Origin of the sequence: Nostoc sp. DedQUE02 (assembly GCF_034531035.1) — a bacterium.
In the GTDB taxonomy this organism is placed as follows: Bacteria; Cyanobacteriota; Cyanobacteriia; order Cyanobacteriales; family Nostocaceae; genus Nostoc.
Window position 1 is genome coordinate 461,374 of sequence record NZ_JAVRBY020000001.1, and the last position, 57,671, is coordinate 519,044.

Annotated in this window: 29 protein-coding genes and 2 pseudogenes (2 of these 31 only partly in view); 24 read left to right on the plus strand and 7 right to left on the minus strand. The window is 41.0% G+C overall.

Going from position 1 to position 57,671, the window contains the following annotated elements:
• The 3 genes from dpdE to RMX98_RS01975 form a co-directional block, all read left to right on the plus strand.
• On the plus strand, positions 1 to 2,057 hold the 3' portion of the coding sequence (gene dpdE / locus RMX98_RS01965; RefSeq protein WP_322680559.1) for a protein DpdE. Its footprint begins 1,255 nt before the window's first position; only the last 2,057 of its 3,312 coding nucleotides appear in the window; the start codon falls outside the window, past its left edge; the stop codon is at positions 2,055 to 2,057.
• A 184-nt stretch (positions 2,058 to 2,241) separates the two neighbouring features.
• Positions 2,242 to 3,411 carry a tetratricopeptide repeat protein gene (locus RMX98_RS01970; RefSeq protein ID WP_322680558.1) on the plus strand — a complete coding sequence of 390 codons (1,170 nt, stop codon included), beginning with the start codon at positions 2,242 to 2,244 and terminating at the stop codon, positions 3,409 to 3,411.
• Positions 3,402 to 4,415 carry a hypothetical protein gene (locus RMX98_RS01975; RefSeq protein WP_322680557.1) on the plus strand — a complete coding sequence of 338 codons (1,014 nt, stop codon included), beginning with the start codon at positions 3,402 to 3,404 and terminating at the stop codon, positions 4,413 to 4,415. The genes RMX98_RS01970 and RMX98_RS01975 overlap by 10 nt, the downstream gene beginning before the upstream one ends.
• 218 nt (positions 4,416 to 4,633) lie before the next feature.
• Here RMX98_RS01975 and RMX98_RS01980 read toward each other — a convergent pair whose 3' ends face one another.
• A complete protein-coding gene (locus RMX98_RS01980) occupies positions 4,634 to 6,472 on the minus strand; it encodes an ELWxxDGT repeat protein (RefSeq protein ID WP_409880996.1) in 1,839 nt (612 codons plus the stop codon).
• A gap of 549 nt (positions 6,473 to 7,021) precedes the next feature.
• Between RMX98_RS01980 and RMX98_RS01985 the strand changes: the two genes are divergently transcribed.
• From RMX98_RS01985 to RMX98_RS02010, 6 genes are all read left to right on the plus strand, one after another.
• Positions 7,022 to 8,116: a DUF4350 domain-containing protein gene (locus RMX98_RS01985; RefSeq protein ID WP_322678925.1), complete on the plus strand. Its 1,095-nt coding sequence runs from the start codon at positions 7,022 to 7,024 to the stop codon at positions 8,114 to 8,116.
• 163 nt (positions 8,117 to 8,279) lie between these two features.
• Positions 8,280 to 9,230 carry a MoxR family ATPase gene (locus RMX98_RS01990; protein WP_322678926.1) on the plus strand — a complete coding sequence of 317 codons (951 nt, stop codon included), beginning with the start codon at positions 8,280 to 8,282 and terminating at the stop codon, positions 9,228 to 9,230.
• Positions 9,231 to 9,701: 471 nt separating this feature from the next.
• On the plus strand, positions 9,702 to 11,429 hold the full coding sequence (locus RMX98_RS01995) for an ATP-binding protein (protein ID WP_322678927.1): 1,728 nt from the start codon (positions 9,702 to 9,704) through the stop codon (positions 11,427 to 11,429).
• A gap of 109 nt (positions 11,430 to 11,538) precedes the next feature.
• Positions 11,539 to 11,910: a response regulator gene (locus RMX98_RS02000; RefSeq protein WP_322678928.1), complete on the plus strand. Its 372-nt coding sequence runs from the start codon at positions 11,539 to 11,541 to the stop codon at positions 11,908 to 11,910.
• 116 nt (positions 11,911 to 12,026) lie between these two features.
• Complete coding sequence (locus tag RMX98_RS02005) at positions 12,027 to 12,116, plus strand: hexameric tyrosine-coordinated heme protein (RefSeq protein WP_409880711.1); 90 nt, start codon at positions 12,027 to 12,029, stop codon at positions 12,114 to 12,116.
• Positions 12,103 to 12,237, plus strand: coding sequence for a hexameric tyrosine-coordinated heme protein (locus RMX98_RS02010; protein WP_322678929.1), 135 nt, complete (start codon positions 12,103 to 12,105; stop codon positions 12,235 to 12,237). The genes RMX98_RS02005 and RMX98_RS02010 overlap by 14 nt, the downstream gene beginning before the upstream one ends.
• A 130-nt stretch (positions 12,238 to 12,367) precedes the next feature.
• Here RMX98_RS02010 and RMX98_RS02015 read toward each other — a convergent pair whose 3' ends face one another.
• A complete protein-coding gene (locus RMX98_RS02015; RefSeq protein WP_322678930.1) occupies positions 12,368 to 13,030 on the minus strand; it encodes a GIY-YIG nuclease family protein in 663 nt (220 codons plus the stop codon).
• 319 nt (positions 13,031 to 13,349) lie between these two features.
• Between RMX98_RS02015 and RMX98_RS02020 the strand changes: the two genes are divergently transcribed.
• On the plus strand, positions 13,350 to 14,279 hold the full coding sequence (locus tag RMX98_RS02020; protein ID WP_322678931.1) for a sugar ABC transporter permease: 930 nt from the start codon (positions 13,350 to 13,352) through the stop codon (positions 14,277 to 14,279).
• Positions 14,280 to 14,313: 34 nt separating this feature from the next.
• On the opposite strand, the gene RMX98_RS02025 is transcribed toward RMX98_RS02020, so the two are convergent.
• A complete protein-coding gene (locus tag RMX98_RS02025) occupies positions 14,314 to 20,286 on the minus strand; it encodes a translocation/assembly module TamB domain-containing protein (protein ID WP_322678932.1) in 5,973 nt (1,990 codons plus the stop codon).
• Positions 20,287 to 20,551: 265 nt separating this feature from the next.
• Between RMX98_RS02025 and RMX98_RS02030 the strand changes: the two genes are divergently transcribed.
• Together RMX98_RS02030 and murQ are read left to right on the plus strand one after the other, a co-directional pair.
• On the plus strand, positions 20,552 to 20,998 hold the full coding sequence (locus RMX98_RS02030; protein ID WP_322678933.1) for a DUF3110 domain-containing protein: 447 nt from the start codon (positions 20,552 to 20,554) through the stop codon (positions 20,996 to 20,998).
• A 133-nt stretch (positions 20,999 to 21,131) separates the two neighbouring features.
• A complete protein-coding gene (gene murQ / locus RMX98_RS02035) occupies positions 21,132 to 22,058 on the plus strand; it encodes an N-acetylmuramic acid 6-phosphate etherase (protein ID WP_322678934.1) in 927 nt (308 codons plus the stop codon).
• 133 nt (positions 22,059 to 22,191) lie between these two features.
• Here murQ and RMX98_RS02040 read toward each other — a convergent pair whose 3' ends face one another.
• Complete coding sequence (locus RMX98_RS02040) at positions 22,192 to 22,524, minus strand: hypothetical protein (protein WP_322678935.1); 333 nt, start codon at positions 22,522 to 22,524, stop codon at positions 22,192 to 22,194.
• A 628-nt stretch (positions 22,525 to 23,152) separates the two neighbouring features.
• On the opposite strand from RMX98_RS02040, the gene RMX98_RS02045 reads away from it, so the two are divergent.
• From RMX98_RS02045 to RMX98_RS02070, 6 genes are all read left to right on the plus strand, one after another.
• The gene (locus RMX98_RS02045; RefSeq protein WP_322678936.1) at positions 23,153 to 24,352 is read left to right on the plus strand and encodes a response regulator; all 1,200 of its coding nucleotides are present in this window, start codon (positions 23,153 to 23,155) and stop codon (positions 24,350 to 24,352) included.
• A gap of 451 nt (positions 24,353 to 24,803) precedes the next feature.
• Positions 24,804 to 25,166, plus strand: coding sequence for a response regulator transcription factor (locus tag RMX98_RS02050; protein WP_322678937.1), 363 nt, complete (start codon positions 24,804 to 24,806; stop codon positions 25,164 to 25,166).
• Between the two features lie 111 nt (positions 25,167 to 25,277).
• On the plus strand, positions 25,278 to 25,751 hold the full coding sequence (locus RMX98_RS02055; RefSeq protein ID WP_322678938.1) for a chemotaxis protein CheW: 474 nt from the start codon (positions 25,278 to 25,280) through the stop codon (positions 25,749 to 25,751).
• A gap of 126 nt (positions 25,752 to 25,877) precedes the next feature.
• Positions 25,878 to 29,186 carry a GAF domain-containing protein gene (locus RMX98_RS02060; RefSeq protein ID WP_322678939.1) on the plus strand — a complete coding sequence of 1,103 codons (3,309 nt, stop codon included), beginning with the start codon at positions 25,878 to 25,880 and terminating at the stop codon, positions 29,184 to 29,186.
• A 141-nt stretch (positions 29,187 to 29,327) separates the two neighbouring features.
• On the plus strand, positions 29,328 to 29,597 hold the full coding sequence (locus tag RMX98_RS02065; RefSeq protein ID WP_322679093.1) for a four helix bundle protein: 270 nt from the start codon (positions 29,328 to 29,330) through the stop codon (positions 29,595 to 29,597).
• A gap of 3 nt (positions 29,598 to 29,600) precedes the next feature.
• Positions 29,601 to 33,233 carry a hybrid sensor histidine kinase/response regulator gene (locus RMX98_RS02070; RefSeq protein ID WP_322678940.1) on the plus strand — a complete coding sequence of 1,211 codons (3,633 nt, stop codon included), beginning with the start codon at positions 29,601 to 29,603 and terminating at the stop codon, positions 33,231 to 33,233.
• Between the two features lie 218 nt (positions 33,234 to 33,451).
• On the opposite strand, the gene RMX98_RS02075 is transcribed toward RMX98_RS02070, so the two are convergent.
• The 3 genes from RMX98_RS02075 to RMX98_RS02085 form a co-directional block, all read right to left on the minus strand.
• Complete coding sequence (locus tag RMX98_RS02075; RefSeq protein WP_322678941.1) at positions 33,452 to 34,177, minus strand: Uma2 family endonuclease; 726 nt, start codon at positions 34,175 to 34,177, stop codon at positions 33,452 to 33,454.
• A 53-nt stretch (positions 34,178 to 34,230) separates the two neighbouring features.
• The gene (locus tag RMX98_RS02080; protein WP_322678942.1) at positions 34,231 to 35,124 is read right to left on the minus strand and encodes an ABC transporter permease; all 894 of its coding nucleotides are present in this window, start codon (positions 35,122 to 35,124) and stop codon (positions 34,231 to 34,233) included.
• 77 nt (positions 35,125 to 35,201) lie between these two features.
• Complete coding sequence (locus RMX98_RS02085) at positions 35,202 to 36,287, minus strand: spermidine/putrescine ABC transporter substrate-binding protein (RefSeq protein ID WP_322678943.1); 1,086 nt, start codon at positions 36,285 to 36,287, stop codon at positions 35,202 to 35,204.
• A 415-nt stretch (positions 36,288 to 36,702) separates the two neighbouring features.
• Here RMX98_RS02085 and RMX98_RS02090 point away from each other — a divergent pair.
• From RMX98_RS02090 to RMX98_RS02115, 6 genes and pseudogenes are all read left to right on the plus strand, one after another.
• Positions 36,703 to 36,816: pseudogene (locus tag RMX98_RS02090) on the plus strand (hypothetical protein); the annotation flags it as partial.
• A 72-nt stretch (positions 36,817 to 36,888) separates the two neighbouring features.
• A pseudogene (locus tag RMX98_RS02095) lies at positions 36,889 to 37,576 on the plus strand (sensor histidine kinase); the annotation flags it as partial.
• 76 nt (positions 37,577 to 37,652) lie between these two features.
• Positions 37,653 to 43,415 (plus strand): AAA family ATPase, encoded by a 5,763-nt coding sequence (locus tag RMX98_RS02100; RefSeq protein ID WP_322678944.1) that lies wholly within the window; start codon positions 37,653 to 37,655, stop codon positions 43,413 to 43,415.
• Between the two features lie 75 nt (positions 43,416 to 43,490).
• Positions 43,491 to 49,322 carry an ATP-binding sensor histidine kinase gene (locus tag RMX98_RS02105; RefSeq protein ID WP_322678945.1) on the plus strand — a complete coding sequence of 1,944 codons (5,832 nt, stop codon included), beginning with the start codon at positions 43,491 to 43,493 and terminating at the stop codon, positions 49,320 to 49,322.
• A gap of 76 nt (positions 49,323 to 49,398) precedes the next feature.
• Positions 49,399 to 54,819: an ATP-binding sensor histidine kinase gene (locus RMX98_RS02110; protein ID WP_322678946.1), complete on the plus strand. Its 5,421-nt coding sequence runs from the start codon at positions 49,399 to 49,401 to the stop codon at positions 54,817 to 54,819.
• Positions 54,820 to 54,891: 72 nt separating this feature from the next.
• Positions 54,892 to 57,671: the 5' portion of an AAA family ATPase gene (locus RMX98_RS02115; RefSeq protein ID WP_322678947.1), read on the plus strand. Its footprint extends 3,136 nt past the window's final position; the window shows 2,780 of its 5,916 coding nt (coding positions 1-2,780); its start codon is at positions 54,892 to 54,894; its stop codon lies beyond the right edge, outside the window.

Below are 57,671 nucleotides of genomic sequence, written 5' to 3' on the forward strand. Positions count from 1 at the left end.
ATGTGATATTTGACCGCAACTTTACGCCCAAAGAAGAGTACGATTTAGACGAGCGATCGCTTGATATCCACGAACTCCTCAATCAATGGCGGAGTGTTGCTCCTGCTGAAAAGCAATATCAGCGAGTTTTTCTGCTGTTATTTCTAGCTGCTGGTACTTGGTTAGGCATTTTAGAGCAGGTAATTACGGCGCGTTTAACTGGTAAGCCTCATGCTAAACTCATCCAGGAGTTTAAAGAAGATGATATTCGCCTATTAACTACAACCCCCAAATTCTCAGGCGAAGAAGAGATTCTGCAATCCTTACTAAAAATTATTCGTCAACCTCAAGAGGACGGACAACGGACGGAAAGTTTGAAAACACTGTTACTGAATCAGCTAGGTACTTATTTCAAAATTCCCGCAAACGTTCGGAAGAATCAAAAGGAATTCATCACCAGAATACAGCAAAGAATCAAGAGACCAATTAGTGGCGATATTCTGCCCAAATTTATTGTATTTACCAGTTTTGTGCAAACTTGTGGCGAAATTGTCCGGTATTTATCTAATACCTTTGGTGCAGAGACAATAGCCAGCCATCAATTTGGAGAATCACCCGACAAGGTTGAGGAAGGCTTAAATAGGTTTAAGAATAACCCAAACTGCTTTATTTTAGTATGCGATCGCTCTGGAGAAGAAGGGCGTAACCTCCAGTTTGCCGATTGGTTAATTCATTTTGACCTGCCTTGGTCGCCGAATCAATTAGAGCAGAGAATTGGCAGACTTGACCGCATTGGTAGCAAAATTGGTATCCAATCTAGTGCCTTGATTGGCCCATACTTGGAAGATAGCCCTCACAATGCTTGGTATAAAGTATTAAAAGATGGATTTGGTATCTTCCAACAATCAATTGCTAGTCTCCAGTTTTATGTCGATGAGAAACTTGCAGAATTAGAAACAGTTTTGTTTCAATCAGGTGCTACTGGATTGTTAGAAATGGTGTCACCAATTCAAGAGCAAATTGAAGCAAAAATAGCTAAAATTAGCGAACAAAATGCTCTAGATGAAATTGATGCCAACGATGAAATTGCAACCCAGTATTTTCAAGATTTAGATAATTACGATGCTTGCCATCTAGAAATTAAGCGAGCAATTGAAGGCTGGATTTGTGACGCGCTGGGATTCAGGGGAATGAATAACCCAGATTCATCAGAAATGCGACGTTATCAACCGACAACACGTACCTTGGTTCCCATAAATGAGTTAAAAAACCGTTTTGCTGAGAGTTCTCTAGACCAATTTGGTACTTATAATCGCAGAGTAGCAAATCAAAATGCTGGTATTAAACTCTTTCGAGTTGGAGAAGGATTTGTTGAAGCACTGTTGAATTATATAAACTGGGATGATCGGGGTGAAGCCTTTGCAATGTGGCGCATTGATACATCTTGGGATGCTAAAGAAGGAAAGGAGTGGTTCGGTTTCCAATGCAATTATGTAGTCGAGGCAAATTTAAGAAGTGCCAAACAAGTTTTACTAGATAACAAACTAGATAATTCTCAATTCAAAAACTTGCAGCGACGTGTTGATGCTCTATTTCCGCCAATTATAGAAACTATCTATGTTGATGGTCGTAAAGAACCAATACGGGTTGTTGAAGATAAAGCACTCTTAAGTATTCTGCAACGTCCATATAAAGATAAAAACAATAATCAAGGACGAGATTACAATCTAGCAAAAGAGCGCTTAGAAATTATTGACGATTTTGTTGACCCTAGTAAATGGCAAAATTTTTGCTATCAAGTGCGTAACACTTCTTCGGAATTACTCTCTAATCGTGCCGATTTTATTGAGTTATGCCAAAGTTGTGCTACTGTTGCTGAAAAGAAATTAGCCAATAGAGTAGAACAATTACGCCTACGTCTAAACCAGCAAAGTTGGGATAATGCATTAGCTGAAGAATTGAAGATAGAAACTGCTTTAAATGCAGCTATTTTACAAGGAATTCGCCAGCCTCAGATTAGGCTTGATTCCGTGGGTTTCATTATTGTATCGGGGCGCTCGCTTGTGCAATTTGAGTGATATTACGTGCAGTTAAATAGCTTTGATAATCCTATTTAATTTGCAAATACTGAGAGCCTCAGATCCTTGCCTTTTTAAAGAAGGCGAGGATATTTTTATTCTGGTGTTACTGATGACATTGCTGTAAAAACATATATAGTAGTGCCTATATATAAGGCAGGTTGTCATTAGTAATTGCAACAGTATGTTAATTAATGAATTAAGAGATATTAATTTAATTATTTTTCCTGACTGGTCTAATTTAGAAACTGCGATGCCTTCTCTACGGGAGGCTGCGCCAACGGCGAACTTCTCTACGAAACGCTTCGCGAACACTAACGCAGAAGACTTGATGCATGTTCTCAGAACTCTTTTCACTCATCCAGCTAGACAAGAAATAACTCTGCTAATTGACACTCGAACTTTATCGGATGAACTACAGGATAATGCTAACTCATTGCTTTTTGAGACAGTTTTAAAACTTAGCTTAGAAGAGGCTTTCTCTGAAGACTTGAATGTAGGGCTTACGGGACAGTTAACCACACAAGAATGGTCTATTATTAAATCATTAATAAACTTTCGTATCCCAATTAATAACGAAGATAGCCACATTATCCAGCAGCACGAAATTGCCCAAGTTCCCAGATGTGATTTGTCAAAAATAGAACAACCAACTATTTATGAAGCGGCTCGACTAGAATCTTGGCAAAGATGGGGCGACTATTTCGCAGACAGTGAATTGCCTGAAAACGCTATTCCATATTACAGCAGGTATTTATCCAGTTGTCCGCACCAGATTAACTATTATCTGAAGCTAAGTAATGTTTTGTATAAAACTGGTAAGATGCAAGCGGCTATCGAAACATTGCAGAACGGTATTAGCAATTGCCCTCAAGCAGAAGAACTCTATTACTGGCTGATTATTCGCTTAAAGCAAAGCCACAAGTATCTGGAAGCTCGTAACTTGGCTCAACAGGTTACAGAAAAGTTTCCTGAAAACTACGTATTTAAGATGTTGAGATATCTTATGTTGCCAGAAATTTATCATACTTCTCAGGAGATTGATACTTACCGAGCATGGTTTCAGGATGGGTTAGAAAAACTGATTCAAGAAATAACAATTAATAGCCCCGATCAACAAAAGAAGGCTTTCATAGGAATCAGCCATCATACAAATTTTTTCCTTGCATATCAGGCAAAAAATGATGTGCTATTACAGCAGCAATACGGACGGCTAGTTCACCAAATTATGGCGGCAAATTATCCGCAATGGATTCAGGTGCGTCCGATTTCTTCTATTAGCAACAATCAACGAATTAAAATGGCTATCTTTCCTATTTTTTGTGTGGCTGGAGTGGAACAGCTTTGTTCTTAAACTGGCTGAAATACGCAGATAATCAAAATTTTGAAATTTATTCATATCATATAGGGCATCAAATTGATGCTGCTACTCAATTATTTCAGTCTTATAGTACAAAGTTTTATCATTTGCCGAATAATTTAGAACAGATTTGTCAACAAGTTATTGACGATCGCCTTAATGTGTTAATTTTTCCAGAATTAGGAATGGATGCTACAACACTATGTATTGCTGGACTCCGTTTAGCACCGATTCAATGTATGGCTTGGGAGCAACCTGTAACTTCTGGACTACCCACCATTGACTATTTTTTATCTAGCGAACTGATGGAGCCGGTGAATGGGCAATATCACTACACCGAAAGCCTTGTCCGTTTGCCTGGTGTTGGGATTTCTTATCCTGCTATCAAAGTTGACTCAGTTAGCCGTAACCGATTATTTTTTGGATTACGAGAAAATGCGATCGTCTACATCTCTAGTCAAGCTGCCTATAAATATCTACCGCAGCACGATTACATTTATGCAGAAATTGCCCGTCAAGTTCCCAACGCTCAGTTTATGTTCCTTCGCTCTGGAATTTCTCAAGAACGTCTGAAACGGGCATTTGCGGCTGTAGGGTTAGATAGTCTTGACTATTGTGTATTCTCTCCTGTGCTACCACGTGATGATTACTTTGACTTGCTTTCTTTGGCAGACATTTATTTAGATACCTTCGAATGGGCGGGTGGTAACACAACACTGGATGCGATCGCCTGTTATTTACCAATTGTCACTTGTCCTGGTGAGTTTATGCGGGGGCGTCATTCTTATGGTTTCTTGCAAGCTATTGGTGTAACACAGACAATTGCAGATGATACCTCACAATATATTCAGATTGCAGTACGATTAGCCGTAGATATTGATTGGCGATACTCAATTCGTGAAGCCTTAAAACTGTCAATCAACGTTCTGTTTGACAATCCCACTGCTACCCAAAACTTAGAAGCATTCATCAAACAGGCGATCGCTTTGAAAGACTAAAGCAAGTAGATTTTGACTTTGCCTGAGAAATAAGTAAGTATTAACACTAGTGTATCGCAGCAGAAATAACTATAATTTTTGCCGCGATGCACTAGTTATCGTTTCCATGCTGAATATGGAAACGATAACCGATTTAACCTTTCTGTCACCAAGAATGATAATTTCCTTTCCCCTTGACAATGTGTCTGCGATCGCGAGGGTTTTACTTAGTTATTTCATTAGATAATCACAGTAATATTTGCACTAGTAAGCAGCGCCTGATTTGAGAACTGGGCGATCTGAACTTGTGCAGCACTACCAACCCCATCTTTATCAAAGAATAGGTTCCCGGTAGCTTGATTGTAGATAAAGCGATCGCCTGCTGTTGTAGCATTAGTACCAAGTCGGAATAAGCCCGAATCGAGTGTAGTATTCTGAGATTGGCTCAGTCCAAATTCTGCCTTGGAAATGAAGATAGTATCATCTGCAAGAGTAAAATCAGCGATGACATCATAGCCTCCAGTGCGGCTACCAGCAAGGTTGAAGCTATCTCGCCCAGTTCCACCAGTCAGCACATCTCGACCAATTCCACCAGATAGTAAATCATCACCTGCACCACCAAGCAAGGTATCATTGCCTGAGCTACCAAAAAGGCGATCGTTGCCATTTTCTCCATTTAAGATATTAGCCCCAGTATTTCCTATCAGGATGTTCTTAAGGCTGTTACCAGTACCATTGATTGCTTTGCTTCCAGTCAGCGTCAAGTTCTCCAGGTTATTTCCCAATACCCAACTTACTGAAGACTTAACTAAATCTCTACCTGCATTAGCGGATTCAAAGATAGAATCGCTGATATTGTCTACGATGTAAATATCATTGCCTTTACCACCAATGAGGCTGTCAACTCCTGCACCACCATCTAAGAAATCATTTCCATTACCGCCATTGAGGGTATCGTTATCACCTAGTCCAAAAAGCTTGTCATTGCCCTGGAATCCAGAGATGATATCTTTGTTCTCCGTACCAGTCAGCTTGTCTGCTGCTGTTGTGCCATTAATTTCATTAGTGATTTGTACGTCAAGCTTATAAAGTTCCTGCCCGGAAAGACCATTGTTAGCAGAAAAGTAGAGTTTGCCATTAACGTAAGTTAGGTTATTGGGGTAAGAACCATCTATGCCAGGGTTGATATCCTGGAGGCGGACGGTACCAGCTTCAGTGCCATCAGTTTTCCACAGTTCATAGCCTCCACTACTATCAGATGCACTCAAGTACAGCGTGCCATTGACATTCATCAGTTGTTGCGGGTTGAAGCCACTCGTACCAGGGTTGATGCGGACAGTACCAGCTTCTGTGCCATCAGTCTTCCACAGTTGATTACCCTCACTGCCGTCATAGAAAGTGAAGTATAGTGTGCCATTGACATTCGTCAGATTGTCTGGAGAAGAGTAGTAGTAGTAACCGTTGCCAGAATTAATATCCTTGACGCGGCCGGTACCAGCCTCAGTGCCATCACTTTTCCACAGTTCATAGCCGCCCTTGCCGTTATAGGCATTGAAATACAGCGTGCCATTGACATTGATCAGATTGTTCGGGGAAGAGTTACTCCTGCCATTGATATCCTTGACGCGGACGGTACCAGCCTCAGTGCCATCACTTTTCCACAGTTTATAGCCCTTATTGCTGTCAGATGTAGTGAAGTACAGCGTGCCATTGACATTCGTCAGATTATTTGGGGAAGAATCACCCGTGCCAGAATTAATATCCTTGACGCGGACGGTACCAGCCTCAGTGCCATCAGTCTTCCACAGTTCATAGCTTCCACTGCTATCAGATGCAGTGAAGTACAGCGTGCCATTGATATTCGTCAGATTGTTCGGGGAAGAGCGACTCTTACCAGGGTTGATGGGGACAGTACCAGCCTTAGTGCCATCAGTCTTCCACAGTTCATTGCCCCCACTGCTGTTAGATGCAGTGAAGTACAGCGTGCCATTGACATTCGTCAGTTGTTGCGGGTTAGAGTCACCCGTGCCAGAGACGATATCTTTGATGAGGATAATCGATGCTTCTTGTGTTGTCATAACCGTTTCTCCTTAAACCTTTAGATCGGAATCACAAGCGAAATCAGGCGTTGGGAGACGCCTTAAGTGCAATACCTATGTAAGAATGCGATCGCTTATTTCCCTAGCTTCGTTTTTTTTTAAATTAAACAGCCTCAGCAAATATATCTAACTTCATACTTGATTTATAAACTCCTCGTAAATTCTCGGACATTGGTCAAGTATTGATAAAAATTATATTTTTGACTTTACCTGAGAAATAAGTTAAGTATTAACACTAGTAGTTCACCAAGGAAACTTGGCGGGGTAAAGGGGCAAGGGGAAAGGGAAAGTGGCGTTGCAGAACAGAGGGATGAATTTAGGCAGGCAGGGGAGGCAGGGGGTGCTGGCGTTGCAGGGTGGGAGATTTTATAACTTGCGAAATCATCCTGCAATTATGCAACGCCGGGAAAGTTATTCTTTTACCCTTTAACCTTTACCCAATTCCTGCGCCCTCACCTAACAATTTTGGTTTGGCAGACTACTAGCGATCTTGACCTGAAACGAAGTCGATTATAGTAAAAGCCAAAAATGAAACGTTCAAATCGCCTTGCTTGGATGTCCGCGATCGCACTCGCTGCGATCGTTTTACTTAGTTTGTTCGCGGCTCCCAATAATACTAAACTTAATACTGGCTCTACTTATAATCGCGCTCCTGATGGCTATGGTGCTTGGTATGCTTTTATGCAACAGCAGGGAACTTCTATCAAGCGCTGGCAAAAGCCTTTTAGTGATATTCAGCTAGAGAACAACCCAGTTACACTCCTACAGATAGGCGGCCATCCAAGGGACACCACACTGGATAGTCAAGAGCGTGAATGGGTAGAAAAGGGGAATACTTTAGTAATTTTGGGTGCGCCGGCACGGGTTACGGAAGCGGAGTTTAGCACTATGCAAAAATCTCCTCAAGGTGATATTAAAATTGATACACGTAGACGATATAAAAAAGCTAACTCCCAGCAAGTTGATTTAGGCGATCGCTTTGGTGCTGTTGTCTGGGAAGAAAGTTACAAAAAGGGAAAGGTAATTTTTTCTACCACTCCTTATTTAGCTGCTAACGCCTACCAAGATTATTTAAGTAATTTCAAGTATTTATCTAGTTTAGTTACTCAAAAAAGTAACACAGTATTTGTCGATGAATACATCCACGGCTATAAAGATGCCGATGTCAGGAAAAAAGAAAGCGAAGGAGATTTATCTAGCTTTTTTGCTAAAACTCCTGTATTTCCAATATTGGTGCAAGTAAGTATCCTGCTATTAGTGCTAATTTGGGCGCAGAATCGCCGCTTTGGCAAGCCAGTAGCTTTAGATATAGCAGTTGTAGATAACAGTGAAGCATATATCCAAGCTTTAGCCGGAGTTTTGCAGAAAGCTGATACCACCAAGTTTGTTGTAGAGATGGTGGGAAAACAAGAACAACTACAACTCCAAAAAGCCTTGGGATTAGGGCAAGTACTTTTAGAACGTGAAACCTTGATCAATTTCTGGATAGAAAAAACAGGTGCAAGTGCAGCAGAATTAGATGCAGTTTTAAAGCTACAATCTCGCAAACAACCCATCAGTGAACAAGACCTGTTAAGCTGGTTGGGAAAATGGCGAAACATTAGATTAATTCGTAATTCGTAATTAATTTTTAGGAATTACAGCAGATTTTAAGGAAAGTGTTGTACACAAGCTCGCGTTTCCAAGCCAGGTATAAAATCTGTTTTACTTCTGGATTCTGAATCCTGACTCCTGAATTCTGCTGTATGCATAATATTTCTGTGTTAGTTATCTATCAATAAAAAATATGAGCGAAACACATCCTATCTTAATTCGTCTTGCTCAAGGTCTTAATCAAGTAGTTGTCGGACAATCTAACCTAATACAACAACTCTTAGTAGCACTTCTAGCGGGTGGACACGTAATTTTGGAAGGAGTACCGGGAACTGGGAAAACCCTCTTAGTAAAAGTGTTGGCGCAGTTAATCCAAGGGGAGTTTCGCCGGATTCAACTGACACCAGATGTTTTACCTTCAGATATTACTGGTACAAATATTTTTGACTTAAATAGCCGCAATTTCACTTTGAAAAAAGGGCCAATATTTACCGAAGTGCTGCTAGCAGACGAAATCAACCGTACTCCTCCCAAGACACAAGCGGCGCTGCTGGAAGCGATGGAAGAAATGCAGGTAACGCTGGATGGTGAAAGTTTGCCCTTACCAGATTTATTTTGGGTGATTGCAACCCAAAATCCTCTGGAATTTGAGGGGACTTATCCCTTACCAGAGGCACAGTTAGACAGATTTTTATTTAAGCTGGTGGTAGATTATCCCGATCAAGCTGCTGAAAAACAAATGTTGCTCAATCGTCAGGCGGGGTTTGCAGCAAGACGTTTAGATATTAGCCGTTTGAAACCAATCGCAACAGTAAGCGATATTTTGCAAGCACGACAAGCAGTCAAAGAAGTTAAAGTATCAGAAGCGATCGTTGATTATTTATTGGCGTTGGTGAGAACATCGCGTCAATATCCTGATTTAACTTTGGGTGCATCGCCTCGCGCCACTGGTACTTGGTTGCAGACATCTCAAGCTCTAGCGTGGTTAGCTGGTAGAGATTTTGTCACTCCAGATGATGTGAAAGCAGTTGCATCACCCTTATTACGTCATCGCCTGATTTTGAAACCAGAAGCGATGCTGGATGGTTTACAAATGGATGCGGTAATTGCGTCGATACTTAATCAAGTACCAGTTCCAAGGTGAAAAAATTAGACTTCTTGCATAAATTACAAATAATACTATAGCAATCCGCTTTGATTTCTGTTCGCGAAGCGTGGCGTAGCCATAATTATTTGCGTAGGAGGTAATAGGTAATAGGCAGTAGGCAATAGGCAATAGGCAATAAATAATAGACTTCTTGCAGAAGTCGGGAAAAGGGGAAAGGGAAAGGGGGAAAGGTTTGTTATTTTCCCTTTCCCCTGGTTGGTGAGCTTGCCGAACCATAACCTTTTCCCACCTCTTGCAAAAAGAACTTTTGCAAGAGGTCTATTGATTTGGTAGGTGTAATCTACAAACTTGATTTGATGTTTTTAACATTAGAAATTAATCGGGGAGAACTAGGGGAGATAAAGAGGTTATTGATATTTTTTTTGTAACTGATTATTAAGACATGGAACTAAGGTTAAAATCTCTAAGAAGAATTAGTAGCCTATTCTGGGTAAAGTCGATATTGCCATGCCTAAAGAGCCACTCAACTTACCAAAAGCAGACATCCTGGTGATTGATGACACACCAGAAAACCTAAACCTCCTATCTGCTATGCTGACGGAACAGGGATACAAGGTTCGCAGCGTAACTAAAGGTTCTACAGGGTTACGGGGGGCAAATGCAGTTCCCCCCGATCTGATTTTGTTGGATGTGAATATGCCGGAGATGAATGGCTATCAAGTCTGCCAACACTTGAAGGCAAACGATCGCACCCGCGAAATTCCAGTAATCTTTATCAGCGCTTTGGGTGATGTGCTGGATAAAGTGAAGGCGTTTGCAGTTGGTGGAGTGGACTATATCACTAAGCCTTTTCAACTCGAAGAAGTTTTAGCTCGAATTGAAAATCACTTGACGATTTGGAAACTGCAACAACAACTCCAAGCCCAAAATGAGCGGTTGCAGCAGGAAATTAGTATTAGCGAAGCTTCCCGAAGGGCTCGCGCCAAAGCAGAAGAGAAGTTTGCTAAAGTTTTTCGCTCTAGTCCCAATCCAATTGCGATCGCCACCATTTCAGAAGCTCGTTTTATTGATGTCAATCCCAGTTTCTTGAAGATGAGCGGCTACTCGCTAGAGGAAGTGATTGGACACACTGTTACTGAACTTAATTTAGGTAAGGATGCAGTAGCGATGTCTGACGACAAGCCCTTCTCTACGAGAGGCTGCACTTCTCTACGAGACGCTCCGCGAACGACTACGCTCAGTGACCACGCCAACGGGTTCGGGAATGACGCTCAAAGACTCGCTAACGCTAAGACTGCGACCCCCTCACCGCGTAGCGTCTACGCCCAGACTATCCAACTTTTATCTGATACTGGGCCACTCTATAATCAGGAATTTGAATTTTCTACCAAGTCTGGAGAGGTCAAGACTATACTGCTATCTATGGAAGTAATTGACCTAGATGGAGAGCAATGCGCTTTATTGATTGCCAACGACATCACCGAACGTAAACGCTTGGAAAACGAGTTTATCTCTCTAGTTAGTCACGAATTACGTACACCTTTAACCTCTACGATGGGAGCGTTAGATTTGTTGGGTGCAGGACAATTAGGAACTCTAACTGAACAGGGACAAAAAGTTCTGAGCATTGCTACTATTAATACTGAACGGCTGATCCGATTGATAAATGATATTCTCGATTTAGAGCGGATGAAATCAGTCAAAATTTTCATGCAGAAGGTGAAGTGCAACGCTGCTGACCTGCTGATTATGGCAACAGAAACAATGCAGGCAATGGCAGATAAATTGCAAGTTAAACTGATTGTTCACCCTCTAGCAATTGAACTTTGGGCAGACCCCGATCGCTTACTGCAAACTCTAACCAACTTAATAAGTAACGCTATTAAGTTTTCTGAACCAGGTGATACTGTGTGGGTAAGTGCCACACTCGCAGAACACAAGGATGTTGAGTTGGCAGAAAATGACCATGCTTCAACACAAAGCACTCTATTACCCGGTTTCCTGCTAATTACTATTCAAGATGAAGGGCGAGGAATTCCTAAAGATAAATTACAAATAATCTTTGAGCGTTTTCAGCAGGTAGATGCATCCGATTCCCGCAACAAAGGAGGGACAGGTTTAGGACTGGCTATCTGCCGAAATATTGTTCACCAACATAACGGTAAAATCTGGGTTGAGAGCATTTTGGGTGAAGGTAGCACGTTTTATGTACTGTTACCTTTAGCAGCTTTCTAATAAATGGCTTCTAACTGTTTAATTCTCCCCTGCTTTTCCCCGATTTAGCTTTAGAATATCTCCAGAGCGATCAAGCAAATCAGCACATACATCGTGGAAGAGTGTCATTATGAGCAAAAATATCTTGATTGTTGATGATGAAGAAGATGTGCGAGCGATCGCCAAGTTGGGATTAGAAATGGGTGCTGGTTGGAATGTTTTGACAGCTAGTTCTGGTCAAGAAGCCTTAAATGTAGCTATTAACCATAAACTAGATGTCATATTACTAGATATGATGATGCCTGATATGGATGGGCGTGCAACTCTGCAACAACTGAAAGCTAACCCCGCCACTAAAAAAATTCCAGTAATTTTATTAACAGCCAAATTTCAGCAATCGGATCGAGAGAGATTTACTGATTTGGATGTTGCTGCTATTTTTGCCAAGCCTTTCCGTCCCTTGAAACTGGCAGAGCAAATCAGTGAAGTACTGGGTAGTTAGCCATCCACTTTTTTACGTTTAGCGATCGCTGTTTGCGACATTCTAGGCAGAATCCATGCAGCCAATGTAATTCATAAGGATATTAACCCTGGAAACATCGTCCTCAATCTCCACTATTGACTGAGACACCAGAAGAAGGACGACAACTGGTAGTCAAAATGTCACAGTTAATTATTAAATTAACTCAGCCGAATGAAAAAAAATGAAGAAAAACGCAACCAACTGCGAGATGTTTATGGCAATGATGCCATGATTGTGATTGCAGTTGGTCAGACGGTTGCAACATTTGCCACGATCGCAGCTACTAATAACTACTGGCGTAAGTAATATCTCGAAATCATCAAATCAGAGATTTGTTTTGATTCGAGAGGAATTCACCATGAAAGTTTTGATTCAAGCGATCGTCAGTTTTTTGTATTTATTGTCGATTTCGTCTAATAAGTAATTTAATTGACACCTAAGACCTAGTTTCCTGTGTTTGTGCGTCGATAATTACACTCCAGTCATCATTTGTCACAGCAGTTTCAAGTTGGCTCTGACGTTCGGCTATACTCACATCTATTGTTTCTGACTCTTTAGAGAGGCTTGTATCAGCCATTGCTTTCCGCAGTTTTAACTTTTTCTCCTCGTAGGCTTGACGTTCCACTTTTGACATTACCGCCTTCGCAGCTTCGCCTACCGTACTAGCCCACATTTCGTTTTCGGAAGCATTACCACTAGGTGTGCTTTCGAGTTCTGCTATCCATGCATCTCGCAAATCTTCCATTTCTTGACGCTTAGGGAACTTGAATGCTTGCACACGCACAAAAGCACACTTTTGCTTACCATTTTGGTTCACATGACTGTTTAGGGAAAGTAACACATTCCGAGAATAGCCAATGTACTGCGTACAACGTTCTGCGTCTAATACTGCATAAACACCCGCAATTTTAGCGTTCTGAGCAGATGCACTCCAAGCCTCAAGGTCAATGATTTCAGTACCATTGTTTGCCAGTTCAGGGGTTATACTCACCTCAGTAGCGGTGTGTTCATCGTCGGAACTATACAAAAATTCATGTAGTCCACGGTGGTTAATGGGGACATTTTGATGTTCAATTGGCGGGTTGTGCTGAGTTTCCATCGTAGTTTATTCCGAGTGATTAATTAGCGTTACGCAAATATATGCCTTTAGAATATTGAAGCTTAAATCTACTCACATCCCCAAATTCTTGCTAACAAAGCGCAAACAACTATTAAACCTTATATAGGATAGGACTCATACTTGACTTTTGAAAAATCTCAGTACAACTTAGGAAGCCTTCATCCCTATTGCCTATTGCCTATTGCCTATTGCCCATTGCCCATTGCCTATTGCCTATTGCCCATTGCCTATTGCCTATTGCCTATTCCCTATTCCCTGACGCAAGCAAATCAGTTCAGAAATCAAAGCGAATTCCTATATGAATCAATTAACACATAAAGATTGGATATTCATCAAACAGCGACTGACCCCTTATTTATTTTTACTACCCGCCTTAGTTCTTTTGGCGTTAACAGTCTTTTGGCCTGCACTGCAAGCGTTTTACCTCAGCTTTACCAGCTACGAAGATATCGCCCAGCCACCACAATGGATAGGTTTCGCCAACTTCCTCAAGCTTTGGAAAGATGCAGTTTTTTGGAAAACCTTGGAAAACACTTTTTTATATCTTCTGGGTGTAGTACCAATTTTAGTAATTGCTCCTTTAATACTGGCAATTTTGGTAAATCAGAAACTGCGAGGAATGAATTGGTTTAGAGCAGCGTACTACACCCCAGTTGTAATTTCAATGGTGGTTGCGGGAATAGCTTGGAAATGGCTGTATGCAGAAAACGGATTATTGAATCAGTTATTTAAAGCTTTAGGTATTTTTCCAGAAGGTATTCCTTGGCTAACTAGCCCAGCAAAAATTCTTGGCATTGTACCAATTTCTCTTGCTAGCGTTATGGCTGTCACCGTGTGGAAGGGACTAGGTTACTACATGGTAATTTATTTAGCCGGGTTACAATCAATTCCTGCTGATGTGTACGAAGCTGCTGCGATCGATGGCTCTGATGGTATTAACAAACATTGGGATATTACCATACCTTTGATGAAGCCATATCTAGCACTAGTGGCGGTAATTTCGGCTATTTCTGCGACCAAAGTATTTGAAGAAGTCTACATTATGACTCAAGGAGGGCCACTCAGTAGCTCGAAAACAATTGTTTATTATTTATATGAGCAAGCCTTCACCAACTTGGAAATTAGCTATGCTTGCACGATTGGGTTAGTACTATTTTTGATAATTTTAGGATTGTCAATTTTGCGATTAGTTATTAATCAGCAGGGAGACGATAATATCACAATTTAATATTGCCTAAGTTTAAATAATTTGAAACGGAGATTTAAAACCGCGTTTGATACTCCACTACTGCACGACTATCATCGGTTAAGTTAGTGGAAGCACGCACACGAAATTCATTGTTTATTCGATAATTAACGCCCCATTGGAAGGGGTCATTTGTTGTCAAAATTTTGATGCTGGAAACGGATATTTTAGAAGAAATATCAACCCCAGCTTCTGCTGCTAATTCCAAAGTTGAATTGCTTTTTCCTGCTTCAGGATTCTCAGAAATAACGGTAGGAAATATCCGCAGTTCACTTAAACCAAAAGTACTCCCAATCTGGCTAAAAGCTGATTGAAAATTATTGAATACAGCCGATCCGGCGATGTTAATCAGACCCAAAGTACTATCTGCACGTCCTTGGGTGTCTACAAATCCACCTCCTAAAAGAGCAACAATTTCGGTTTGGCTACGTGATGGACTACTTGTTAGTTCTAAATTTTCATTCAGTTTGCTAGCTAAACCGTTGATAGTAGCTTCGACTCGAACACTCTCTAAAGCAGATAAACCTGTGGCATTTACTCGGCCGAAGTCATTACTTTGAGTTACGTCCAGTACTTTGGCAAATAGCCGAATATCTAAATTGGGGTCACGAGGTTGAGAAGGACTAAAAGTTGCGGTGTGTTTATAGCCACGAGCAAGGTTAAATTGGGTAGTAAATAAATTTACCCCTCCTTGTTCTAACTGGATAGTGCCATCGGGTATAGGCTGATTGATTAAGCCGTTAACTATGAGATTACCAGTGGCGCGGAAGCTGAGAATAGGGGCACGGGTAATTTGGACGTTTTTGCCTAGTTCTAAATCTAGATTATTAAATCTGGCGATGCCTAATGGCAACGCTGCCGCCGATTTATTTTCTGTACCATTCCCAATTTCAGGTTTACTCTGTTTATTGGCTTTTGTTGGTGATACGCCAATGCTGCCATTTCCTGATGAAGCATTGCCAGTAGATTCTGCCAGCAATACTTGACCATCAAATAAATTTACTTTACCGCCAATTACCGGATTAAGGGCAGAACCAGTAATTTGCAAATTGCCGCTAGCGCCTCCCTGGTAAAGTCCCTTCAGATTCAACGCTAACTGTTCGAGATTAACAGTCAGGGGATTATTGATAGTCACGTTCTCATTGTTGAAGATGGGAATTTCTCCAGCAGCTTCTACCTTCCCACGGCTAAATCTACCTTGAAGATTTTCTACTAAGATGCTGTCAAAATTAAACAGCACTCTACCTGTGACACGTCTGAGTTTACCTGGCAAAGCCTGGGCTGAAAAAGTAGCATTATTAATCGTAGCAATTCCATTGACTTCGGGTTTTTGCAATGTTCCGCGTACCTTGAGGTCTACTTCTCCTTCACCTTTTTCAAATACCACTTGATTAGTCAATGCGTTTAACAGCGCCAATCCCTCGTTTTCTAACTTCATATCCAAACTGATTTGATCGCTGTCTGGTGCAACGGTTGCGAAAGGCAATTTATAAGGGATGCTGCCAGTAATATCAACAGGTTTTGGGCCAGCAACGGCTACAGTGCTACCAAAGTTTAAGCGTCCGTTGGCATAGCTGAAGCTTGCGATCGCTGACTCTATTTTGCTCTGATTTAGTATTCCTTCTGTAATTTGCAATTCCCCTCTAGATTGGGGATTAGCAATGCTGCCGGCTATTGCTGCTGTACCGTTAAGATTACCTGTGATTCCAACTGGCAGTTTGACAAAATTATTCAGTAATTGTACCGGAAAATTATTCACCCGCAACTGTCCAGATTGTTCATCACCACCAACGTTACCCGTGAAGGCAATCAACCTGTTTTCAGATTCAAGCCGTAAAGGTCGCAAACTCAAAACACCGTTTTCAAAGTTGCCTTCGGCAATCACTTTGTCAGCAGTATAATAACGATTTCGTTCTTCCTTTTTACCCCAGGCAAAGTTTTGTCCATTCAAATTAAAATCCACTGATAATCCATTGGCTGTAGCTGTATTTACAGCCACTTCCCCGTTGAAAGTCCCCTTTAAGTCTGCCAAATCTGGTATGGGAGTGGAGTTAAGTCGCTGTTCTTCCTGTTTTTCTACCAAAGCTTCAATTTCAGAAAACCGTTGGATTTGGGTTAATAAAGGTTGATTTGGCACTCCTTGGGGAGTGGTGGTTAGATCCTCTGCTGTGCCATAGATTTCTGCTGAACCACCTGGCAAATTTTGTAAATCAAATACCTGTGCTACAGCTAGAACATCTTGGATCTCACCCTGCTTGACGTTCAGTTTACCTTGTAATTGAGGGCCTTTAGGGCTTTGGGCAAAACTACCAACAAGGGCGTAGCTACTTTTGCCTTTGACAAATTCGCTACTGGCGAGTGTCGCTTTACCGTCACCGTAGCGGAATTGAGCCGCTATTCGATCGCCTTTAAGCCGGCCAATTTCCGGATTAGCGATCGCTAAATTCCCCGTTGCTGCCAATGTCTGCTGATTAAACAGCAAATCTCCAGTTAACAAGCCAGTTATCTTAGCAGCACCCAGTCGAGTAATTGCTGGTGGAGTCAAATTCAATATTTGTAAGGGGAAATTTGCAACCTTGAGTGCCCAATCATTGCCTTGAACATTACCTGTGGCTGATGCTTGCTGCCATTTTACTAAGAAGGATTTCGGGCGATTATTGGCATCTAAATTGAAGGCCAAGCGATCGCTATTTCCTGCCAAGTTCAAACTCAAACCGCGTCCCTGTGCTGAATCAATGTTTCCAGTTAACAACGGCTCAAAAGCAATATTTTGAACAACCAAGTCTCGTAAATTAATTTGCCCTACGACATTTGGTAAGGGCAGCTTACCAGTGATTTGACCATTAAAATCTACTCTCCCCGCCACAGCAACCTGATTAGGAAGATTGATCGGTAACTGTTTTAAGTTGTAATTCTGCGCCTGGACGTTGAGATTTAATGCCGTAATTTCCGGTATACCTGCCTTTTTAGCATTAGCTAATATGTTACCAGTCACACTTAAACCGGGAGCAGTTGCTTGCTCAATAGTCAGCCTTTCACCACTCCAAGCGATCGCCGCACTCAAGGGTTGCTCCAAACCAGGGATACCTTGGGATAATTGCACCTGTCCAGCAGCACGCACATCAGCTAACTTGGATGATCCTAGCGCGCCAGCTAATTGCAACTGACCGCCAAACTGACCCCGCAATTGCTGATTGAACCGATTTAATTCCACACCGTCAGCATTAATTACAGCTTGATAGCGACCATTGGCCACTTGGATATTAGAGGCTGCGATCGTTCCACTTCCAAGATTCACCCGTCCCTGACCACTGGCTTGGATAGTTTGCGGTTGGAAGGATTCAACAGAACCCGCCACGTTTGCTTGACCAGTTAACGTCCCTCGAAACTGCGGTGGTACTGCTGCTAACTGCTGCAACGGTACATTAGTTGCCTGAACTTGCGCCTGATATAAACCATTACCTACTTGGATATTAGAGGCTGTAATAGTTCCACCTGCAACATTTACCCGCGCTTGACCGTTGGCTTGAATAGTTTGCGGTTGGAAGGATTCAACAGAACCTGCCACGTTTACTTCACCAGTTAACGTCCCTCGAAACTGCGGTGGTACTGCTGCCAATTGCCGCACAGGTACATTTTTAGCTTGAACTTGCGCCTGGTATAAACCATTCGCAAGTTCGATATTAGAGGCTGTAATAGTTCCATTCCCAACATTTATCCGCGCTTGACCACTGGCTTGAATAGTTTGCGGTTTAAAAGAATCAACAGAACCTGCGACATTAAACTGACCAGTTAATGCTCCTTGGAACTGCTTTGGTACTGTTGCCAACTGTCGCACAGATACATTCTTAGCCTGAACTTGCGCCTGATATACACCATTACCCACTTGAATATTAGAGGCTGTAACCGTACCACCGCCAATAGCAAGGCGACCCTCACCACTGCCACGGAGGGTTTTCAGGCTGAAATCATCTCTATTGCCTGTGATTTGGAACGTACCCGCCAATGGATTATCTAAAGCTGGGGGGGACTGTTTCAATATTTGTCCCAACCGCACACCATTAGCTACAAGTTGAGCCGAAAAACTTTGGTCTTGCAGTTGGATATTAGAAACTGCAACTGTGCCGCCACCAATTTGAACTCCTGCCCCATCACTGCGAATTGTGGCAATTTTAAATGGTGCTGTGCTGCCTGAGAGGATGAGACGACCATTGAATTGTGCCCCCGCCAAAGAAACATTTTGTAGTTGACTCTTGTCTACAAAGGGTTCCAATTTTACCCCAGAGGCAACAGCTACAGCTTGCCAACGCTCATTGGCATAACTTCCAGTTGCCCGAACTGTACCACCACTTACATTTAGAGCCACATTGCGGAAAGAGACGGTGCGATTTGGAGCAATCGCAACTTCGCCAGTTCCGGGGTAAGTTCCGTTAGGAGCTTGAAACTGTACCACAGTTTGGACATTGGTAGGAGCGCCAGTTAATTGGGCTGTACCTAAGACATTGCCGATTTGAAAGGTGGGTGTTGTTTCGTAGACTTTGGCGATCGCATCCCCTGGAACATTCTTGGCAGCAAAATTTAAATCCAGTTGCGGGCTTTTACCGAGTTGAATTGTACCAGCGCCCGTAATGTCACCACCGACTTTGGCTTTACCTTGAATATCTTTCAGGGTAATTAAAGAGGAACTAGTAACAAGCTCAAACTTACTACTGATACTATTAAAGTCAACTTTATCAATTCGGGCAGTTTGGATTGTGGCAACTGAGCCGGAGAGAATTGGCTCTTTCGTTGAGCCAGTAATCTGCAAAGAAGCTTGTACTTGTCCAGCGATCGGCACAGGTAGTTTTACCTTCAGAGTCTCCTGGGCATTTGCCAAACTCACCGCATTTACACGCGCTGCCAACTTAAAGCCTGCTTGAGTGTCGATGATTCCCGTAGCCACTAGGGGAATTTTGCCGTAGTTGCTAGTAACATTATTTAACTGCACTTCCGTTCCCTGGAAGCGCAGGTTTCCTTGACTATTGCTCAACAGTTGCGGTACTTTAGGTATTTGCAGCGTTACCCCTTGCACTGTAGCATTGCCAAACAATAAAGTTTGCTGTCCTGGTGTTAACCGAACTAACAAGTCGCCATTGGCTCGACCCGCCTGTAAGTTCATTGGTAACTTAATCAACCGAGTAATATCCGCAGCCAAGAAGTCTTGTGCTTGCACCTGGAAGTTCCCTGCTAGCACCTTAGAACGTGTCTCTCCCTGAATGGAAATATTGCCACCACTGTCTGCTTGCCCCCCCACTTCAAACCTGACCAACTGGTTATTTGCTAAAAGTTGGGCAGATCCGTTCAGTTGAGAAAATGTTACGGGGGATAAGGGAGACGCAGAAGATATTCCTCCCCCTGCTCCCCCTGCTCCCCCTGCTTCCCCTGCTTCCCCTGCTTCCCCTGCTTCCCCTGCTCCCTCTACTCTCCCCTGCGGCATTAACGCCAGCTTGGCATTGCGAAACCACAATTTGTCCAAATCAGTTTTAATCGCGCCGCCTCCACCTGACGACGCTATAGTAGTGGAAACCCAGCGTCCTTGATCATCCTGTTGAATGTAAATATCCGGGTTGACTAAAGTGACATCTAGTTTTAGGTGACGGTTAAAGATTAGTTGCAACAGGTCAAAACCCACCTCCACAGATTCGACTGTGGCCCGATCTGGATCTGTGGGTGTGGCTGGGATAGTTGAAGCCCCAAACTGCACTCCCGTCAACGAAAATTGTGTGACTTTTCCTAGTTTTACCGGACGGTTGAGTGTAGTCGTGAGACTTTCTTGTGCCAAGGGTGTTAACTCTGTTTGGACAAAAGTCCACAACCGCCAAATTCCGACAATAACTCCTAACAGCAAAAGTCCGCCCAAAGCAATGCTACCCCGACTCAACACCAGCAACCACAGACGCTTGCGGATAGGGGACGGGCAGAGAATATCTTGATTGGGAGATTTAGTCATTTGCTTTCACTGTATTAATTGCCGGATGTCGCTGGCATACACAAGCATTAACTGACACATTGGTTCAGTATGCCATTTCCAGGATACGCCAACTAAACCCAAGACCCCATTGGTTGAGTTACGGTATTTGCTTGATCCAATACTTATGCTTCATAATATTGGGGTTTTCAGGTAAATCTGATCTAAATTGAGTGAAAATTGTTCCTATGACTTTCCTTAAGGCACAGCGTAGAACTTTAATATGAATAAACCTTAAAAAGGACAGATGATTACACCAATGCGTGTTTTTGTGTTAATTTTTAATGCTCGAACCGAAAATGAGGGGATTCACACGATTCGGGAAGGCGATGCCTCCACCGGCAAGCTACGCAATAAAATTCTGATGTTCGAGTCAGAAGACGATGCCACGCGCTTTGCCCTGATGTTAGAAGCTCAGGATTTCCCCGCACCGACACCAGAGCCGATGGATGCTGAGGAAATTAAGGAATTTTGCGAAAGTGCTGGATATGAATGGGAAATTATCCCAGAAAACAGCAATTTAGTTGTAACTCCCCCAGAACTGAACGTCGAAGAAACCGACTGGCAAGCAAATGCCCAGAAGGAGGATACTGTTGAAGACACCTTCCCTCTCAATCAACAGCCACTAGAAGAACCAGAATTGTCTGATTCTGAACTAGAGAAGATGCGTCGCAAATTGGAAGGATTGTTGTAATCAGTCATTAGTCATTAGTCCTTGGTCATTGGTAACACGTCATTAGCCATTGGTCACAAATGACTAATGACAATGGACATCGACGCCCAAAGGGCGTTTTCCCGTAGGGTAGGACATAAGGATCAAAGGACAAATGACAAACTTGCAGGAACGCGGACATCTTTTAACCGAACTGGTAAATCCTAACAGTCTGAACTTAGACCAGCTCAGTTCTCTGGAATTGGTGGAGTTGTTTAATGACGAAGACCAAAAGGCTGTCGCAGCAGTTGCAGCAGCGAAAATTCAGTTGGCAGAGGCAATTGAGCGCACCGCAGAGCGTTTGCGCCACGGAGGACACCTATTTTATATCGGTGCAGGGACAAGTGGCCGCTTAGGGGTGTTAGATGCTGCTGAGTGTCCACCTACTTTCTGTACACCCCCAGAGTTGGTACAGGGAATTATTGCTGGTGGCGCTGGCGCACTGGTACGTAGTTCTGAGGATTTAGAAGACAGCATCGAAGATGGTGAGGCTGCGATCGCTGGGCGACACATTACCCAGCTAGATGTAGTAGTTGGCATTACTGCTGGTGGAACAACGCCTTATGTCCACGGTGCGCTTCATGCTGCTCGTCAGCGTGGAGCCATGACTATTTTTATCGCCTGTGTTCCCACAGAACAAGTTAGTTTTGATGCTGATATTGACATTCGCCTATTGACAGGGCCAGAAATAATCGCTGGTTCAACTCGCCTCAAAGCTGGTACAGCCACTAAATTAGCTTTAAATATTCTTTCTACTGGGGTGATGGTCAAACTAGGCAAAGTTTATGGCAATCGGATGGTGGATGTGGCAGTCACAAATCAAAAGTTACGCGATCGCGCTTTGCGAATTTTGCAAGACCTTACAGGTTTAAGTCGGGAAGCTGCGGGTTTTTTACTAGAACGCAGTGGTAAATGGGTTAAGCTGGCGCTATTGATGCATTGGACTGGTTTGGAAAAAGACGAAGGCGATCGGCTGCTTTCAGCACACCAAAGCAATCTCAGAGCAGCTGTTGTCAGCTATCAAAACGGCAAGCAATCTTGAAGAAATTTTCTAAATAAATACTCTATATATGGCTGCTACTTATCTTAGTAGCACGCCTTTTTTTAAGAAATTTTTTTAGAAAAGCTGACAGTAATATAGTGATTCTCAATTGCGTGAAATACACACCTAAACCTCAGCCCCTAAAGAGCAAGCGTTGGGGAGTGAGCATCAAAGCCTCTCTCCTAAAAAGAGAGAGGTCATACCAAGTTGCGTTCAAAAATATTAGTTTTGACAGGCTGTTCTTGAGCAGGGGAAGCAGGGGAGGCAGGGGAAGAAATACTACATATAATTGCAAAATGGTGTCAAAATGTATTGCATCCAAACGAGAAGCGCTATAATATTCATTCAAAAAATCTTTACGACAGATAACCCCATCCACACTGACGCTCACCCTCGCAAAAGCAGTGACGGGAGGGGTTTTATCCATCTGTTGCATTCTTTTTTTTAATTGATATATAGGACTCATATTTGATTTCTGAAAAAATTCAATACAACTCAAAGAGGCTTCTTGACTGTTGCCTATTGCCTATTGCCTCTTGCCTCTTACGCAAATAAGTATGGCTACGCCAAGCTGCGCGAACAGAAATCAAATCGGGTTGCTATAAATAATTTTGTTGAGAATAGTAAATTTAAATAAATATTTTTAACATACTTTGTCAATGTGAATAGCTACAAAACTCTCTACAGACTGCTAATCTTTTTTTTAATTAAAATTCCGAACTTATACGGATATGATTCAGTATAGAAATTCTTAAAATGATATATCATTACATCATGATTTGGGCTATGGCAACCTCCTTGAGTCATAAATATTAGCAGAAAATTAAAGTCTGTCAAAAAAACCTCTATGCTAGATAAATTATTTACTAGCAGTATTTTTGCATCTGCCTTGCTTTTAATAATCTAGATTTAGACTCCTAATATACCCAAGTATTTGCACTTATCACTACTAAAACATTGTGACTGAAGTGTTGCTTAACTTTAACAAGGAACTTAAGAAACTTTTCTGGTTAATTGAGATAGTAGCTGGATTTACGCAATGCTCTACTAGTGTCCGTTTTTAATGGCTAGCTTTTTAATAAAAGGAACAAACTATGCCCCATCAGGAACTTATTTCAAATAACCTAGTAAATGAATTTAAAACTTGTACTCAGCTACAATACAATGGCAAATTAAATATTAAGAGTTCAAAGGGTAGTCAATGGACTTTTTATTATCGGCTGGGACGGATAGTTTGGGCAACAGGGGGAACTCATCCTTTCCGACGTTGGCGTAGACATATAGCTCAAAATTGTCCCCAAATTGATGTTAATAAATTGCAGTTACGTGTGCAAGACCTATCAATTGATTACTGGGATTATAAACTGATAGAAATATTTTATAAAAAACAGAAAATTCAGAGGGAGCAGATTCAATCTATTGCAGAAAATACGATAGCAGAACTATTATTTGACCTAGCTTTGCAAGGAAACTTTGCTTCTATAAGTTGCAATCGCAGTCAAGAAGTTATCTTAGAGACTCCAATGAGCTTCACGAGCGCAGAAATGTCTGTAAAACACATGCAAGACTCGTGGAAAATTTGGTCAGAAGCTGGTTTGGCAAATTTCTCTCCTGACTTAGCGCCAGTTCTGCGGCGACCAGAGCAACTTGAGCAGATGGTAAGTCCATCTGTTTACAAAAACTTTGTCAATTTAATTAATGGCAAATTCACTCTGCGAGATTTAGCCATGAAAATGAAGCAGAGTGTACTGCCACTCACTCGTTCGTTGCTTCCCTATATCCTTAAAGGAATTATTGAATTGGTAGAAGTACCTGACTTGCCTTTAGGAGTTACTGAAGTCAACAATAGCTCTACCACCATACAAGCAAAGAAGCGGATTGCTCCACTAGTAGCTTGCGTCGATGATAGCCCTCAGGTATGTAAAATGCTAGAGGATATTATCACTACCAATGGATTGAGATTTGTCAAAATTCAAGATGCTGTACAAGCTCTACCAACCCTAATTCAAGATAAACCAGACTTGATTTTCTTGGATTTGATTATGCCAGTTGCCAGTGGTTACGAAATTTGCACTCAGCTGCGACGAATATCTACCTTTTCTAATACACCAATAATTATATTAACAGGCAGTGATGGTCTGTTAGATAGAGTTCGTGCAAAAGTAGTTGGTTCTACAGATTTTCTTACTAAACCTGTAATGGCTGATAAGGTAATGGGTATAATACGTAAATATTTACCTACACCGAGTGTATCTCCCGATAAAATTAAATCTAATTTAGAGGTTTGTAATTAGTAATAATTAGAGGCAAGTTTTGATTCTGAATTATTCCGCAAAACTTATAAAGTTTTCTACCTCAGTAAAAATTAAATTATTGGGTTAAAACGATTTTTGATTTTAGAGATCGGATTTATTATCGAATTAAAATTAGTTTGCTCTCAATCTTTTTTCACTTTTGAATATTAAATTCAAAATTCAAAATTCGGTGATTAAACTATTTTATATTCAAACATATATTAAATTATATTTATTACGTACTTTTTCTGAGGTTGATACATAAAGATTGAATCAAAATTAGACAAATACAAATTTTTGTATTTATAGCAGTCCTATTTGATTTGTGAAATAGTGCTTAGGGCAAAGGGGTTAGGGCTAGTCTCTAGTCCCTTCTATGTCTTTTTTGAGGAATCATTTAGGATTTGTATATTTTGTCTACATTTTGATACAAAATTAACCAGTAATTACCATGAATACTATTTTAGTTGTTGAAGATGGCTTAACAGATATGGAAATAATCAGCCGTTACTTGCAACAGGCAGGTTATTCTGTCATGAGCGCCAAAAGCAGTGAAGAGGCTCAAGAGAAAATAGATATAAATAAGCCAGATATAATATTTCTCGACGTAATTTTACCGGGAAAAAGTGGCTTTGAAATTTGCAGGGAACTAAAAAGTAATCCCGAAACTAGCAAAATACCTGTGGTTTTTTGCTCTACAAAAAATAGTGATGTAGATAAAATTTGGGGTAATATGTTGGGCGCTGATGGTTATCTATCAAAACCGATCGATCGAGAGGAATTAGTGGTAACTTTAAAGCGATTACTTAATTAGTAAAAATGTCATAAATTAACACATATTATAAGTTACTATTTCTAACAATAGCAAACAGTAACTGAAAATGGTAGCTCAAGATAAAGAATCAATCAGAAAGGATCAATAGCTTTGGAAACCCAAGAAAAATTTTTAAGTTTTAATTTAGGAGTAAGTGATACAGCAGTAATTTCTTTACAACACATAACCGAGGTTTTGCAAGTATCATTACCAGAAATATGTGGCGTTCCTCAGATGCCAAGTAGCGTTTTGGGTATTTATAATTGGCGCGGTGAGATGCTTTGGTTAGTCGATTTAGAGGCAATGTTAGGTTATCCTCCAATTTCGCAAGGGTCAAATTTACTTTCAAAAATGATGGCGATTGTTCTAGAAAATAAGGGTAAATATTTGGGGCTATTGGTGCGACAGCTTATAGATATTGAATGGCTGGATACTAAGGAAATGAAACCCGCAACTGCTGAATTATTTTATCCCAAAATATCACCTTTCTTACAGGGATATTTTATTAATGATTCAGAGAACATGATTTTTAATTTGGATGCTACAACTATTCTCCAAGCTCCGATTTGGAGTATTCATAATTGAATATTTAGGAATGCGTGATTAGGCAGAGATTTTTGGTAACTCCTAATCATTAGTTAGCAAATATTAGCTCATTCTTAACTGTCAATTAATCTAATTATTATCTATTGCAATTGTGAGGTTCATAAAATGACATTCTTGTATAACAATAATCATGATAATCAACATCTAATCTCTGAATTAGAAAATCAAAATGGTAATGCAAATATAGCGAATATTGCTAGTAGTGAAATATCTTTATTAAATGCGATCGCTCAAGAATTTAAAACTTGGCGCCGACATTTGCAAGACATCGTGACTTACATGCGGCAAGCGCCAGACTTTGATACACTACTCAAAATCACTGTAGCCCAGATTAGAGAAAAAATTGGCTGCGATCGCGCCTTAATTTATCAGTTTACTTCGCGAGAATTAGGTAATGTTTTAGCAGAATCTAGAACATTAGGTTGGACTCCGACTTTAGGTGAAAATATTCCCGGAATTCTTTTTGGACTATATACCAACCAAGACTATATAGAACCTGTAACTATTGACGATATCAATCAGATTCAACTTAGCCCTTATCAAAAGCAACTGCTAGATAAATTCCAAATTAAAGCTAGTCTGAGTTTACCGATTGTAGTAGAAGGTAAAGTATGGGGGTTACTAGTAGTTAATAATTGCTCCTCAACGCGACAGTGGCAAGAAGTAGAAATTAGTCTACTATCTCAAATTACAACAGAACTGATTTACAAGTTGCAAAGCTTTGAGTTCCAAAAAGAACAGCAACAACGGCTACTAGCAAAAAAATCGGTAGCTAAAGTCATCGACAAAATTCTACGGATATCAAATGTCGATAAGCTTTTTCAAACCACTACTCAAGAAGTACGCCAATTACTAAAATGCGATCGCGTCGGTGTCTATCGCTTCAAACCCGACTGGAGTGGCGAGTTTGTTGCTGAGTCAGTGGGTAATGGCTGGATAAAAATGGTCGGCCCTGATTTTTACATGGTTTGGGAAGATACCCACTTACAAGACACTCAAGGAGGACGTTATGCCAAGGGTGAAAGCTTTGTAGTCAATGACATTTATCAAATGGGACATGCTCAATGTCACATTGACATTTTAGAGCAGTATGAAATGAAAGCTTACATCATTGCGCCCATATTTGCTGGAGAAAAATTATGGGGTTTGTTGGCAGCTTACCAAAATTCTGGGCCTCGTGATTGGCAACCTTGGGAAGAAACCTTTGTAACTCAAATTGGGTTGCAATTTGGTGTGGCTATCTCACAAGGAGAATATCTCGAACAAGTGCAGACAAAATCTGACCAACTAGCTCAAATAGTTGAACAAGAGAAAGTTTTCACTAAAATAGTCAACCGCATCCGACAATCTTCAGATGTAGAAAGCGTCTTCAAAACAACCACTCAAGAAGTGCGTCAATCACTGCAATGCGATCGCGTCGCTGTCTATCGCTTTAACCCTGACTGGGGTGGCGAATTTGTGGCTGAGTCTGTGGGTACTGGTTGGACAAAACTAGTAGGCCCTGATATTAAAACCGTTTTGGACGATACTTACTTACAAGAAACTAAGGGAGGTAGGTATGTTAAAGGTGAAAACTTTATCGTTAATGACATTTATGAAGTAGGGCTAGCTCCTTGCCATATTGAGATTTTAGAGCAGTTTGAAGCCAAAGCTTACATCATTGTTCCGATATTCTTTGGGGATAAATTGTGGGGATTGCTGGCAGCTTATCAAAATTCTCGCCCCCGTGAATGGCAAAGCTGGGAAGTGAACTTTTTAGTTCAAACTAGCTTGCAATTTAGCCTAGCTAAATCACAGATAGATTATTTGGAATTAGTGCGGGTGAAATCTGAGAAACTAGCTCAGATAGCAGAACAAGAGAAAGCTGTCACCAAGATCAGTAACCGCATCCGACAATCTTTAGATGTAGAAGAAATCTTCAAAACAACCACTCAAGAAGTTAGGCAATTACTGCGATGCGATCGCGTCGCCGTGTATCGTTTCAATCCTAACTGGAGTGGTGAATTTGTTGCAGAGTCAGCAGGTCATCTTTGGGTAAAACTGGTAGGCCCTGATATCAAAACTGTCTGGGAAGATACCCACTTACAAGAAACTCAAGGAGGTCGATATGCCCAAGGAGAAAACTTTGTTGTAAATAATATTTATCAGGTAGGTCATTCTCCTTGCCACATTGAAGTTTTAGAGCAATTTGAAGCCAAAGCTTATGTAATTGTTCCTGTATTTGCCGGGGAGCAATTGTGGGGATTGCTGGCAGCTTATCAAAATTCGGGAACTCGTGATTGGGAAGAATCGGAAGTTACTTTGTTAGCACGTATTGGCAGCCAATTAGGATTGGCATTACAACATACCGAATATTTGCAACAAGTACAAGCGCAGTCAGCAAAATTAGCAGAAGCCGCAACACGAGAAAAGGCAGCTAAGGAGTTACTACAAGAACGATCGATTCAACTCTTAAAAGCCCTTAGACCCGCCCTCAACGGCGACTTAACAGTACGCGCACCGATTACAGAAGACGAGTTAGGCACGATCGCCGATGCTTACAATAATACCCTGCAAGCGCTGCGGCAAATCGTTATTCAGGTACAGGGAGCTGCTCAACAAGTTGCCCAAACTTCTAGCAATAGCGACGCTTCACTAGCAGGATTGACCAATCTGGCACAACAACAATCTGAGGAAATTACCGCAGCTTTAGGTGACATTCAACAGATGGTGGACTCTACTCAAGGTGTGGTGGCGAATGCTGAGTTAGTGCAACTAGCAGTGCAAAAAGCCAATCAAACTGTAGAGTCTGGCGATACCGCCATGAACTTGACTGTAAAAGCAATCCAGGGAATTCGCGAAACCGTTGCTCAAACCAGCAAAAAGATTAAACGCCTCAGTGAATCCTCGCAAAAAATCTCCAAAGTGGTGAATTTGATTGGTAATTTTGCCACACAGACAAACGTACTGGCTCTGAACGCAGCCATTGAAGCCACCCGTGCCGGTGAATATGGCAAAGGCTTTGCAGTTGTTGCTGATGAAGTCCGTTCTTTATCTCGCCAGTCAGCAGCAGCAACCATCGAAATTGAAAAATTAGTTCAGGAGATTCAAGCAGAAACCGGGGAAGTTGCAGTAGCAATGGAAACTGGTATTCAGCAGGTAGTAGAAGGTACGAATCTTGTTAGCGATACTCGCCAAAACTTAAATGCGATCGTTTCTGCAACTGCCGAAATTAGTCAGCTAATCGAGCGAATCACCGCAGCAACCCAAAACCAAATGGCGCAATCTGTAACAGTAACTAAATCAATGCAAGATGTCGCAGAGATTGCCAATAAAACTTTTGCTGAATCTCAAGAAATTGCTAGTGTGTTCCAAGATTTATCAGGAATGGCACAAGAGCTATTAACAACTGCTGCTAAATTTAAAGTCAAATGAATTTTAGATTTTAGATTTTAGATTTTGGATTATGAATGAGGAGGATTTTTAGCGGAGAACAAAGCAGCTAGCATTGCGAGTAATCCGCTTAGTAGAAGCTCTCCCACAGAGCAGAACGGCAGATGTAATTGGCAGCAGTTAATCCGTTCAGCAACATCTGTGGGAGCTAAATATCGGTCAGTTTGTCGTAGTAAGTCAACCGCCGATGTCATTGCTAAACTCAGTTTGGTAGAGGAAGAAGCTGATGAAAGTCTTTATTGGATGGAACTTGTTGTTGAGGTTGGTTTATTATCACTGGAAAAAGTAAAAAGCTTGATGTTAGAAAAGATCGAAATTCTGGCAATGACAGTTGCATCAATTAAAACTTTACGCAAAAAATCTAGAATACAAAATTTAAAATCAAAAATCTAAAATATGATCATAGATAAAGAAATTCGCGAACAAGGATACATTTACTTCCTGGCTGAAGCCCCAGAATTAGTCCAAATTATTGAGCAAGAATTATTTAGTTTATCAGAAAGTTATAGCACTGCTAAAGTTCACAACTTAATGCGAGCTACTCATACACTTAAGGGTGGTGCTGCTAATGTTGGGCTAGAAGTAATTAAGATGATAGCCCATTTTTTAGAAGATGTATTTAAGGCTCTCTATAATCCAAAAGTGGTAGTTGATGCTGAATTACAAACACTTTTGTTACAAGCTTATGAGTGTTTGAGTATAGCATTAAATACCGAACTAATAGGTAGTAGTGTTAACGATCAAGAATTGATGCATCGAGCAACTTCAGTGTTCGCGCAGTTGCAAGAAAAACTAGGTGATGCATTTGGTGCTGAATCTCATATTCCCACTTCTGAAGAATTGGGATTTGATATTGTACAGTCCGTTTTTGAAACGGGAGTAGAGCAACGTTTAAACAGTATTGTTGACGCTGTTAAAAATCTCCCAAATGATGCCGAATTGATTGAGTTTTTACACTCTCAAGGTGAGGTGTTTTTTGGCTTGGCAGAATCTCTAAATTTACCTGGACTGGGAGATATTGCCCAAACAATTATATTAGCACTGCAAGTAAATCCTACCCAAGTGCGGCAAATTGCCAAAATTGCCCTTGCAGATTTACAACAAGCACAAAAATTAGTACTAGAAGGCGATCGCACATCTGGGGGAGAACCTTCTCCAAGTCTGCGAAAATTCACAGCAGTGGCAAATAATGAGTTATCTGAAGAACTAGAAAATAATTTATTTGCTGGCAAATTTATTATCAATGAAAAAGAATTTTATCAGTTTATTACTTCTGATAATAATAAAAATGAATCGATTAAGCCAACAACTGCCAAATTTTATTTAAAAGTAATTCGCTACATTTTTGGCTGGTTTCATCACCAGATGCAAATACCAGAGTCAGAAATTAGCTTGAGTTTACTAGTTCCCACATTAGAAAGAAAAAGTCTACTTAGTTATATCGAAGACTGGCTGAAAAGCTTTCTGGATTTTGTTCAAGATGAAGCAGATAGTCAAAGTCTTTGCATTTATCGACATGGAATTATTTTAATTATCCTATTTGCAGTTGCAAAGTTTCAATATTCTCTTAATCCATCTGACAACTATCTCTCAGTAATTAAAGTACTACAGAGCAAAATTCATAAATTAGCAAAAGAATATAAAAATTATCCTCCTGTTACTGGTGAAGAGAAAAATTGGCTTGATAGTCCCAAATTACAAACACTGTTGGTTATTAAAGAGATATCTCAATCTGTATCTTCTCAAGCAACTGATAACTTGCTAGAAGCAATATGGGGAGAAGAAGCTAACGAAAATCTTGCTGTTGAAGTTGTAACAACCCAGACTGATGATTTTTCAGGAAAGCTTGATTCCTTAACTATCAGTGAGCAGAGAGTTGTAGACGTTCCTGAAACAGCTATTGAAGTTATGTCTGATATAGCTACACAAATCAACAAAGAAATAGAAGATCAATCACAGTATGTTCAAACTAAAAACCTTCGCCAACCTTCATTTATTCGGGTAGATACAGAAAGACTACAACACCTTAATTATCTAGCTGGAGAGTTGCTGATTTACCAAAAGCGGCATAGTTTGCAAGATGAACAAGTCAAAGAAATAATTGAGCAATTAGTACAGCAACTCACTCGGCATCAAACAACTTTAAATGAATTACGGGATTTACCATTACAAATACAAAATATTAACTTACAAGAAACGCCAAGTTTTGCAGTGGATTTTGATTCTCTAGAAATGGATGTATATACAGAGTTTCACATGACATTGCATGAAGCAATAGAAGAGACACTGCAACTACAAGAAACCACAGAGTCTCTTGACTTGCTTTTAACACAAGCTGCTCAAATTAGTGATAAACAAGAGAATTTAACTCTTAATATTATAGATAGCTTAGTAGAAGCACGAATGTCACCTTTGGGCAATATCCTGAATCGTTTTCCCCACATGGTAAATAAGTTGGGGAATGTTCATGCCAAACTTGTAGAATTGAAACTTACTGGTAGTGAAGTACTGGTAGATAAAGCGATCGCAGAAAAGCTCTACGACCCCTTATTACACTTAGTGCGTAATGCTTTTGACCACGGTATTGAAGCTCCGCAAGTCCGCCGAGAGCTTGGTAAACCAGAACAAGGTTTAATTGAAATCTGCGCTTATCATCAGGGTAGCCAAACTGTTATCGAAGTTCGGGATGATGGTCAGGGATTGAATTTAGACAGAATTCGCAGAAAAGCTGCGGAATTTTATCATATACAAACTGAAGAAAAAACTAGAAGCTATGCTTCTAATCTGGCTGAACCCGAACTTTTAGATTTGATATTTTCGCCTGGATTTTCTACTGCTAATAAAGTGAGTGAAATATCTGGGCGTGGTATGGGGTTAGATATTGTGCGTACCCAAATGCACGCACTCAACGGCTCAATTTCCGTTCAATCCTTACCCAATCAAGGAACAATATTCATACTCAAAATCCCTTTTTCTATGACTACAGAAAAGTTAATGCTAGTTCAAGCCAAAGGTGTTGTTTATGGTCTTCTTTTGGACAGTATCGAAAAAATATTGATTCCTTCCGAGCAACAGATTAAGGAAATTGAAGGCAAAAAACTCTTGCATTGGAACACAGATAATGATGAGACTATGGTTAGCCTTCGTCAACTTTCAAAGTTGATTGATTATAATGATTCATTGTTTAATCGTACTACTCCATACAACCCCTCAAATACTCATGACCCAAGCGTAGCAAATAATCCGGTGCTTTTGCTACGCCGAAATCAAGGAAAGGTTGCTTTAGAAGTTGACCAAATAATTGGTGAGCAAGAACTGGTAATCAGACCTTTAGGAAATGCGATCGCACCGCCAAAATACATTTATGGTTGTAGTAGTTTAGCCAATGGTAATCTCATCTTAGTGATTGATGCTGCGGTACTGGTAAAATCTAGTGAGATCCAACAAACAACAGTTGATATCAGGGCGCTACCAGTAGCTTCAGCTTTTTCCTCAAATAAAAAACCCTTGCCAATATCAGGAGAGACTTTTTCATCTACACCATTACTTGCAGCATCGACTTCCACAACAACTATAGAAACCCAACCCAGTTATTCTCAGGAACCAGCTCATAAAATACCAAAAGTTATTTTAGTAGTAGATGATGCAATTAGTCTCCGGCAAACTCTCTCTCTGACTCTGCAAAAATCTGGCTACCAAGTAATACAAGCTCAAAATGGCGTAGAAGCTCTAGAAAAGTTGCAATTACATCCTGAAATTCAAGTTGTTGTCTCAGATTTAGAGATGCCACGCATGAATGGTTTTGAGTTATTGAGCAATTTCCATCAATACCCAAATTTAGCAAAAACACCTGTAGTAATTCTCACTTCTCGCAGTGCTGAAAAACATCGCCAGCTTGCCCAAGAATTGGGTGCTAAAGCTTACTTGACCAAGCCTTTTTTAGAGCATGAATTTATCTCTAAAATTAATGAGTTAATTAACAGTAATACAGATAATTATGACCATTTAGTTATGGTGAAAAATCATTAAAATTAATCTTAATTTTAGTTGAATGATATCGGTAAGTTATAGCGTTTCTCGGCCCTTGTAAGGTACAAGAACCCTACCCCCAACCCCCTCCCCGCAAGCAAGGAGGGGGCTATGATGAACCTCATGTTATAACTGAAGGTTTAAGTTAGGGGATACCACAGTGTGGAGAGAAGCATGGTGTACCTATAAAGTGTATCAATGCTTGGGACGCGATCGCTTTAATTACCAGGTAGATTATTTGGATCTACACCTAGAGAACGTAAATACTGCGCTAGCTGTTCAGCCCTTTGTCGTTCTTGTTCAGCCCGTGATCGCTCTTGTTGTGCTTGTTCTGCATCCGTCAAATAGCGGTTTCCTTGCTCATCATACCAACATAAAAACTCCTGTTGTATCCCAGCAATTACAGCTTGGTGTCGCCCAATGCCTAACCTTAACTCTGGCATTAAATACGGTTCACCTATTTGTAGTTGGTAGTTTTCATCTATTAACTTATACACTTCAAAGGGTTGATGTTGGTCGCGTCGCCAAAACTCAGGGTTATAAATCACGTAGTACAATACACCGAGTTTTTTGTATATATCTAGCTTCTCGTCGTATTCACCTCCTGGGGTGTGAGATACCATTTCTAATGTGAATATTGGAACTACCCCATTTTCTTCCCAAACCGCGTAACTTTTGCGTGATTTGCCACCCTTTTTCCGTTCTACTCCCACACTTAAAAAAGCATCTGGCACTACAGGTACTCTAGGATTTACTCCTGTGGTGTGATATATTCCCATATCTACTCCGAAGTACCAATCCATGCGATTTGCCCAAATGGAGTTGAGTAAGAAGAGTAAAATGTTGGGCAAAAAATTTTGGTCTTCGTTATCGACTGGTGTATCGTCTGAACAAGGAAGTTCATCAGTAGTTGGTAACGCATTTTTGAGATCGGGTGAGAGCATAACCGTTGTCTCGCTGGCGTTTGCTGCCCTTATTATAAGTGAGTGGCAAAAGTTTAGCGTTTGGGTATAGCTTCACCAAACCTAATCAAAAATGCGATCGCAATACTAACTAGCAAAATTAACGTCATACTCAAGGCTGAACCAAATCCCCAGTTTTGCGTTGCTCCAAGAAACTGGTTATAAACTAACCGCGCCGCCGTCATACTAGAAGCACCACCAAGCAATTCTGGATCGACAAAATCCCCTAAGCCGGTGATGAATACAAGCATGGAAGCAGCTGCAATTCCCGGAAAAATTTGCGGTACGGTTACTTGGAAAAAAGTTTCTACCGGATTTGCACCTAAATCAGCCGCAGCTTCTAGCAACCGCTTGTCTAGCTTTTCGAGAGAAGCATATAAAATCAAAACCATATAGGGTAACAAGCTGTAACTCATACCAATTAATACAGCTTGACTATTATTAAGTAATTCTAAAGTAGGTAAGCCGACATTGCTGAGTAAACTGTTCAATAAACCAGTAGGACGAAGAATTGTAATCCAAGCATAAGAACGAAGTAACGAGGAAGTCCACAAAGGTAAGACAAAGCCTAATATCAGCAAATTCCGCCAGCGCTGCGGTGCGATCTGAGCAATCCAATAGGCGACGGGAAAGCCCAAAATTAAACAAATAATGGTAGTGCCAAACGCAAAAAATAGCGATCGCCCAATTACTTGTACGTAAAGCGAGTCAAATATTCGGATGTAGTTTTTCAATCCGTTGGGATTGACTAAATCTCCTGGTCGGATGTCTGCAACTAAACTTAACTCGAAAATTATCAAAGTTGGCAGCACTAACAAAAGTAATAACCAAATCCCAGATGGTGCAAGCAATATCAATGGTTGAAGCCAATTTCCTCTTGGGCGATGCAATTCTTCTATTTTAGAAATATCATTTTTCTGCAAATTCATCACTTATAACTCTGCAAATTTTAAATTTTTAATTTTGGATTTTGGATTAAATTAAAAATTTCAAATCCAAAATTTATTTAACTGCTAGTTAATTGAGTCCAATAACGATCGTAAACTTCTTCAAATTCTCCTACAGGAGTAACACGTTCACAGTTTTTTAAAAGTGATTCTGGTGGAAACAAATTAACGTTATTTTGTACTTTTTTTGGCAATTGCTCAAATCCGGCGCTATTCGGTGTAGAAATATTCAGGCGTTGAGTAATTTGGGCTGCTATTTCTGGTTGCAAAATCATGTTAATCCAAGCATAGGCTCCAGCCTGGTTGGGCGCTGTTTTAGGAATTACAATAGTGTCTGTCCATAATGAAGAACCACTGCGAGGAATCACATATTTTAGTTTAGGGTTTTCTTGAGAGATTTTCACTGCATCTGCTGAATAACACATTGCTACTAGTAAATCTCCTGCCAAAATTTGATTTTGCCAAGCGTCGGTATCAAAACGGGCGATCGCAGGTTTTAAAACCTTCAATTTTTCATAAGCTTGTTTGATTTCTTGTTCATTTTTTGAGTTGTAAGAATAACCTAGCATCCGTAATGTTGCACCCATCACTTCCCGAACATCATTGAGCAAAGTCATCCGTTGATTAAGTTGCTCTTGATTTTGCCAAAGAAAATCCCAATCTTGTGGTACATTTTTAATTTTTTCAGAATTGTAAAGTAAACCTGTTGTCCCCCAGTTAAGAGGGATACTGTAGCGGTTATTGGGATCGTAACTAGGATTCTGGAACCGGGGAAATAAATTCTCTAGACCGATTAAGCGATCGTGATTTATTTCTGTTAGCAAACCTTTGTCTACCATCTTCTGCACCATATAATCAGATGGATTGATGATGCTGTAAGTGCCACCGCCTCCAGCTTGCAATTTAGCTAGCATGACATCATTAGAATCATACACATCCGCTAGCACTTTCATGCCAGTTTGGGTGCTAAAGGTTTTTAGTAATTGGTTGTCAGTATATTGTGTCCAGGTGAAAATATAAAGTTGGTCACGCTGACCATTGCTATTAGAATTAGCACGTACTTCAGCCAGTCTCCAGCCACAACCAGCTAAAGATAAGCTAGAAAGTGCTGCCATCCCTTTTAAAAATTGGCGTCTGTTAGTCATTAAGTTAATAGTCAATCATCTTTTGTGTTGTTGCCAATTGATTCTAGATATGCTTTTAATTGGAGTGAGCGTAGCTGGTTTAAACATTAACATTAACTTAAGTGTATATACTTGTGCAACTGTTAATAATTTACCGTCATCAGCTAGTTTTAGGTACGATTTTTAATCTATATTAATCAAGCTGGAGTTATAAAAATTAACAAAGCGATCGCTCGTCAAATTATCAAGGAAACCCAGCCTAGCAACCTGAACTGCACTTCTGTATTAGCAAAAATAACAAAGTTTGTCCTTACCTGACCAGTAAAAACTGTGACAGGAGTTTTAGATTCGTAAATGTAAGCAGGACTGATACGAATGTCTAATTGGCAAAAGTTTTGCTCTGTGTGGCAGCGAGTTCGAACCAAATAACTTGAAGGTGCTTTCAGACACCTTAGCCCAAGCAGGTTTTGAAGTTGCGATCGCTACAAGTGGTGAGGGCGCTTTACAACAATTGGAACATATTCAGGTGTCTTTGATTTTACTAGATGTGATGATGCCGGGGATGGATGGCTTTGAAACTTGTCAGCACATCAAAGCCAATGCAAAAACCCGAAATGGTTTAATTTATTTGTATCAGCAGGAATATTCTACTCCCAGTGCAATAATTCAAGATGAAATCGAAGCAATTGACCTCGATTATATCCGCGAAGACTTACCTAAGTTAGTGGCTTCTATGCGAGAAGGTGTGAAGCGAATTCGGAATATTAGTACTTCCTTACGAACCTTCTCTTCGTGCTGATAGCGATCGCCCCATTGCTTGTAATATTCATGATGGCATCGACAGCACTATTTTGATTCTCAAACATCGCCTCAAAGCTTCAGACAATCGCCCAGAAATTAAAGTTATCAAAGAATATAGTCAGATTCCATTAGTAGAATGCTTTGCTGGGCAGTTGAATCAGGTGTTTATGAATATTCTGGCAAATGCTATTGATGCTTTGGAAGGATCAAATATTGGACGTGGTTTTGAATAGATAAAAATTAATCCAAACTGGATCACAATTATTACTCAAATTAGTGAAGATAAACAAAAATTAATTATTAAAATTAAAGATAATAGTAAGGGAATGACTGAATCAGTCAAATCACAAATATTTGACCATTTATTTACTACAAAAGCTGTGGGGAAAAGAACGGGGTTAGGGTTGGCGATCGCTCGACAAATCGTCGAATCAACCCACGGCGGTAAATTGTATTGCAATTCTATTTTGGGTGAAGGTACAGAATTTACCATTGAAATTCCGATGTAAATTTTTATTCTTGTTTCTAAATAACTTGAGATATCTGGGAATACTATCTCTGTAAATCATCACTCCTTGAGCAGTTATGGTCAGCACTTTTGTTAGGATTCCCGGATACCGCTTAACTGAAGAACTCTACAATGGTTCGAGAACCTTAGTTTATCGAGGATATCAGGAAACTGACTCCTTAGCAATAGTCATTAAACTACTGAAAAATCCTTATCCGAGTTTTGGCGAACTCTTGTCGTTTCGCAATCAATACACCATTGCCAAAAATCTGAATTCACCTCTAATAGTTCAAACTTATAGTTTAGAACCTTACCAAAATGGCTATGCATTGGTGATGGAAGATTTTGGCGGGATTTCTCTCAAAGAATGGAAACTTCAGGGAAATCTACAATCTCTACAAGAGTTTCTAGAAATTGCGATCGCACTGTGCGACACCTTAAATTTACTTTATCATGAGCGAATTATTCATAAAGATATTAAAGCCAGCAATATCTTAATTAACCCCAAAACTAAACAAGTTAAATTAATTGACTTTAGTATTGCATCTTTATTACCAAGAGAAACCCAAATTCTCGTCAATCCTAATGTATTAGAAGGGACACTAGCTTATATATCCCCCGAACAAACAGGTAGAATGAATCGGGGAATTGACTATCGCACAGACTTCTATTCACTCGGCGTAACTTTTTACGAATTACTCACTGGAGAGTTACCTTTTGCTTCTAACGACCCGATGGAGTTGGTACATTCTCATATTGCCAAAATCGCACCATTAGTACACAAAATTAATGACGAAATTTCATCTGTACTATCAAAAATTGTCAGTAAATTGATGGCGAAGAATGCTGAAGATAGGTATCAGAGTGCCTTGGGATTGAAATTTGATTTAGAAAACTGCTTACATCAGTTAAAAGAAACTGGTGAGATTCAAAATTTTGAAATTGCAACAAGGGATGTGTGCGATCGCTTCATTATTCCTGATAAACTTTATGGCAGAGAAGCGGAGGTTTCGACTCTACTAGAAGCATTTGAGCGAGTCAGCTTTGGCGCAACAGAAATGATGCTTGTTGCTGGATTTTCTGGAATTGGAAAAACAGCAGTCGTCAATGAAGTTCATAAACCAATTGTCAGACAACGCGGTTATTTCATCAAAGGTAAATATGAACAATTTCAACGTAATATTCCCTTTTCTGCCTTTGTGCAAGCCTTTCGTGATTTAATGGGGCAATTATTGACTGAAAGCGATGCCCAAATTCAGGAGTGGAGAAATAAAATATTAGAGGCTGTCGGGGAAAATGGACAAGTAATTATTGAAGTCATTCCCGAATTAGAAAACATTATTGGCAAACAAGCACTATCTGTAGAATTATCAGGAACATCCGCGCAAAATAGATTTAATTTATTATTTCAAAAATTCACCCAAGTCTTTACCAGCAAAGAACATCCCTTAGTGATGTTTTTAGATGATTTGCAATGGGCTGATTCTGCATCATTAAAATTAATGCAGCTATTAATGGCTGATACCGGGAATCTTTTTATCATTGGTGCATATCGTGATAACGAAGTGACAGCAGGACATCCATTGTTATTGACATTGAGTGAAATCCAAAAGACACAAGCAATAATTAACACAATTGCTTTAGCGCCACTCAGTCAAGTACAAGTAAATGAATTAGTTGCTGACACACTCAAATGTTCAGAAGATTTGGCATGGAATCTTTCTGGATTAATCTATCAAAAAACTCAAGGTAATCCATTTTTTGCTACCCAGTTTCTCAAAGCACTGCATCAAGATGGACTGATTCAATTCGACTTTGAATTAGGCTGTTGGCAATGTGATATTTCCCAAGTGACAATGCAGGCAGTTACAGATGACGTTGTGGCTTTTATGAGTCTGCAATTACGTAAACTGCCGCCATCAACACAAGAAATTATCAAACTGGCAGCTTGTATTGGTAACTCTTTTGATTTAGCAACTTTAGCGATTGTTGCAGAAAAATCTCAAATTGAAACAGCAACTTGTTTATGGAAAGCATTACAAGAAGGGTTAATTGTCCCAATTGATGATGTTTATAAGTTTTATGTCGGTCAAGAAAAGATTGTAGACATATCGACAAATCAACACACTGTTGCCTACAAATTTATACACGATCGCGTCCAACAAGCGGCTTACTTTTTAATTCCTGACGATCAAAAACAAGCTACTCACTACGAGATCGGTCGCTTACTCCTGCAAAATACACCAGAAGCCAAACTGGACGCTAACATCTTTGAAGTTGTCAATCATCTAAATACAGCGATCGACTTAATCAGAGACAACATTGAACGGGAAGGATTGGCACAGCTTAATCTGGTTGCTGGTCGCAAGGCCAAAGCCTCATCGGCTTATAAACAGGCATTAAGGTACTTAGAAATTGGCATACAACTCCTGTCTGAGGATAGCTGGTTTCATCAATATGCCTTGTCTCTCGCTCTACACATTGAAACAGCAGAAACTGCACTCTTAAACACTAACTTCGATCGAGCACAACAACTGATCGAAACCCTCGTCAGCTTTGCAGAAAACTTGCTAAACAAGGTAAAAGTTTATGAGATTCAAATTCAAGGCTATATTGCTCAAGGTAAATTACTAGAAGCACTTCAAGTCGGTCAACAGATTTTGCAATATTTGGGGGTTGCCCTTCCCGATTCTCACTCTTTAGATGTTCTTCAGCAGGAACTCGAAAAGATCGCAACGTTGTATGCGGGAAAATCGATTGAGAGTTTGATTCATTTGCCCCAAATGACCGCACCGGAGCAAATTGCCGCGATGCGCGTTTTAGCAAAGCTCTGGTCTCCTGCTTTTTTGGCTCATCCCTCCCTCACGCCTCTAATCGTACTTAAGCAAGTCGAGCTTTCGCTGCAATATGGACACACCTCAGAATCCACATTTGCCTATGCTGCTCATGCTATCACGTTGATCAGTACAGTCGGAGATATTGAAACAGGCTATCGATTTGGTCAACTGGCTCTCAACCTTTTAGACCATTTAGGTTCTAAGGAGAACAAAGCTCGAACCGAGTTTCTTGTTAATAACCTGGTCATTCCCTGGAAACAGCATACTCGTATCACTTTAGCTCCTTTACTGAAAGCTTACCAAACGGCTTTAGAGACAGGAGACTTTGAGTTTGCGTCTTATTCAGTCCTTGTTTACTGCTACCATTCCTATTTTATTGGCGATGACTTGCTGGTGCTTGAACAGGCAATGAAGACATTCGCAACTAAAATGGAGCAATTGAAGCAGACTGCTGGACTCACACAACATATCCTAAATTACCAAACGGTTCTGAATTTATTAGGACGATCTACTAACCCAATTCATCTGGTGGGTGAGGCGTTTGATGAGACAGCCGTTTCACTGGTTGAAACCAAAAATCAGACCGTAATTTGTGTTTGGTATTTCCACAAGCTGATTCTTGCCTATCTTTTTGAGGCGCGATTAGAGGCGATCGCTGAAGCGGATAGAACACAGATTTATTTAGAGGCGATCGCAGGACTCCCTTATGTCCCAGTTTTTCACTTCTATGACTCTCTAGCCCGTTTGCGTGTGTTGCCAGACGTAGCTCCAGCGCCACAAGAACTGATTCTTGAGCAAGTTTGTGCAAACCAAACGAAGCTGAAGACATGGGCAAGCTATGCTCCAATGAATTTTCAGCATAAGTATGATTTAGTCGAGGCTGAAAACCGTCGAGTGTTGGGTCAGAGTGCAGACGCGATCGATCTCTACGATCGCGCCATTGCTGGAGCCAAAGCTAACGGCTATATCCAGGAAGCCGCCCTTGCCAACGAACTCGCTGCTAAGTTCTATCTCAATTGGGGCAAGGAACGCATTGCTCAGGACTATATGATCGAAGCTTACTACAGCTATGCCCACTGGGGAGCCAAAGCCAAAGTTGTTGACCTGGAAACCCGCTACCCGAAATTACTTGCGCCCATATTACAGCAAAACCGTTGGCCTCTTTCAACTTACGAAACTATCTTCAGTTTGGAAACTGTGACATCTACCAGTTCGTGTACATCCAGCAGTACTAGTGTCTCAAATACTCTAGATTTAACCGCAATTCTCAAAGCATCTCAGGCTATCTCTGGTGAAATTGAATTTCAAAAACTGCTTGCATCTTTGCTTTCCATCGTGATTGAAACTTCTGGGGCTGATAAATGCGTGTTAATGCTGTTGCAAGACAAGCATCTGCAAATTCAAGGCGCAATTACCCAAGGAACACAACCCATTGTGCTACAAAGTCTTGCCATTGAAGACAGTAAAGATATTCCCCACAAGTTGATTTACAAAGTCAAAAACAACCAACAAACTGTAGTATTGTCGGATGCAACCGCAGATACCACCTTAGCTAATGACGCCTATATTATCCGTCAGCAGCCCAAGAGTATTTTGTGCAGCCCGATTTTACACCAAGGTAAATTGCTGGGCATTTTATATCTCGAAAATAATTTAGCAACGGGTGCGTTCACCCGCGATCGCGTCGAACTTCTCAACTTGCTGTGTACTCAAGCCGCCATTTCTTTGGAAAATGCCCAACTTTACGAACGTTCCTTAGAATCGCTTTTGGAGTTGAATGCGGCCCAGTCTCGCTTCCACAACTTAGTAAACAACGTGCCTGGGGTGGTTTGTCAATACCAGATGAGTGCTGATGGCATCCTCTCGTTAAACTACATCAGTGCTGACTGTTACAACTTGTACGAAATTACCCCAGAAAAAGCTGCTGCCGATCCCGATTTTCTCGACAAAATGATACATCCAGATGATGTGGCTTCTTACCTGCAAACTTACACTGACACCGTTCAAGCTCGATCTTCCTGGTGGTGGGAGGGGCGAATCATTACCCCTTCAGGAATCGTCAAATGGCTTCACGGCGAATCTAGAGTTGAACAGCGCCCGGATGGCTCATTGGTTTGGGATGGATTGTTTTTAGATATCAGCGATCGCAAAATCGCCGAACTTGGCTTGCAACAAGCGCAATTACAAATTGTTCAAAGTGAGAAAATGTCTGCGTTGGGTAACTTAGTTGCTGGTGTTGCTCACGAAATGAATAATCCTCTCGGTTTTATTGCTGCCAGCCTCAAACAAGCTAAACCAACTTTTACTGATATTGTTGACCACTTAAAACTCTATCAAGAAACTTTACCCGATAAGAGTGAAGAAATCGAAGACCATGCCGAAGAAATTGACTTGGAATATAGCTTATCAGACTTGCCCAAAATGTTTGATTCGATGACGATGGCGTGCGACAGACTGAAAAACATTAGCACCAGTTTACGCACTTTCTCTCGTGCCGATCGCGATTACAAAGTCTTGTTTAATATTCACGAAGGTATCGATAGCACGATTTTAATTCTTAAACATCGTCTCAAGGCAAATGAACAACGTCCGGCAATTGAAGTTGTCACCAATTACGGCAATCTCCCTCAAATAGAATGTTTTCCCGGACAACTCAATCAGGTATTTATGAATATTCTTGCTAATGCTATTGATGCAATAGATGAGTCGAATGTTGGACGAAGTTTTGAAGATATTCAAGCCAATCTCAACCGCATTACTCTTAGCACTTCCATAACAGATAATCTAGTGCAAATTGCCATTGCTGATAATGGTAAAGGGATGAGTGAATCAGTCAAATCACAAATATTTGATCATTTATTTACTACAAAAGCTGTAGGTAATGGTACGGGGTTAGGGTTGGCGATCGCAAAGCAAATCGTTGAATCAACTCACGGTGGCAAATTGAGTTGCAACTCTGTTCTCGGTGAAGGTACAGAATTTATCGTTGAAATTGCAATGTAAATCTTTGCTCTTGTTTATCAAACACTTAATATATCTGGGAACACTATATCTATAAATCGTCATTCCTTCAGCAGTATGGTCAGCACTCTTGTTAGGATTCTCGGATATCACATAACAGAAGAACTCTACAATGGTTCGAGAACCCTAGTTTATCGAGGGTATCGGGAAGCTGATTCCTTACCAGTAACGATCAAACTGCTGAAAAATCCCTATCCGAGTTTTGGCGAACTTTTGTCGTTTCGCAATCAGTACGCTATTGCGAAAAATCTCAACTCACCGCTAATCGTCCAAAGCTACTGCCTCCAAGCTTATCAGAATGGCTATGCGCTGGTAATGGAAGATTTTGGCGGAATTTCTCTCAAAGAATGGCAACTCAGCCAAAGCCGACAATCTCTACAAGAATTTTTAGTTATTGCGATCGCCCTCTGCGATACCTTAGATTTACTCTACCACGAGCGCATCATCCACAAAGACATTAAACCCAGCAATATATTAATTAATCCCGCAACCAAACAAGTTAAATTAATTGACTTTAGTATTGCATCTTTGCTACCACAAGAAACGCAGACAGTAATCAATCCTAATGTATTAGAAGGGACACTTGCTTATATTTCCCCCGAACAAACAGGCAGAATGAATCGGGGGATTGACTATCGCACAGACTTATATTCACTCGGCGTAACTTTCTACGAATTACTTACGGGAGAATTACCTTTTGCAGCAAACGATCCGATGGAGTTAGTGCATTGTCATATTGCAAAACTTCCACTGCTAGTATATGACATTAACCGACAAATCCCATTTGTACTCTCGGAGATTGTCAATAAATTAATGGCGAAAAACGCCGAAAATCGATATCAGAGTGCGTTGGGATTAAAGTTTGATTTAGAAAATTGTTTAACTCAGTTACAAGTTTCGGGTAAGATTGAGAGCTTTGAAATAGCGAGTAGGGATGTGTGCGATCGCTTCATCATCCCCGATAAACTTTATGGCAGAGACATGGAGGTTCAAACTCTCCTGCAAGCATTTGAGCGAGTCAGCCTTGGCGCAACAGAAATGATGCTGGTTGCTGGGTTTTCGGGGATTGGCAAAACTGCTATCGTCAACGAAGTGCATAAGCCGATTGTCAGACAACGCGGCTACTTTATCAAAGGCAAATTTGACCAGTTTAACCGCAATATCCCGTTGAGTGCTTTTGTACAGGCATTCCGAGATTTAATGGAACAATTGTTAAGCGAAACTGATGAGCGACTGGCGCAGTGGAAAGAGAAAATCCTCTGTGCTTTAGGTGAAAATGGGCAAGTTCTAATTGAAGTCATTCCCGAACTAGAGCAGATTATCGGCAAACAACCATCAGCCCCAGAACTCAATGGTAGTGCCGCCCAGAACCGCTTCAACTTGGTATTTGTGAAATTTATTGCCGCGTTCGCTACACTAGAACATCCGTTAGTGATATTCTTCGATGACTTGCAGTGGGCAGATTCAGCCTCATTAAGCTTAATGCAAGTGTTGATGAGTCAAAGCGAGGTGGATTCCCTGCTAACAATCGGGGCATACCGAGATAACGAAGTCTTTCCCAGCCATCCGCTAATGCTGATACTGGAGGAGATGAAGAAAGCTGAGGCAACTATCAGTACCCTTACCCTCACCCCGTTAAGTCAATCTCAGATCGATTGTTTGGTTGCCGACACCCTCAGTTGTTCCCCAGTTCTAGCACAACCCCTAGCAGAGTTAGTTTATCAAAAAACCAAAGGCAATCCCTTCTTTGCTACCCAATTTCTCAGAGCTTTGCATCAGGAGAACTACATTACATATAACCTGCAAGTTGGACACTGGCAGTGCGATATGGTGTCGGTGAAATTGCTCTCGCTTACTGATGATGTGGTTGAATTTATGGCGCAGCAATTACAAAAGTTGCCACAAACCACTCAAGAGATACTGAAGTTGGCTGCTTGTGTGGGGGCACAGTTCGATCTGGAAACATTGGCGATCGTTTCAGAACGATCGCCAACCGATGCAGCCACAGCATTGTGGAAAGCTTTGCAGTTAGGCTTGATTTTACCCACGAGTCAGATTTACAAGTTTTTTCACGATGCCCAAAAGTCCCAAGGGGAGACAGTTAATCCGACCTATCGGTTCCTGCACGATCGCGTCCAGCAAGCTGCTTATTCTCTGATTCCTGACGATCGAAAGCAAGCCACCCATCTCAAAATTGGGCAATTGCTGTTGCAAAATACTGCACCTGAAGTTATAGAACTGAATGTTTTTGATATTGTTAATCAGTTGAACAATGGAATTGCTTTGATAAATCGGATCGAGGAGCGATATGAGTTAGCGCAGTTGAATCTGATTGCTGGCAAAAAAGCAAAAGTTTCCACAGCTTATAAGGCAGCCATTAAATACTGTGCGATCGGCATGGAAATCCTTCCCGAAGATAGTTGGCAGACTGCCTACGACCTCACGTTTCAGCTTTATCGGGAATGTGCAGAGTGCGAATACATCACAGGACGCTTTGACGAAGCAGAACGACTCTTCCATCAGGCATTACGGTACGCCCAGAATAAATTCGAGCTAGCAGACATTTATGGGCTGCAACTAGCCCTAAGATCCAATCAGGGAGAGAATTTACTCGCCGCTTATGAGGTTGCATTGAGTGGCTTGAGTGTTATGGGTATGAGCATTCCGACAACTGATGCAGGTCAGCAAGCGCTGATTGAAAGCATACTCAAGGAGATCCGCGTCAAACTGGAAACTGTACAACCCGCAGATTTATTCGATCTGCCTGCGATGACCGATCCGGCGAAGAAGGTATGTATGTCAATCCTCCCCGATCTCTGGGGAGCTGCTTATGTCGGTGGCAATCAAGCGCTAACAATTCTCAGTATCCTGTTAATGGTTCAGACTTCATTCACCTATGGCAATGCCGAAAGTTCGGGCTGCGCTTACTGTTTGTATGGGATGATGCTGACGATTCAAGGAGACTATCGCAGTGCTTATGAGTTCGCTACCTTGGGGCGAAAGCTCGATCGCCAATTCAATAGCGCCAAGTTCATTCCCAAAACCAATAACGTTTTTGGTCATACAATCAATCCCTACAACAAACCACTGCTTGAAAACATCGCAGTTTACCAACAATCTGTTCAGATTAGTTATGAAACAGGTGACATTGGGTTTGGCATTTGGGCAGTAATATGTCTGATTTGGACAATGCTGCTGAAGGGCGATTGCTTATCAGAAGTGTATGGCGAAACCGAGAAATACTTGAGCTATGTGCAACAAGTAAATAACGCGAACATGACGCTGACATTTAACCTCCAGCAGCAATTTCTGTTGCACCTGCAAGGTTTATTAGCAGAACCCGATCTGCTAGTCGATCGCCGCGATCGCCAGATTGTCTGTCTTGATGCTTGGCAGAAGAATAATTTTGAAGCTGGGATCAATTGGTATTGCTTCTTGAAACTCCAGCTATTGTACTTGTACGGTCGCTATGCCGATGCCCTGGAAGTTGCTGCGATTGCTGAAAAAACCCTAGCTTCTAATCTTGGTCTGTTTCCGATCGTTTTATTCCACTTTTATTACCCGTTGAATTTAGCCGCGCTTTATCCAAAAGCAACACCAGAAAATCAACAGCAGTACTGGAATGTGATGCAGCAGCACCACCAGCTTCTAGAAACCTGGGCCGAGACTTGTCCAGAGAACTTTTTGCATCAATCGCTGTTGCTTGGGGCTGAAATGGCAAGAGTTTCTGGGAACTATGCAGATGCGATCGCCTGTTACGATCGCGCCATTACCGCAGCCAAAGAAAATCACTTTAGCCAAATTGAAGCACTCGCTAACGAACTAGCAGCAAAGTTTTATCTGGAATGGGATAAGGAGCGGATTGCTCAGGAGTATATGATTCCAGCTTACTATGGCTATGTTCGTTGGGGAGCCAAAGCCAAAGTCGCTGATTTAGAAAAACGCTATCCTCAACTACTTGCTGCAATATTACAGCAAACCCGTTCTCCCCTTTCCATTAACGAAACCATCTTCGCTTTGGGGAGCGTTACATACACCAGTTCGGCCACTTCTAGCAGCAGTTCTGATTCCCTAGATTTAGCCGCTATTCTCAAAGCTTCCCAAACTCTCTCAGAGCAAATCGAACTTGAAAAACTGCTTTCATCGTTGCTTAAAATCGTCATCGAAGATGCAGGGGCCGATAAATGCGTGTTGATGTTGTTGCGAGACGATCGCTTGTTGGTTAAAGGGTTAATTGTTGAGGGGTCACAACCAATTGTATTGCAGCGCATTCCCATTGAAGAAAGCCAAGATATTCCCCTGAAGCTGATTTACAAAGTCTTGCACAACAGGCAGACTGTTGTCCTGGTGGATGCGACAGCAGATCCGACCTTAACCAACGATCCGTATATTGTTCGTCAGCAACCCAAGAGTATCTTGTGCAGTCCAATTTTGCATCAAGGTCAGTTGAAGGGCATTTTATATCTAGAAAATAATTTAGCAATGGGAGCATTTACCAGCGATCGCGTCGAACTGCTGAATTTAATCTGCACTCAAGCTGCCATTTCCCTAGAAAATGCCCGACTCTACGAACGTTCCTTAGAATATGCCCAACAGTTAGAGCGATCGCTTGCCGAATTGAGTGCGAGTAACTCTCGCTTTGAGAAACTTGTAGATAATGTTCCTGGCGTTGTTTATCAGTATCAGATATTTGCTGATGGTGCAATGTCTCTCACCTATATGAGTAGAGAATGTTATGAACTATACGAAATTACAGCCGAACAAGCGATCGCTAATGTGCAGCTGCTCTTGGAGAGAATGCATCCAGATGATGTCGCAAGTTACCAGCAGTCTGTTATTGACTCAATGCAAACCTTAACTCCTTTTGAGTGGTCAGGGCGAATTATTACACTATCTGGAATGATTAAATGGATTCACTCCCAAGCCCGAATAGAACAAAAAGACGATGGAACTATAGTTTGGGATGGATTCTTGTTGGATATTAGCGATCGCCGAAAAGCAGAACTTGCTTTAGAGGAAAAATCGTTCTTATTACAACAGGCGCTAACCGATTTGCAAAACGCCCAATTACAAACGATCCAAAGTGAGAAAATGTCTGCTTTGGGTAATTTAGTGGCTGGTGTTGCTCACGAAATGAATAATCCTTTGGGCTTTATTGCTGCTAGCCTGCAACAAACTCAACCCGTCATTGCCGATCTTACCGAACACCTGAAACTCTATCAAACAACTTTCCCAAATAGCAGTGAGGAAATTATTGACCATGCCGAGCAAATTGATTTGGAATATAGCTTAGAAGACGCATCTAAGGTAATTGAATCTATGACGATGGCGTGCAACAGGCTGAAAAAAATCAGCACTTCACTCTGCACTTTTTCTCGTGCCGATCAAGATTATAAAGTACTCTTTAATATTCACGAAGGTATTGATAGCACCCTTCTTATTCTCAAACATCGCCTCAAAGCTAACCAAGAACGTCCAGCTATTGAAGTAATAACTAACTACGGTAATTTACCGCCAATTGAATGTTTTCCTGGTCAATTAAATCAGGTGTTTATGAATATTCTCGCTAATGCTATTGATGCAATAGATGAGTCGAATATTGGACGCAGTTTTCAGGAAATTAAAACAAATCCTAATTGCATTACAATTAATACTTCACTGGCAGATAGGGTTGTAAAAATTACCATTGCTGATAATGGCAAAGGAATAAGCGAATCAGTTAAACAAAAGATTTTTGAGCATTTATTTACTACAAAAGCTGTTGGTAAAGGTACGGGTTTGGGGTTGGCGATCGCTCGACAAATCGTTGAATCAACCCACGGTGGTAAATTGAGTTGCAACTCTGTTCTTGGTGAAGGTACAGAATTTATCATTGAAATTCCGGTGTAAATTTTTATTCTTGTTCCTAAATAACTTGAAATATCTGGGAATACTATCTCTGTAAATCATCACTACTTGAGCAGTTATGGTCAGCACTTTTGTTAGGATTCCTGGATATCGCATAACTGAAGAACTCTACAATGGTTCGAGAACACTCGTTTATCGAGGGGATCGGGAAACTGACTCCTTAGCGATAGTCATTAAACTACTGAAAAATCCCTATCCGAGTTTTAGCGAACTCTTGTCGTTTCGCAATCAGTACACCATTGCCAAAAATCTGAATTCACCTCTGATAGTTCAAACTTATAGCCTAGAACCGTACCAAAATGGCTATGCATTGGTGATGGAAGATTTTGGCGGGATTTCTCTCAAAGAATGGAAATTCAGGGGGAATCTGCAATCTCTACAGGAGTTTCTAAACATTGCGCTCGCTCTGTGCGACACCTTAAATTTACTTTATAAAGAGCGTATTATACATAAAGACATCAAACCCAGCAATATATTAATCAATCCCGAAACCAAACAAATTAAATTAATTGACTTTAGTATTGCATCTTTATTACCAAGAGAAACGCAAACTCTCGTCAATCCCAATGTGTTAGAAGGAACACTAGCTTATATATCCCCAGAACAAACAGGCAGAATGAATCGAGGGATTGACTATCGCACAGATTTTTATTCATTAGGAATTACTTTTTACGAATTACTGACAGGAGAGTTACCTTTTGCATCCAACGAGCCAATGGAGTTGGTACATTCTCATATTGCAAAACTTCCCGAACAACTGACGAGCAAAACAAAAAAAGAAATTCCCCAAGTCTTAGGTGATATCGTCATGAAATTGATGGCGAAAAACGCCGAAGAGAGATATCAAAGTGCATTGGGTTTAAAATTTGATTTAGAAAAATGTTTAGAACAATTGCAAGCAACTGGGTCAATTCACAAGTTTGAAATTGCAACAAGGGATGTGTGCGATCGCTTCATCATCCCCGATAAACTCTACGGTCGAGAAACTGAGGTTCAAGCATTACTTAAAGCCTTCGATCGCGTTTCCCAAGGCAGTTCAGAACTCATGCTAGTGGCGGGATTCTCTGGGATTGGTAAAACCGCCGCAGTCAACGAAGTCCACAAACCCATTACCCAGCAAAAAGGCTACTTTATCAAAGGTAAATTCGACCAATTCAACCGCAACATTCCCCTGTCAGCCTTTGTTCAAGCACTGCGAGAGTTGATGAATCAACTACTCTCAGAATCCGATCGGCAGTTACAAACCTGGAAAGAAAAGCTGCTCAAAGCACTAGGAGATAGCGGTCAAGTCCTCATCGATTTAATTCCTGAACTCGAACGGATTATTGGGTCGCAACCTCCCACTCCAGAGCTCTCCGGCGAGGCAGCCCAAAATCGCTTTAACCGTCTGTTCCAAAACTTTATTCAGGTTTTTGCGAAGGTAGAACATCCCCTAGTCATCTTTATCGATGACCTGCAATGGGCTGACTCCGCCTCCTTAGACCTCATGCAAAGTTTGTTGACCCAAGCCCAATCTCACTCTCAATGTCTCTTAGTCTTAGGAGCCTATCGAGATAATGAAGTGTTTCCCGGTCATCCCTTTTTGATGACAGTTAAAGCCCTAGAAGATGCCGATGTTACCCTTGAAACTCTTACCCTCAGTCCCTTGAGTGCTGAGAGCCTCAATCACCTAATTGCTGATGCTTTTCAAGCCTCACAAAGCGCTGTGCAGCCCTTAACCAACCTGGTCATGCAAAAGACCCAGGGCAATCCGTTTTTTGCGACCCAATTTCTCAAGGCATTATACCAAGATAGTCTGATTACTTTTGACCGGGAGGTTTGTCACTGGCAATGCGACCTAGTGCAGGTACAGGATGCAGCCTTAACCGATGATGTGGTGGAATTTATGGCTTTGCAGTTACGAAAACTGCCCGTTACCACCCAAGAACAGCTTAAATTTGCCGCTTGTATTGGGGCAAAATTTGACCTCAAGACTTTGACGATTGTTTCAGAACAAGACGAAATTCAAGTAGCCTTGACTTTGTGGTCTGCGCTCCAAGAGGGGCTGATTGTGCCGGAGAGTAAAATCTATAAGTTTTATTTGGATGATAACCAACCCCAGGAGCATCGATCGCTGAGTGAAGAGATTTCTGAGCAAATTCACTATCGCTTTTTCCACGATCGCGTGCAACAGGCCGCCTACTCACTAATTCCTGAAGACCAAAAACAGGCCACTCACCTGAAAATGGGTAAGTTACTCCAAACTCGTTTGTCAGCAGCAGAGCGAGAGGAGAAGTTATTTGATATTGTCAGTCATCTAAATCTCAGTCGTGGGTTGCTAAGTCATCAAGCCGAGCGTGAGTCTTTGATTCGACTAAATCTAGCTGCGATCGAAAAAGCGAAAAAGGCAACCGCTTACGGCGCGGCGAGAGACTTGGTGACGGTGGGACTGGAATTACTCTCGGAAGATAGTTGGGAAACTCAGTATGAGTTGAGCTTAAAACTCCATGAGATCGCCGCAGATGTGGCCTGTTTAAAGGCTGATTTTGAGGAAGCAATCGCCCAAGTTCAACAGGTTTTGGATAAGGCTCAGACGGTCTTGGATAAAGTGCCTGTTTACATGGTGCAAATCAGGGTATTGACGGCTCAGAATCAATTGGCGGATGCGATCGCCATTGCTGCCCAAGCCATCACTCAATTAGGGATAGAATTTCCCTCAGACATCACACCGAGCCTAAGCGAACAAACCTTACAAAATGTGGAAGTCGAGCTAGAGGGGAAAGTCATTGAGGATTTGGTCAACTTGCCTGCAATGACTGACCCGACGACAATTGCTGCAATGGAACTGCTGGGAACGATCGTGCCAATGGTATTTCTAGCTAAACCTGCATTTCTGCCCTTTGTTTGTGCGAAAACTGTGAGCTTGTCGCTCCAGTTTGGCAATGCTCCTGTTTCGAGTGTTGGCTATTCTACCTATAGCTTGGTCTTAGCGACGGGCTTGGGTCAACTCGAGCGGGGCTATCGCTTCGGGAAAATGGCTTTAACTTTAATCGATCAGCTCAATGCAAAAGCGTACAAGTGTTTGACAATCCTTAATTTTGCTGCCTGTGTCCAGCATCAAAAAGAATCTATGATTTCTATGGCTGCTTTAGCAAAGCAGGGATATTTAGCTGGAATAGAAGTCGGTGACTTTTTGTATTTAGGCTATTGTATAACCCACTATTTTTACGCTTATTTCTATGCCGGAAAGGAATTATCTGCCCTTCAATCAGAAGTTGCTCAGTTTTGTTCGGTCATTGCTTCACTAAAGCAGGATAATGCCCTAACCTACTTAACAATGAGCCAAGAATTCTTTGGGCGCTTGCTTGAAAAAAACCATCAACCAACTCTGTTGATTGGAGATGCTTATGACGAGACGAAAATATTTCCACAGTACCTTCAAAATAAGCAACTAACAGGCTTGGGCAGTGCTTACACCTACAAGCTGATCTTGGCTTATTTGTTTGGTGATTATAACCGCGCCCTTGAATATCTCAATGAAGTTAACCGATATTTAGGTAATATTGTCGGCTTTTTGCATATTCCCGCCGTGCATTTCTATGGGGGGTTAACCTATTTAGCGGTGGTAGCAGGTAAGTCTGAGGATGAGCAGTTACAACTACTTGCTTTAGCAGAACAGCATCACACTAACCTATCAACCTGGGCAGAGAATGCCCCTATGAATCACCAGCACAAGGTAGTTCTCTTGGCAGCAGAAAGATGTCGAGTTTTGGGCAATATCTCGGAGGCAATTGATGGCTATGAGCGGGCCATTGCGGGCGCTAAAGCCAACGGTTATACCAATGAAGAAGCCTTAGCAAATGAACTTGCAGCTAAATTCTATCTCGATTGGGGTAAAGAGAAAGTTGCCGCCAGCTATATGCAAGAAGCTTACTACTGCTATGCCCGTTGGGGTGCAAAAGCCAAAGTCGCCGACTTAGAAAGACGCTATCCGCAATTACTTGCGCCAATATTACAGCAAAGCCGTTCGCTTCTTTCTACTCACGAAACTATCTTCACTTTGGGAACTGTGACATCTACCACTTCTTCCAGTTCTAGCAGCAGTATCTCAGATATTCTAGATTTAAAAACCGTTCTCAAAGCTTCCCAAACACTCTCAGGCGAAATCGAACTCGAAAAACTTATGTCATCGTTGCTTTCCATTGTCATCGAAAATGCGGGGGCCGATAAATGCGTGTTAATGCTCTTGCGAGAGGAGCGCCTGCTAATTAAAGGCTCAATTATCCAGGGAACGCAACCATTAGTGTTACAAAGCATTCCCGTTGAGGAAAGCCAGGACATTCCCCACAAGCTCATTTACAAAGTCTTGCACAACAATCAGACTGTTGTTTTAGTGGATGCAACAGCAGAGATCGCTTTAGTTAACGATCCCTATATTATCCGTCAGCAGCCTCAGAGTGTTTTGTGCAGCCCGATTTTGCATCAAGGTAAGTTGATGGGCATTTTATATCTAGAGAATAAATTAGCAAAAGGGGCGTTTAGTGGCGATCGCGTCGAACTCCTCAACCTACTTTGCGCTCAAGCTGCAATTTCTTTAGAAAATGCCCAACTTTATGAGCGATCGCTAGAGTATTCCCAACAGCTAGAAATTGCTTTACATAACCTTCAACAAGCACAATTACAAATGATTCAAAGTGAGAAAATGTCTGCTTTGGGTAACTTAGTTGCTGGTGTCGCTCACGAAATGAATAATCCTTTAGGTTTTATTGCTGCCAGCCTCAAACAAGCTAAACCAACTTTTACTGATATTGTTGACCACTTAAAACTTTATCAACAAACTTTACCCGATAAGAGTGAAGAAATCGAAGACCATGAATCAGAAATTGACTTAGAATATAGCTTATCAGACTTGCCAAAAATGCTTGATTCCATGACAATGGCGTGCGACAGACTGAAAAACATTAGCACTAGTCTCCGCACTTTCTCTCGTGCCGATCGCGATTACAAAGTGCCGTTTAATATCCATGAAGGTATTGATAGTACCATTCTCATTCTCAAGCATCGTCTGAAAGCCAACGAACAACGTCCAGCGATTGAAGTTGTCACTAACTACGGCAATCTCCCTCAAATAGAATGTTTTCCTGGACAATTAAATCAGGTATTTATGAATATTTTTGCGAATGCCATTGATGCAATAGAAGAGTCAAGTATTGGACGAAGTTTTGAAGATATTCAAGCCAATTCCAACCGCATTACTATTAGCACTTACATAACAGATAACCTCATAAAAATTGCCATTGCAGATAATGGCAAAGGAATGAGTGAAGCAGTCCAATCAAAAATATTTGACCATTTATTTACGACAAAAGCTGTAGGTAAAGGTACGGGTTTGGGGTTAGCGATCGCTCGACAAATCGTTGAATCAACCCACGGCGGTAAATTGAGTTGTAACTCTGTTCTTGGTGAAGGTACAGAATTTGTGATTGAATTTCCAGTGTAATTTTTGGCTCGTTTAGTAAACAACTTCAGACATCTGGGAATACTAAATCTGGAGCCTTAAAGATTTAGCAGTATGGTTAGCACTCTTGTCAATATTCCTGGATACAAGGTTAGCGAAGAACTCTACAATGGTTCTAGAACCATTGTTTATCGAGGATATCGAGAGACTGACTCATTACCTATAGTTATTAAACTGCTGAAAAATCCTCATCCGAGTTTTGGCGAACTCTTGTCGTTTCGGAATCAGTACACCATAGCGAAAAATCTCAACTCACCGCTAATCGTTCAAACTTATAGCCTAGAACCCTATCAAAATGGCTATGCGCTAGTGATGGAAGACTTTGGCGGGATTTCCCTCAAGGAATGGGGAATCAAGGAAAGGGGAAAATCTCTACAGGAGTTTTTAGAAATTGCGATCGCACTATGCAATACCTTAGATATACTCTACCACGAACGGATTATTCACAAAGACATTAAACCTAGCAATATTCTGATTAATCCCGAAACCAAACAAGTTAAATTAATCGACTTTAGTATTGCATCTTTACTACCACGAGAAACCCAAACGCTAGTCAATCCCAATATCTTAGAAGGAACACTCGCTTATATTTCCCCAGAACAAACAGGAAGAATGAATCGGGGGATTGACTACCGAACTGATTTTTATTCTTTGGGTGTGACATTTTACGAGTTACTTACAGGAAATTTACCTTTTGCATCAAATGAGCCAATGGAATTGGTGCATTGTCATATTGCTAAACTTCCACCACTTTTAGGGGATAGGGCACAGGAAATAGAGGATAGGGAAGAGATTCCTCAAGTTCTCTGTGACATTGTGATGAAATTGATGGCAAAAAATGCCGAAGATCGATATCAAAGTGCTTTAGGACTGAAGTTTGATTTAGAAAATTGTTTAAATCAGCTACAAGTTGATGGCGAAATTCACAAGTTTGAAATTGCTCGTAGGGATGTGTGCGATCGCTTCATAATTCCTGATAAGATTTATGGACGAGAAGCTGAAGTTCAAACCCTGCTGCAAGCATTTGATAGAGTAAGTCTAGGTGCAACAGAAATGATGCTCGTTGCTGGGTTTTCCGGAATTGGGAAAACAGCCGTTGTTAATGAAGTGCATAAACCAATTGTCAGACAACGCGGCTATTTTATCAAAGGCAAATATGACCAATTTCAACGCAATATTCCCTTCTCTGCTTTTGTGCAAGCATTCCGGGATTTAATGGAGCAATTATTAACAGAAAGTGATGTCCAAATTCAGCAATTTAAAAATAAAATATTAGATGCTGTTGGTGAAAATGGTCAAGTAATTATTGAAGTAATTCCCGAACTTTCAAGAATTATTGGCGAACAAGCACCAGCAATAGAGTTATCAGGAACAGCAGCAGAAAATCGCTTTAATTTATTATTCCAAAAGTTTACCCAAGTCTTTACCAGTGCATCACATCCTTTAGTAATATTTTTAGATGATTTGCAATGGGCAGATTCGGCATCATTGAAGTTGATGCAGCTATTAATGGCTGATACAAGCCATCTTTTTATTATTGGTGCATACCGCGATAACGAAACGGCACTTGCTTCAAGCCGGGAAACCCGTCCAACGCAGTGCCTCGTCAATCCAGCACATCCATTGATGTTGACTTTGAATGAAATTGCGAAATCACAAGCAAAGATTAATACGATTACTTTAGCACCACTGAGTCAATTGCAAGTAAATAAGTTAATAGCTGATACGCTCAAATGTTCAGAAGATGTAGCATGGCATCTTTCTGTATTGATTTATCAAAAAACTAAAGGAAATCCGTTTTTTGCCACACAATTTCTCAAAGCATTGCATCAAGATGGATTAATTCAATTTGACTTTGAGTTAGGCTGTTGGCAATGCAATTTATCAGAAGTGACGGTTCAAGCAGTTACAGATGACGTTGTAACTTTTATGAGTTTGCAACTACAAAAATTACCGCCATCGACTCAAAATGTCTTGCAGTTAGCGGCTTGTATTGGCAACTCTTTTGATTTAGCAACTTTGGCGATTGTTTTGCAGCAATCGGAAATTGAGACAGCAGCTACTTTGTGGAAAGCTTTGCAAGAAGGGTTGATTTTACCTATCGGTGAAGTTTATAAGTTTTATGTCGGGCAAGAAAATCAAGCACTTACATCGGAAAATCAACTGATTGTTACATACAAATTCTTACATGACCGAGTACAGCAAGCAGCTTATTCCCTAATTCCTGATGACCAAAAACAGACGACTCACTACCAAATTGGACAACTGCTGCTGCAACAGATTTCCGCACAAGCAAGAGAAGACCGGATTTTTGAAATCGTCAATCAATTAAATTACGGCACGGTTTTAATTAGCGAACAAACTCAACGAAATGAACTAGCACAACTTAATCTAATTGCATCTCGCAAAGCCAAAAATTCCACCGCCTATCAAGCAGCGCGTGAATATATCACAGTAGGATTGTCTTTGTTAGGAGAAAATACTTGGCAGCAGCAGTATGAAATGACCCTCGCATTGCATGAATTAGCGGCAGAAGTAGCACTGCTAAATGGTAATTTTGAGGTGATGGAACAGTTCATTGATACTGTTATTCAACAGGCACATTCTTTATTAGAAAAGGTTAATGTTTATTGCATTAGAATTCAATCGCATATTTTCCAAAGTAAATTGACCTCAGCGATCGCACTTGCTCAACCAGTCTTACAACAGCTTGGTGTTACTTTTCCTGAAACACCTACACCATCAGATTTGCAACAAGAAATCCAAGAGATCAAGGAACTGATTGGAGATAGGCAAATTGCCGATTTGGTTAACTTGCCACAGATGCGAGATGC

Coding starts and splice junctions, on each gene's coding strand:
- RMX98_RS01985 (WP_322678925.1), top strand. CDS start 7,022: ATGAAACGTTCAAATCGCCTTGCTTGGATGTCCGCGATCGCACTCGCT.
- RMX98_RS01980 (WP_409880996.1), bottom strand. CDS start 6,472: ATGACAACACAAGAAGCATCGATTATCCTCATCAAAGATATCGTCTCT.
- RMX98_RS02075 (WP_322678941.1), bottom strand. CDS start 34,177: ATGCTCTCACCCGATCTCAAAAATGCGTTACCAACTACTGATGAACTT.
- RMX98_RS01995 (WP_322678927.1), top strand. CDS start 9,702: ATGCCTAAAGAGCCACTCAACTTACCAAAAGCAGACATCCTGGTGATT.
- RMX98_RS02010 (WP_322678929.1), top strand. CDS start 12,103: ATGAAAAAAAATGAAGAAAAACGCAACCAACTGCGAGATGTTTATGGC.
- RMX98_RS02105 (WP_322678945.1), top strand. CDS start 43,491: ATGGTCAGCACTCTTGTTAGGATTCTCGGATATCACATAACAGAAGAA.
- RMX98_RS02110 (WP_322678946.1), top strand. CDS start 49,399: ATGGTCAGCACTTTTGTTAGGATTCCTGGATATCGCATAACTGAAGAA.
- RMX98_RS02015 (WP_322678930.1), bottom strand. CDS start 13,030: ATGGAAACTCAGCACAACCCGCCAATTGAACATCAAAATGTCCCCATT.
- RMX98_RS02000 (WP_322678928.1), top strand. CDS start 11,539: ATGAGCAAAAATATCTTGATTGTTGATGATGAAGAAGATGTGCGAGCG.
- RMX98_RS01990 (WP_322678926.1), top strand. CDS start 8,280: ATGAGCGAAACACATCCTATCTTAATTCGTCTTGCTCAAGGTCTTAAT.
- RMX98_RS02100 (WP_322678944.1), top strand. CDS start 37,653: ATGGTCAGCACTTTTGTTAGGATTCCCGGATACCGCTTAACTGAAGAA.
- RMX98_RS01970 (WP_322680558.1), top strand. CDS start 2,242: ATGTTAATTAATGAATTAAGAGATATTAATTTAATTATTTTTCCTGAC.
- RMX98_RS02040 (WP_322678935.1), bottom strand. CDS start 22,524: ATGAGTCCTATATATCAATTAAAAAAAAGAATGCAACAGATGGATAAA.
- RMX98_RS02050 (WP_322678937.1), top strand. CDS start 24,804: ATGAATACTATTTTAGTTGTTGAAGATGGCTTAACAGATATGGAAATA.
- RMX98_RS02020 (WP_322678931.1), top strand. CDS start 13,350: ATGAATCAATTAACACATAAAGATTGGATATTCATCAAACAGCGACTG.
- murQ (WP_322678934.1), top strand. CDS start 21,132: ATGACAAACTTGCAGGAACGCGGACATCTTTTAACCGAACTGGTAAAT.
- RMX98_RS02070 (WP_322678940.1), top strand. CDS start 29,601: ATGATCATAGATAAAGAAATTCGCGAACAAGGATACATTTACTTCCTG.
- RMX98_RS02025 (WP_322678932.1), bottom strand. CDS start 20,286: ATGACTAAATCTCCCAATCAAGATATTCTCTGCCCGTCCCCTATCCGC.
- RMX98_RS02085 (WP_322678943.1), bottom strand. CDS start 36,287: ATGACTAACAGACGCCAATTTTTAAAAGGGATGGCAGCACTTTCTAGC.
- RMX98_RS02045 (WP_322678936.1), top strand. CDS start 23,153: ATGCCCCATCAGGAACTTATTTCAAATAACCTAGTAAATGAATTTAAA.
- RMX98_RS02030 (WP_322678933.1), top strand. CDS start 20,552: ATGATTACACCAATGCGTGTTTTTGTGTTAATTTTTAATGCTCGAACC.
- RMX98_RS02080 (WP_322678942.1), bottom strand. CDS start 35,124: ATGAATTTGCAGAAAAATGATATTTCTAAAATAGAAGAATTGCATCGC.
- RMX98_RS02060 (WP_322678939.1), top strand. CDS start 25,878: ATGACATTCTTGTATAACAATAATCATGATAATCAACATCTAATCTCT.